51 protein-coding genes (2 of these 51 only partly in view) are annotated in these 57,160 nt (G+C 71.2%); 23 read left to right on the top strand and 28 right to left on the bottom strand.

Annotated features, from left to right (window positions below):
- The 4 genes in view from sufB to ACYU8V_RS03705 are tightly spaced (at most 32 nt apart) and all read right to left on the bottom strand, a layout consistent with a single transcriptional unit that may run on beyond the window.
- A protein-coding gene (gene sufB / locus ACYU8V_RS03720; protein WP_460845249.1) for a Fe-S cluster assembly protein SufB crosses the window boundary here: on the bottom strand, nt 1-441 show its 5' end (the start). It extends 978 nt beyond the left edge of the window; only the first 441 of its 1,419 coding nucleotides appear in the window; its start codon is at nt 439-441; the stop codon falls past the left edge of the window.
- On the bottom strand, nt 442-1,146 hold the full coding sequence (locus ACYU8V_RS03715) for a helix-turn-helix transcriptional regulator (protein ID WP_460845247.1): 705 nt from the start codon (nt 1,144-1,146) through the stop codon (nt 442-444).
- A gap of 32 nt (nt 1,147-1,178) precedes the next feature.
- Nucleotides 1,179-1,595, bottom strand: coding sequence for a hypothetical protein (locus ACYU8V_RS03710; protein ID WP_460845245.1), 417 nt, complete (start codon nt 1,593-1,595; stop codon nt 1,179-1,181).
- On the bottom strand, nt 1,588-1,953 hold the full coding sequence (locus ACYU8V_RS03705; RefSeq protein WP_460845243.1) for a hypothetical protein: 366 nt from the start codon (nt 1,951-1,953) through the stop codon (nt 1,588-1,590). Before ACYU8V_RS03705 ends, ACYU8V_RS03710 begins: the two co-directional genes overlap by 8 nt.
- A gap of 43 nt (nt 1,954-1,996) precedes the next feature.
- Here ACYU8V_RS03705 and ACYU8V_RS03700 point away from each other — a divergent pair, with 43 nt between their 5' ends.
- The 4 genes from ACYU8V_RS03700 to ACYU8V_RS03685 all read left to right on the top strand — a co-directional run bounded on the left by ACYU8V_RS03700 (nt 1,997) and on the right by ACYU8V_RS03685 (nt 5,574).
- Complete coding sequence (locus ACYU8V_RS03700) at nt 1,997-2,863, top strand: ABC transporter ATP-binding protein (protein WP_460845242.1); 867 nt, start codon at nt 1,997-1,999, stop codon at nt 2,861-2,863.
- Nucleotides 2,856-3,626, top strand: a complete 771-nt coding sequence (locus ACYU8V_RS03695; protein WP_460845241.1) for an ABC transporter permease — start codon at nt 2,856-2,858, stop codon at nt 3,624-3,626. The genes ACYU8V_RS03700 and ACYU8V_RS03695 overlap by 8 nt, the downstream gene beginning before the upstream one ends.
- A complete protein-coding gene (locus ACYU8V_RS03690; RefSeq protein ID WP_460845240.1) occupies nt 3,617-4,465 on the top strand; it encodes a COX15/CtaA family protein in 849 nt (282 codons plus the stop codon). Before ACYU8V_RS03695 ends, ACYU8V_RS03690 begins: the two co-directional genes overlap by 10 nt.
- A gap of 200 nt (nt 4,466-4,665) precedes the next feature.
- The gene (locus ACYU8V_RS03685; protein WP_460845238.1) at nt 4,666-5,574 is read left to right on the top strand and encodes an endonuclease domain-containing protein; all 909 of its coding nucleotides are present in this window, start codon (nt 4,666-4,668) and stop codon (nt 5,572-5,574) included.
- Between the two features lie 62 nt (nt 5,575-5,636).
- Here ACYU8V_RS03685 and ACYU8V_RS03680 read toward each other — a convergent pair whose 3' ends face one another.
- Nucleotides 5,637-6,581, bottom strand: coding sequence for a heme o synthase (locus tag ACYU8V_RS03680; RefSeq protein ID WP_460845670.1), 945 nt, complete (start codon nt 6,579-6,581; stop codon nt 5,637-5,639).
- Nucleotides 6,582-6,777: 196 nt separating this feature from the next.
- Here ACYU8V_RS03680 and tkt point away from each other — a divergent pair, with 196 nt between their 5' ends.
- From tkt to ACYU8V_RS03655, 5 genes are all read left to right on the top strand, one after another.
- Complete coding sequence (tkt, locus tag ACYU8V_RS03675) at nt 6,778-8,898, top strand: transketolase (RefSeq protein ID WP_460845236.1); 2,121 nt, start codon at nt 6,778-6,780, stop codon at nt 8,896-8,898.
- A gap of 42 nt (nt 8,899-8,940) precedes the next feature.
- The gene (gene tal / locus ACYU8V_RS03670; RefSeq protein ID WP_460845235.1) at nt 8,941-10,047 is read left to right on the top strand and encodes a transaldolase; all 1,107 of its coding nucleotides are present in this window, start codon (nt 8,941-8,943) and stop codon (nt 10,045-10,047) included.
- Entirely contained in the window at nt 10,044-11,714 is a 1,671-nt protein-coding gene (gene pgi / locus ACYU8V_RS03665; protein ID WP_460845234.1) for a glucose-6-phosphate isomerase, read from the top strand. Before tal ends, pgi begins: the two co-directional genes overlap by 4 nt.
- Nucleotides 11,714-12,445, top strand: a complete 732-nt coding sequence (pgl, locus tag ACYU8V_RS03660) for a 6-phosphogluconolactonase (RefSeq protein WP_460845232.1) — start codon at nt 11,714-11,716, stop codon at nt 12,443-12,445. The genes pgi and pgl overlap by 1 nt, the downstream gene beginning before the upstream one ends.
- A 118-nt stretch (nt 12,446-12,563) precedes the next feature.
- On the top strand, nt 12,564-14,651 hold the full coding sequence (locus tag ACYU8V_RS03655) for a sortase domain-containing protein (RefSeq protein ID WP_460845231.1): 2,088 nt from the start codon (nt 12,564-12,566) through the stop codon (nt 14,649-14,651).
- Nucleotides 14,652-15,057: 406 nt separating this feature from the next.
- On the opposite strand, the gene ACYU8V_RS03650 is transcribed toward ACYU8V_RS03655, so the two are convergent.
- From ACYU8V_RS03650 to uvrC, 9 genes are all read right to left on the bottom strand, one after another.
- A complete protein-coding gene (locus ACYU8V_RS03650) occupies nt 15,058-15,417 on the bottom strand; it encodes an RNA polymerase-binding protein RbpA (protein WP_460845229.1) in 360 nt (119 codons plus the stop codon).
- A 64-nt stretch (nt 15,418-15,481) separates the two neighbouring features.
- A complete protein-coding gene (gene secG, locus ACYU8V_RS03645; RefSeq protein WP_460792684.1) occupies nt 15,482-15,715 on the bottom strand; it encodes a preprotein translocase subunit SecG in 234 nt (77 codons plus the stop codon).
- Between the two features lie 48 nt (nt 15,716-15,763).
- A complete protein-coding gene (tpiA, locus tag ACYU8V_RS03640) occupies nt 15,764-16,537 on the bottom strand; it encodes a triose-phosphate isomerase (protein ID WP_460845669.1) in 774 nt (257 codons plus the stop codon).
- Nucleotides 16,538-16,560: 23 nt separating this feature from the next.
- Nucleotides 16,561-17,766, bottom strand: a complete 1,206-nt coding sequence (locus ACYU8V_RS03635) for a phosphoglycerate kinase (RefSeq protein ID WP_460845228.1) — start codon at nt 17,764-17,766, stop codon at nt 16,561-16,563.
- Nucleotides 17,766-18,770: a type I glyceraldehyde-3-phosphate dehydrogenase gene (gap, locus tag ACYU8V_RS03630; protein ID WP_460845226.1), complete on the bottom strand. Its 1,005-nt coding sequence runs from the start codon at nt 18,768-18,770 to the stop codon at nt 17,766-17,768. The genes ACYU8V_RS03635 and gap overlap by 1 nt, the downstream gene beginning before the upstream one ends.
- 22 nt (nt 18,771-18,792) lie before the next feature.
- A complete protein-coding gene (gene whiA, locus ACYU8V_RS03625) occupies nt 18,793-19,779 on the bottom strand; it encodes a DNA-binding protein WhiA (RefSeq protein ID WP_460845225.1) in 987 nt (328 codons plus the stop codon).
- Between the two features lie 54 nt (nt 19,780-19,833).
- On the bottom strand, nt 19,834-20,826 hold the full coding sequence (locus tag ACYU8V_RS03620) for a gluconeogenesis factor YvcK family protein (protein WP_460845222.1): 993 nt from the start codon (nt 20,824-20,826) through the stop codon (nt 19,834-19,836).
- 1 nt (nt 20,827) lies between these two features.
- Nucleotides 20,828-21,718, bottom strand: a complete 891-nt coding sequence (gene rapZ / locus ACYU8V_RS03615; protein WP_460845221.1) for an RNase adapter RapZ — start codon at nt 21,716-21,718, stop codon at nt 20,828-20,830.
- Entirely contained in the window at nt 21,711-23,675 is a 1,965-nt protein-coding gene (uvrC, locus tag ACYU8V_RS03610) for an excinuclease ABC subunit UvrC (protein WP_460845220.1), read from the bottom strand. The genes rapZ and uvrC overlap by 8 nt, the downstream gene beginning before the upstream one ends.
- 97 nt (nt 23,676-23,772) lie before the next feature.
- Here uvrC and ACYU8V_RS03605 point away from each other — a divergent pair, with 97 nt between their 5' ends.
- Nucleotides 23,773-25,050: a tetratricopeptide repeat protein gene (locus tag ACYU8V_RS03605; protein ID WP_460845219.1), complete on the top strand. Its 1,278-nt coding sequence runs from the start codon at nt 23,773-23,775 to the stop codon at nt 25,048-25,050.
- Here the strand turns inward: ACYU8V_RS03605 and uvrA are convergent.
- A complete protein-coding gene (gene uvrA / locus ACYU8V_RS03600; protein ID WP_460845218.1) occupies nt 25,040-27,913 on the bottom strand; it encodes an excinuclease ABC subunit UvrA in 2,874 nt (957 codons plus the stop codon). The genes ACYU8V_RS03605 and uvrA overlap by 11 nt on opposite strands.
- 61 nt (nt 27,914-27,974) lie before the next feature.
- Between uvrA and ACYU8V_RS03595 the strand changes: the two genes are divergently transcribed.
- Both ACYU8V_RS03595 and ACYU8V_RS03590 read left to right on the top strand, forming a co-directional pair.
- Complete coding sequence (locus tag ACYU8V_RS03595; RefSeq protein ID WP_460845217.1) at nt 27,975-28,652, top strand: maleylpyruvate isomerase family mycothiol-dependent enzyme; 678 nt, start codon at nt 27,975-27,977, stop codon at nt 28,650-28,652.
- The gene (locus tag ACYU8V_RS03590) at nt 28,649-29,326 is read left to right on the top strand and encodes an MBL fold metallo-hydrolase (RefSeq protein WP_460845668.1); all 678 of its coding nucleotides are present in this window, start codon (nt 28,649-28,651) and stop codon (nt 29,324-29,326) included. The genes ACYU8V_RS03595 and ACYU8V_RS03590 overlap by 4 nt, the downstream gene beginning before the upstream one ends.
- A gap of 9 nt (nt 29,327-29,335) precedes the next feature.
- Here the strand turns inward: ACYU8V_RS03590 and ACYU8V_RS03585 are convergent, their stop codons facing one another.
- Complete coding sequence (locus ACYU8V_RS03585) at nt 29,336-30,223, bottom strand: catalase (protein WP_460845216.1); 888 nt, start codon at nt 30,221-30,223, stop codon at nt 29,336-29,338.
- Nucleotides 30,224-30,306: 83 nt separating this feature from the next.
- On the opposite strand from ACYU8V_RS03585, the gene ACYU8V_RS03580 reads away from it, so the two are divergent.
- Together ACYU8V_RS03580 and ACYU8V_RS03575 are read left to right on the top strand one after the other, a co-directional pair.
- Nucleotides 30,307-31,212 (top strand): ABC transporter ATP-binding protein, encoded by a 906-nt coding sequence (locus tag ACYU8V_RS03580; protein ID WP_460845215.1) that lies wholly within the window; start codon nt 30,307-30,309, stop codon nt 31,210-31,212.
- Complete coding sequence (locus ACYU8V_RS03575) at nt 31,212-32,012, top strand: hypothetical protein (protein WP_460845214.1); 801 nt, start codon at nt 31,212-31,214, stop codon at nt 32,010-32,012. The genes ACYU8V_RS03580 and ACYU8V_RS03575 overlap by 1 nt, the downstream gene beginning before the upstream one ends.
- Here ACYU8V_RS03575 and ACYU8V_RS03570 read toward each other — a convergent pair whose 3' ends face one another.
- Entirely contained in the window at nt 32,013-33,746 is a 1,734-nt protein-coding gene (locus tag ACYU8V_RS03570) for an MFS transporter (protein ID WP_460845211.1), read from the bottom strand. It abuts the gene before it with no gap.
- Nucleotides 33,747-33,989: 243 nt separating this feature from the next.
- Between ACYU8V_RS03570 and ACYU8V_RS03565 the strand changes: the two genes are divergently transcribed.
- Complete coding sequence (locus ACYU8V_RS03565) at nt 33,990-36,287, top strand: M4 family metallopeptidase (RefSeq protein ID WP_460845210.1); 2,298 nt, start codon at nt 33,990-33,992, stop codon at nt 36,285-36,287.
- Nucleotides 36,288-36,322: 35 nt separating this feature from the next.
- Here the strand turns inward: ACYU8V_RS03565 and ACYU8V_RS03560 are convergent, their stop codons facing one another.
- The 3 genes from ACYU8V_RS03560 to ACYU8V_RS03550 are packed head-to-tail and all read right to left on the bottom strand — an operon-like array spanning nt 36,323 to nt 38,892.
- Nucleotides 36,323-37,423 (bottom strand): 2Fe-2S iron-sulfur cluster-binding protein, encoded by a 1,101-nt coding sequence (locus ACYU8V_RS03560; protein ID WP_460845209.1) that lies wholly within the window; start codon nt 37,421-37,423, stop codon nt 36,323-36,325.
- 19 nt (nt 37,424-37,442) lie between these two features.
- Entirely contained in the window at nt 37,443-37,745 is a 303-nt protein-coding gene (locus ACYU8V_RS03555; protein ID WP_460845208.1) for a hypothetical protein, read from the bottom strand.
- Between the two features lie 10 nt (nt 37,746-37,755).
- Complete coding sequence (locus ACYU8V_RS03550) at nt 37,756-38,892, bottom strand: Rieske 2Fe-2S domain-containing protein (RefSeq protein WP_460845207.1); 1,137 nt, start codon at nt 38,890-38,892, stop codon at nt 37,756-37,758.
- Nucleotides 38,893-38,929: 37 nt separating this feature from the next.
- Between ACYU8V_RS03550 and ACYU8V_RS03545 the strand changes: the two genes are divergently transcribed.
- From ACYU8V_RS03545 to ACYU8V_RS03535, 3 genes are read left to right on the top strand one after another with little or no spacing between them, the layout of a single operon-like run.
- Nucleotides 38,930-40,102, top strand: a complete 1,173-nt coding sequence (locus ACYU8V_RS03545) for an acyl-CoA dehydrogenase family protein (RefSeq protein ID WP_460845206.1) — start codon at nt 38,930-38,932, stop codon at nt 40,100-40,102.
- A 15-nt stretch (nt 40,103-40,117) separates the two neighbouring features.
- Complete coding sequence (locus tag ACYU8V_RS03540; RefSeq protein WP_460845204.1) at nt 40,118-41,125, top strand: acyl-CoA dehydrogenase family protein; 1,008 nt, start codon at nt 40,118-40,120, stop codon at nt 41,123-41,125.
- Nucleotides 41,122-42,579 carry an AMP-binding protein gene (locus ACYU8V_RS03535; RefSeq protein WP_460845201.1) on the top strand — a complete coding sequence of 486 codons (1,458 nt, stop codon included), beginning with the start codon at nt 41,122-41,124 and terminating at the stop codon, nt 42,577-42,579. Before ACYU8V_RS03540 ends, ACYU8V_RS03535 begins: the two co-directional genes overlap by 4 nt.
- On the opposite strand, the gene ACYU8V_RS03530 is transcribed toward ACYU8V_RS03535, so the two are convergent.
- The gene (locus ACYU8V_RS03530; protein WP_460845200.1) at nt 42,580-43,500 is read right to left on the bottom strand and encodes an MBL fold metallo-hydrolase; all 921 of its coding nucleotides are present in this window, start codon (nt 43,498-43,500) and stop codon (nt 42,580-42,582) included.
- A gap of 3 nt (nt 43,501-43,503) precedes the next feature.
- On the bottom strand, nt 43,504-44,157 hold the full coding sequence (locus tag ACYU8V_RS03525; protein WP_460845199.1) for an SDR family oxidoreductase: 654 nt from the start codon (nt 44,155-44,157) through the stop codon (nt 43,504-43,506).
- A 77-nt stretch (nt 44,158-44,234) separates the two neighbouring features.
- Here ACYU8V_RS03525 and ACYU8V_RS03520 point away from each other — a divergent pair, with 77 nt between their 5' ends.
- The 3 genes from ACYU8V_RS03520 to ACYU8V_RS03510 are packed head-to-tail and all read left to right on the top strand — an operon-like array spanning nt 44,235 to nt 47,476.
- Complete coding sequence (locus ACYU8V_RS03520) at nt 44,235-45,695, top strand: circularly permuted type 2 ATP-grasp protein (protein ID WP_460845196.1); 1,461 nt, start codon at nt 44,235-44,237, stop codon at nt 45,693-45,695.
- A gap of 1 nt (nt 45,696) precedes the next feature.
- Nucleotides 45,697-46,617 (top strand): alpha-E domain-containing protein, encoded by a 921-nt coding sequence (locus ACYU8V_RS03515; RefSeq protein ID WP_460845194.1) that lies wholly within the window; start codon nt 45,697-45,699, stop codon nt 46,615-46,617.
- Between the two features lie 10 nt (nt 46,618-46,627).
- Entirely contained in the window at nt 46,628-47,476 is an 849-nt protein-coding gene (locus ACYU8V_RS03510; protein WP_460845192.1) for a transglutaminase family protein, read from the top strand.
- Here the strand turns inward: ACYU8V_RS03510 and ACYU8V_RS03505 are convergent, their stop codons facing one another.
- Both ACYU8V_RS03505 and ACYU8V_RS03500 read right to left on the bottom strand, forming a co-directional pair.
- Nucleotides 47,477-48,580 carry an NAD(P)H-dependent flavin oxidoreductase gene (locus tag ACYU8V_RS03505; protein ID WP_460845191.1) on the bottom strand — a complete coding sequence of 368 codons (1,104 nt, stop codon included), beginning with the start codon at nt 48,578-48,580 and terminating at the stop codon, nt 47,477-47,479. It abuts the gene before it with no gap.
- Complete coding sequence (locus ACYU8V_RS03500) at nt 48,580-50,211, bottom strand: acyl-CoA synthetase (RefSeq protein WP_460845188.1); 1,632 nt, start codon at nt 50,209-50,211, stop codon at nt 48,580-48,582. Before ACYU8V_RS03500 ends, ACYU8V_RS03505 begins: the two co-directional genes overlap by 1 nt.
- Nucleotides 50,212-50,258: 47 nt before the next feature.
- On the opposite strand from ACYU8V_RS03500, the gene ACYU8V_RS03495 reads away from it, so the two are divergent.
- A complete protein-coding gene (locus ACYU8V_RS03495; RefSeq protein ID WP_460845187.1) occupies nt 50,259-51,041 on the top strand; it encodes a crotonase/enoyl-CoA hydratase family protein in 783 nt (260 codons plus the stop codon).
- 21 nt (nt 51,042-51,062) lie between these two features.
- Here ACYU8V_RS03495 and fadD8 read toward each other — a convergent pair whose 3' ends face one another.
- From fadD8 to ACYU8V_RS03475, 4 genes are read right to left on the bottom strand one after another with little or no spacing between them, the layout of a single operon-like run.
- Nucleotides 51,063-52,673, bottom strand: a complete 1,611-nt coding sequence (gene fadD8 / locus ACYU8V_RS03490; protein ID WP_460845185.1) for a fatty-acid--CoA ligase FadD8 — start codon at nt 52,671-52,673, stop codon at nt 51,063-51,065.
- 21 nt (nt 52,674-52,694) lie between these two features.
- On the bottom strand, nt 52,695-54,221 hold the full coding sequence (locus tag ACYU8V_RS03485; RefSeq protein ID WP_460845184.1) for a flavin-containing monooxygenase: 1,527 nt from the start codon (nt 54,219-54,221) through the stop codon (nt 52,695-52,697).
- Nucleotides 54,218-55,033, bottom strand: a complete 816-nt coding sequence (locus ACYU8V_RS03480) for an alpha/beta fold hydrolase (protein ID WP_460845182.1) — start codon at nt 55,031-55,033, stop codon at nt 54,218-54,220. Before ACYU8V_RS03480 ends, ACYU8V_RS03485 begins: the two co-directional genes overlap by 4 nt.
- A 19-nt stretch (nt 55,034-55,052) precedes the next feature.
- A complete protein-coding gene (locus tag ACYU8V_RS03475) occupies nt 55,053-56,036 on the bottom strand; it encodes an AurF N-oxygenase family protein (RefSeq protein ID WP_460845181.1) in 984 nt (327 codons plus the stop codon).
- 218 nt (nt 56,037-56,254) lie between these two features.
- Here ACYU8V_RS03475 and ACYU8V_RS03470 point away from each other — a divergent pair, with 218 nt between their 5' ends.
- A protein-coding gene (locus ACYU8V_RS03470) for an FAD-dependent oxidoreductase (RefSeq protein ID WP_460845180.1) crosses the window boundary here: on the top strand, nt 56,255-57,160 show its 5' portion. The gene runs 618 nt beyond the window's last position; 906 of the gene's 1,524 nt are visible here — the first part of the coding sequence; the start codon lies at nt 56,255-56,257; its stop codon lies beyond the right edge, outside the window.

Here is a 57,160-nt window from a genome sequence, read left to right as displayed (position 1 = left end):
GCCCTGGGCCTCGAGGTCCTCGCGGATCGAGTGGTAGACGACCTCGGACTCGTACTGGGCCGCGACACCGGAGACCAGGCGCTGCTTCTCCGCCTCGGGGATGCCGAGCTTGTCGTAGGTGTTCTTGATGTCCTCGGGCAGGTCGTCCCACGAGGCGGCCTGCTTCTCGCTGGAGCGCACGAAGTACTTGATGTTGTCGAAGTCGATCGCGCTGAGGTCCGAGCCCCACGTCGGCATCGGCTTGCGGTGGAAGAGCTTGAGGCCCTTCAGGCGCAGGTCGAGCATCCACTGCGGCTCGTTCTTCTTCGCGGAGATGTCACGGACGACCTCCTCGCTGAGGCCGCGCTTCGCCGTCGCACCGGCGACGTCGGTGTCGGCCCAGCCGAACTCGTAGCGGCCGATCCCCTTCAGCTCGGGGTTCAGCTCTTCGATGGAGGTCATTCAGACCATCTCCTTCTTCACTCGGGTGGTCGAGCTTGTCGAGACCGGGATGCAGGTGGTGCACACGCCGTCGCCGTGGGCGATCGTGGCAAGGCGCTGGACGTGGGTGCCGAGGACCCGGCCGATGGCCTCGGTCTCGGCCTCGCACAGCTGGGGGAACTCGTGGGCCACGTGGGAGACCGGGCAGTGCTGCTGGCACAGCTGCTCACCGATCACCGGCAGCTCACGGACCGTGGCGACGTACCCCTCGTCGGAGAAGACCAGCGCCAGGACCTCGGCGGGGCTCGCCCCGGGGTGGGTCGCGGCGACCTGGGGGAACTTCTCCTCGATGAAGCTCGCGCGACGCTCGGCGAACGCCTTGACCGCGTCGTCGCCGGCGGTCTCGCGCAGGAAGCGCAGCGCCTCGGCGGCGAGGTCGTCGTACTGCTTCTCGAAGCGGTCGCGGCCGCGCTCGGTGAGTCCGAACGCCTTCGCCGGGCGGCCCCGCCCCCGCGTGGCCCCGGGACGCGGGTCGCGGGCCTCGACGGCACCGTCCTCGAGCAGCTGGTCGAGGTGACGGCGTACGGCGGCCGGGGTCAGGTCGAGCCGCTCGGCGAGCTCCGCGGCGGTCGACGGACCGGCCTCCAGGATGAACCGCGCGACGCGCTCACGGGTCGGCGCGTCGACGACGCTTCCGCCCTGCGAGCTCCGGTCCACGATTTCCACAACACAAGTGTGGCGTTAATGCTTCCCGGGCTTCAAGCAAGGTCAGCCTTAGTTGCCCGCAGCCAGGCGATGCCGAGGAAGGGAAGCACCAGCGGGACGAATCCGTAGCCCTGCCCGAAGTGCGACCAGATCGTCTGCGTCTCCCCCAGGCCCGAGACCGCGTAGCTCAGCGCGCCGACGCCCAGGACGCCGACCGCCTCGATGACGACCGAGACCGACGCGACCCGCCACGCGGTCCGCGTGCCGACCAGGAGACAGGCCGTGGCGACGACGTACAGGACCGCGGCGAGGGCGGAGAGGAGGTAGCCGACCGGGGCGGAGCCGAAGTCCGTGGCGATCTGGACGCTGGAGCGGCCGACGGCGGCGACCACGAACACGCCGTACAGGAAGATCAGGGCGCGGCCCCACCCGCTGCGCATCGCGTGGTGGCTGCGGGACTGCTCAGGCATGGGCCCCGTGCCAGATCGACCACAGGCGCGCCTGCAGGGCGGCGACGGTGAGGACGGCGACCAGGAGCACGGCCGTCCCGGCGCGGGTGCGCTCGGCGAGCGACCAGAAGGCCCCGATCGGCGCGGCGAGGCACACGCCGACCAGGTAGGAGAAGAACAGGATCCCGGAGACCGCGCGGTCCGTCGTACCGAACGCGATCGCGCCCCAGACCAGCTGGACGAGCAGGGCGGTCTCGAGCACGGCGAGGATCACGAACATGCCGTCCTCGACCGGTCGGTCCCGCGTGATGTGCACCAGCGCGATGACGGCGGCGACCGCACAGATGGCGAGGATCACGCCGGAGACCACGGGGTTCACGGGCCCAAGGTTAGGGCTGGGAGGCGCACCCTAGACTCCCCGGGTGCCTGCTAGCTCCTCTCCCGCCGTGGTGGTCGACGGCCTGGTGATGAGGTACGGCGACAAGACCGCCGTCGACGGCCTCTCCCTCGCCGTGGAGACCGGCACGATCACCGCGGTCCTCGGGCCCAACGGCGCCGGGAAGACCACGACCCTCGAGACCTGCGAGGGCTACCGCCGCCCTCACGGCGGCTCCGTGCGGGTGCTCGGCCTGGATCCCGTCCACGAGCGGCGCGACCTGCTCCCCCGCATCGGTGTGATGCTGCAGGGCCAGGGTGCCTGGTCGGGCGTCAAGGCCGTCGAGATGCTGCGGCACGTCGCCCGGCTGCACGCCCACCCGCTGCCGGTGGACGAGCTGGTCGAACGGCTCTCGCTGCACGAGTGCGGGCGTACGCCGTACCGCCGGCTCTCCGGGGGCCAGCAACAGCGGCTCGGGCTGGCGATGGCGCTGGTCGGGCGCCCCGAGCTGGTCTTCGTCGACGAGCCGACGGCGGGCATGGACCCGGCCGCCCGGCGTACGACCTGGGAGCTGTTGACCGAGCTGCGAGCCTCGGGCGTGACCGTCGTCCTCACCACGCACTACCTGGAGGAGGCCGAGCGGCTCGCCGACCAGGTGCACATCATCGACCGCGGCCGGCTCGTGGCGTCCGGGACCGTCGAGGAGCTCACCCGCGGGACCTCCGCCACCGTGCGCATGGTCGTCGACCGCGAGCTGGGAGCACCTGCCGAGGCCGCGCTGCGCTCGGCGGTCGACGCCTGGAGCGCCGAGCACGGTGTCGGGCTGGAGTCGATGAGCTTCGCCTCCCGCACGCTCGAGGACGTCTTCCTGGAGCTCACCGGGCGGGCGCTGCGGGAGGGGACGCATGAGTGACTTCACCCCGCGCCCCGGCGCGGCGCCGCTGCGGCGGCAGGTCCTGGCCCAGGCGTCCATGGAGTCGCGGCTGATGCTGCGCAACGGCGAGCAGCTGCTGATCGCCGTGGTGATCCCGGTGATCGTGCTGGTCGGCGGCGTCACCGGTGGGGCGCGGCTCAAGCTGCACGAGTCCCGCCCGCTGGTGGACATCTTCACCCCCGGCGTGCTCGCGCTCGCGATCATGTCGACGGCCTTCACCTCGCTCGCGATCGCGACCGGCTTCGAGCGGCGCTACGGCGTGATCAAGCGCCTCGGCGCCTCTCCCCTGCCGCGGCTCGGGCTGCTGGCCGGCAAGGTGCTCGCGCTCGTCATGGTCGAGATCCTCCAGATCGTGGTGATCGGCGGGGTCGGGCTCGCGCTCGGATGGTCGCCGACCGTGTGCCTCGCGGGCGTCGCGGGCTTCCTGCTGACGGCGGTGCTCGGCACGGCGGCCTTCGCGTCGCTGGGGCTGTTCGTGGCCGGTGTGCTGCGCGCGGAGGCCACCCTCGCCGCCGCCAACCTGATCTACCTGCTGCTGATGGCCGGCGGCGCCGTCGTACTGCCCGCGTCGACGTACGGCGGCTACGGGCACGTCGCCCGCTTCCTGCCCTCCGGCGCCATCGGCGAGGCCATGCGGCGCGCCTTCTGGGACGGCCGGGTGGCCTGGTCCGAGCTGGCCGTGCTCCTGGTCTGGGCGATCGTGGGCTCCACCCTGACTGCGAGGACGTTCAAGTGGGAGTGATCCACAACCTGGTCGGCGGCGTGCAGACGAGGCTGGAGCGCCACGCGCGCGCCGCTGCGTGGGCGACCCTCGTCGTGAACATGGCCATCGTGGTCACCGGTGGCCTGGTGCGCCTGACCGGCTCGGGACTCGGCTGCCCCACCTGGCCGCAGTGCCAGTCCGGCTCGCTCGTCCCGCACGGCTCGATCAGCATCCACAAGGCGATCGAGTTCAGCAACCGCATGGTGACCCCGATCATCACCATCGCCGTCCTGGCCGCGCTCATCGCGGTCTGGCGGATGGCCCAGCGGCGCTACGCCCTGTGGATCCTGGCGGGGGTCGCCGCTCAGGCGGTCCTCGGTGGCATCACGGTACGCATCGAGCTCAACCCGTGGATCGTCTCGGCACACCTCATCGTCTCGATGATCATGATCGCCGCCTCCGCGGCGCTCGTGATCAGTCTCTACGAGGCACTCCCGCGCCCGGACCTCCTCGCCGTGGCGCAGTTCGCCGCGACGTTCCTGGTGATCACGTTGGGCACGGTGGTCACCGGCGCCGGTCCGCACGCGGGCGACGAGCACGTGAAGCGCAACGGGCTCTCCGCGCTGCAGACCGCCCAGCTCCACGCGGACGCGGTCTTCCTGCTCTGCGGTCTCACGATCGCCCTGGTCGTCGTACGCCGCACGAGGGCGACCTCCGCCCTGCTGGCCGCCGTCGTCGTCAACGGTGCGATCGGCTTCGTCCAGTACTTCACCCACCTCCCCATCGCACTCGTCGCCGTCCACATGCTCGGCGCGACGCTCGTGATGGCCGCCTCCACCTGGGTGCTGCTGGACACGCCCCGGCGCTCCACCACCTAGCCGAAACCCGCCTTCTGGCTCGCCCAAACCCGCCTTCTGGCTCGCCCAGACCGGGGTTCTGGTCGTCCGACACCCGTCTCGAGCCCCACGCGTCCCGGCCGGGACCGGAATCGGTCCACAAGCGTCGGTGCGACGGCAGTCATCCACAGTCCTCATCCACAGGGATCGCGACGGCGACGCCGGCACCCGACCGTTGGTCCATGGAGCAACTACCCATCGGCCCGTTCACGCAGCAGATGGCCGAGCAGCACGGCCTGACGCGCCACCGCCTGCGATCGTTGGTCACCGATGGCGCGGTCCGACGCGTGCTGACCGACGTGTACGTCGCCGCCACCACCGCCGACACGATCGATCTGCGTGTCGCTGCGGCCACGCTGGTGATCGACCCGGGCCACGTGGCCGTCGATCGCACGGCCGCCTACCTCCACGGCATCGACAGCTACGTCTACGCCGAGACGGCGGTGCTGCCTCCCGTCGAGACGTGCGCCCTGCGGGGCAACCACCCCACCGAGCGCGTGGGCATCGCGGCCGGAACGCGCACCCTGGCCGCAGCAGACGTCATGGTCCTCGGCGGAGTCCGGGTCACGACCCCGCTGCGGACGGCGCTCGACCTCGGCTGCCGGCTGCACAGCCGCGACGCGATGGCGTGCATGAACGGGTTCGCCCGCGACCACGGCGTGGACGCAGCCGCGCTGTCGGTCGAGCTGCCTCGGTTCCGCGGGCGCCGAGGTGTGCGGCAGCTGCGCCAGCTCGTCCCGTACGTCGACGCGCGGCTCGAATCGACCCGCGAGTCCTGGGTTTGGCTCGAGATCTGCCGCTCAGGCCTCCCGCGACCGGTCCCGCAGTACTGGATCGAGGTCGGTGGGCGTCCGACGTACCGCCTGGACTTCGCCTATCCCCACCACCGGGTCGCCGTCGAGTACGACGGAGCGCACCACCTCGATCCGCAGCAGGCGGTGCACGACCACGAGCGTCTCACCTGGCTCCGTGACGCCGGGTGGACCGTCATCGTGGTCCGGGCCGGGGACTTCACCGGACTTCGGGTCGACAGCTGGCTCGGTCGGGTGCGCCAGGCACTCGCGGACCGTCCGACGAACCTTCGCTGGTGACGCCATCCGGGTCTCGCGGCGCCAGAGCCCGGGTCTCGAGGCGCCAGAGCCCGGGTCTCGGGTCAGCGGATGAGGGGGTCGATCGCGACGGCGACGAAGAGCAGCGAGAGGTAGAGGTTGCTGCTGTGGAACAGGTGCATCGGCTGGATCCGCGAGAGATCCTCGGTGCCACTGGTCCGCGCCAGCATCCGGTGGGCCTGGACCAGGAAGGCGGCGCCCAGCACCCCGGCGGCCGCGGGGTAGAACCAGCCGGTGTGGGCGATCGGCCACAGCGCCAGCGAGACCGCGACCATCACCCACGAGTAGGCCACGATCTGCCAGGCGACGTTCCGCGCGGAGCGGACCACCGGCAGCATCGGCACGTCGACGTTGGCGTAGTCCTCGCGGTAGCGCAGGGCGAGGGCCCAGGTGTGCGGCGGCGTCCAGAAGAAGACGACCAGGAACAGCACGATCGGGGCCCAGTCGAGCCGGTCGGTGACCGCGGTCCAGCCGATGAGGGCCGGGAAGCAGCCCGCGATCCCGCCCCAGACGATGTTCTGGGTGGTCCGGCGCTTGAGCAGCATCGTGTAGACGAAGACGTAGAACGCGTTGGCGCCGACCGAGAGGACCGCCGAGAGCGGGTTCACCCACAGCGCGAGCACGACGGTCGACAGCACCCCGAGCACGGCCCCGAAGAGCAGCGCGGAGCCCGGCGTCACGATGTGTCGCGGCAGCGCCCGGCGACGGGTACGACGCATCTGCTCGTCGATGTCGCGGTCGTAGACGCAGTTGAACACCGACGCCGAGCCGGCCGACAGCGTGCCGCCGATGACGGTGGCGACGACGAGCCCGAGCGAGGGCACCCCGCGGGCCGCGAAGAACATCACCGGCACGGTGGTCAGGAGCAGCAGCTCGATGACGCGCGGCTTGGTGAGGCCGACGTACGCCATCACGATGTCGCGCAGCCCGGCCCGCTCGCCGGTGGCGACCGCGCCGTTGACTCCACGGACGAGCCTGCGGTCGCCCAGATCGGGGCGCGCTGGATCGACTGCGGTCACAGCGAGCGAGTGTAGCCGTGTTCATCGCTCGTTCAGCCTTCGAGGCCCTGTTGGGTTCCCCACGCCGGTGCCGCTTCGCGGCTTGCTCCCTCGCTCGCGGCCAGAGCCGGGCTCGTTCCTCGCCCGCTCTGTCGCTCGCTCCGGTCGCCTGGATAGGGTCGTAGTCATGAGCGCGAAGCTGGACTGGACCGACCTCGACAAGCGGGCGGTCGACACCGCCCGAGTGCTGGCGATGGATGCCGTGCAGAAGGTCGGGAACGGCCATCCGGGGACGGCGATGAGTCTGGCGCCGGCGGCGTACCTGCTGTTCCAGAAGGTGATGCGCCACGACCCGGCCGATCCGAGCTGGATCGGCCGCGACCGGTTCGTGCTCTCGTGCGGCCACAGCTCCATCACGCTCTACAACCAGCTCTACCTCGGCGGCTTCGGCCTCGAGCTCTCCGACATCAAGGCGCTGCGGACCTGGGGCAGCAAGACCCCCGGCCACCCGGAGTACGGGCACACCGCCGGCGTCGAGGTCACCACCGGCCCGCTCGGCCAGGGCGTCGCGAACGCGGTCGGCATGGCGATGGCCGCCCGCCGCGAGCGCGGGCTGCTCGACCCGGACGCGCCGGCCGGCGAGTCGCTGTTCGACCACCACATCTACGCCCTCTGCTCCGACGGCGACCTGGAGGAGGGCGTCTCCAGCGAGGCCTCCTCGATCGCCGGCACCCAGGAGCTCGGCAACCTGACCCTGATCTACGACTGCAACCGCATCTCGATCGAGGGCGACACCGACGTCGCGTTCAACGAGGACGTCGCCAAGCGCTACGAGGCCTACGGCTGGCACGTGCAGGTCGTGGACTGGACCGACAACGGCAAGGCGTACGACGGCGGCGACTACCACGAGGACGTGCCCGCCCTCTACGACGCGATCGTCAAGGCCGGCGAGGTCACCGACAAGCCGTCGCTGATCGTGCTGCACACGGTCATCGCCTGGCCCGCCCCGCACGCCCAGAACACCGAGGCCGCGCACGGCAGCGCGCTGGGCGCCGACGAGGTCGCCGCGACCAAGAAGGTGCTCGGCTTCGACCCCGACCAGACCTTCGAGGTCCCGCCGGAGGTCCTCGCCCACACGCGCGGCCTGGTCGAGCGCGGCAAGCAGTTCGGCGCCGAGTGGGACGCGAAGTACGCCGAGTGGTCGGCCGCCAACCCCGAGGCCGACAAGCTCCTCCATCGGATGAAGGAGCGCGCGCTGCCCGAGGGGCTCGCGGACGCGCTCCCGGTCTTCGACGCCGACCCGAAGGGCATCGCGACCCGCGCGGCCTCCGGCCAGGTCATCAACGCGATCGCACCGGTCATGCCCGAGCTGTGGGGCGGGTCGGCGGACCTCGCCGGCTCCAACAACACCACCATCAAGGGCGCGCCGTCGTTCATCCCCGCCGACCGCTCGACCGGCGAGTGGAAGGGCGACCCGCTGCACGGCCGGGTGCTGCACTTCGGCATCCGCGAGCACGGCATGGGCGCGATCATGAACGGCATCGCGCTGCACGGCGGCACGCGTGTCTTCGGCGGCACCTTCCTGCAGTTCTCCGACTACATGCGGGGCGCGGTCCGGGTCGGTGCCCTGATGGGCGCCCCCGTCATCCACGTGTGGACCCACGACTCCATCGGTCTCGGCGAGGACGGCCCGACCCACCAGCCGATCGAGCACGTCGCCGCGCTGCGGGCGATGCCCGGCCTCGACGTGGTCCGGCCCGCCGACGCCAACGAGACCTCGGCCGCGTGGGGCGCCGTACTGGCCCACACCGACCGGCCGGCCGCGCTCATCCTGAGCCGGCAGAACCTGCCCACGTTCCCCCGCGGGACCGAGGGCTTCGCGACCACCGAGAACGTCGCCAAGGGCGGCTACGTCCTCATCGACGCCGACGGCGGCGAGCCCGACGTCGTGCTCATCGCCACCGGCTCCGAGGTCCAGCTCGCCGTGACCGCGCGCGAGCAGCTCAAGGCCGAGGGCATCAACGCCCGGGTCGTGTCGATGCCGTGCGTGGAGTGGTTCGAGGCGCAGACCCAGGCCTACCGCGACACCGTCATCCCGCCGATCGTCAAGGCGCGGGTGTCGGTGGAGGCGGGCGTGAAGCAGGGCTGGCGCGAGTACGTCGGCGACTGCGGCCGGATCGTCAGCATCGACCACTGGGGCGCGAGCGCGGACGCGGCCACGCTGTTCCGCGAGTTCGGGTTCACCCCCGAGGCGGTGGCGGCGGCGGCCCGCGACAGCATCAACGTCGCCAACGACTTCGGCAAGTAGCCCGACGTACCGTGGATGGCAACCGAGACAACGGAGGATCTGATGAGTGACCGGCTCAAGGCCCTGAGCGCCGCGGGCGTGTCCATCTGGCTGGACGACCTGTCCCGTGAGCGCATCGAGACCGGCAACCTCGCCGACCTCGTCAGCAACAGCTCGGTCGTCGGCGTGACGACCAACCCGACGATCTTCGCCGGGGCGATCTCCAACGGCCAGCGGTACGACGCGCAGGTCCGCGAGCTCGTCGCCGCCGGCAAGAACGTCGACGAGGTGATCTTCGCGCTCACCACCGAGGACGTCCGCAACGCGTGCGACATCCTCGCGCCGGTCGCGGCCGCCACGAAGGCCGACGGCCGCGTCTCGATCGAGGTCGAGCCGACCCTGGCCAACGACACCGACGCGACCATCGCCTCGGCCAAGGCGCTCTGGGCAGCGGTGGACCGCCCGAACGCGCTGATCAAGATCCCCGCGACCCTCGAGGGCCTCCCGGCGATCACGGCCGTCATCGCGGAGGGGATCTCGGTCAACGTCACCCTGATCTTCTCCGTCGAGCGCCACCGCGCGGTGATGGACGCCTACCTGACCGGGCTGGAGCAGGCCGCGGCCAAGGGCATCGACCTCTCCACCATCCAGTCGGTCGCGTCCTTCTTCGTCTCCCGCGTGGACACCGAGATCGACGCCCGGCTCGAGAAGATCGGCACGGACGAGGCCCTCGCCGCGCGTGGCAAGGCCGCCGTCGCCAACGCGATCCTGGCCTACGCCGCCTTCGAGGAGGTCTCCGCCTCCGAGCGCTGGCAGGCCCTCGCCGCGCAGGGTGCCCACCCGCAACGCCCGCTGTGGGCGTCCACGGGCGTCAAGAACCCTGACTACCCCGACACCATGTACGTCGCCGACCTGGTCGTCGCCGACACCGTGAACACCATGCCGGAGAAGACCATGCAGGCCTTCGCCGACCACGGCGAGGTCGAGGGCGACGTCGTCAGCGGCCGTGCGGCCCAGGCGCAGGACGTCTTCGACGGCATCGCCGCCCTGGGCGTGGACCTCCCGGACGTGTTCCGGGTCCTCGAGACCGAGGGCGTCGACAAGTTCAAGGGCTCCTGGACCGAGCTCGTCGAGACGGTCAAGGGCCAGATGGACGGCGCCGCCTCGTGAGCCAGCCGCCCGTCGACGCCACGACGACGGCCCCCTGGCAGGCGTTGCGCGGGTACGCCGACGGCTTCCGCCCGGACCTGCGCGGCTGGTTCGCGGAGGACCCGGAGCGCGTCGAGCGGATGACGCTCGACGCGGGCGACCTCCATGTCGACCTGTCCAAGGGCCTGGTCACCCACGACATCCTCGGCACGCTCGTGGAGCTCGCGGGCGCGGTCGGCCTGGTCGAGCGGCGTGACGCGATGTTCCGCGGCGAGCGGATCAACGTCACCGAGAACCGCTCGGTCCTGCACACCGCCCTGCGGCTGCCCGCCGACGCGACCCTGGTCGTCAACGGCAAGAACGTCGTGGACGACGTGCATGCCGCGCTCGAGCACATGTACGCGTTCGCGTCCCAGATCCGCTCCGGCGAGTGGAAGGGCGTGACCGGCCGCCGGATCAAGACGGTCGTCAACATCGGCATCGGCGGCTCCGACCTCGGCCCGGTGATGGCCTACGAGGCCCTGGCGGCGTACCGCCACGGTGACCTGGAGTGCCGGTTCATCAGCAACATCGACCCGACCGACGCGGCGCGCAAGCTCGCCGACCTGGACCCGGCGACCACGCTGTTCATCGTCTCCAGCAAGACCTTCAGCACCCTCGAGACGCTCACCAACGCGCGGCTGTGCCGGGCCTGGCTGCTGAGCAACCTCCGCGCGCGGGGGATGTTCGACGGCGAGGACAACGTGGCGGTGTCGCGGCACTTCGTCGCCGTGTCGACGGCGCTCGACAAGGTCGCCGAGTTCGGCATCGACCCGGCCAACGCGTTCGGGTTCTGGGACTGGGTGGGCGGGCGCTACTCGGTGGACTCCACGATCGGCACCTCGCTGGCGATCGCGATCGGGCACGACCGGTTCGCCGAGTTCCTCGGCGGCATGCACCTGATGGACGAGCACTTCCGCACGGCCCCGATCGAGCGCAACGTGCCGGCGCTGATGGGCCTGCTGAACGTCTGGTACCGCAACTTCCTCGGCGCGGGCACCCACGCGGTGCTCCCCTACGCGCAGCTGCTGCACCGGTTCCCGGCGTACCTCCAGCAGCTCACGATGGAGTCCAACGGCAAGTCGGTGCGCTGGGACGGTTCGCCGGTGACGTCCAAGACCGGCGAGGTGTTCTGGGGCGAGCCGGGCACCAACGGACAGCACGCGTTCTACCAGCTCCTGCACCAGGGCACCGACCTGGTGCCGGCCGACTTCATCGCGTTCGCCACGCCCGCCTACGCGCTGCGCGACGGCGACACCGACGTGCACGAGCTGTTCCTGTCCAACTTCTTCGCGCAGACCCAGGCGCTCGCCTTCGGGAAGACGCCCGACGAGGTCCGCGCGGAGGGTACGCCGGAGAAGATCGTCGCGGCCCGGGTCTTCCCCGGCAACCGGCCGACGACCTCGATCATGGCGCCGGCCCTCACCCCGTCGGTCCTCGGGCAGCTGATCGCGCTCTACGAGCACATCACCTTCACCGAGGGCGCGATCTGGGGCATCGACAGCTTCGACCAGTGGGGCGTCGAGCTCGGCAAGCAGCTCGCGCTGCAGATCGCGCCCGCGGTCGGCGGTGACCGCACGGCGCTGGGCAAGCAGGACGCGTCGACGCAGGCACTCATCGACTACTACCAGCAGCACCGGAGCTCCTGATGGACAGCACGACCCCCCGGATCGAGGTGCACCCCGACGCCGGTGCCCTCGCCACGACGATCGCAGGTGAGCTGGTCAGCCGGCTCGCCGACGCCCAGGCGGCGGGTGTGGTCCCGGCCGTGTGCCTGACCGGCGGCAGCATCGCGGACGCCGTGCACCGCGAGATCGCCCGCCTCGGCGCGGACTCCGGCGTGGACTGGAATGTCGTCGACTTCTGGTGGGGCGACGAGAGGTACGTCGAGCTCGACTCCCCCGACCGGCTCTCGACCGCAGCGCGCGCGGCGTTCCTCGGCCCGCTGGGTGTGCCCGAGGACCGGATCCACGAATATCCCACGCCGTCGTCGTCGGAGTCCGTCGACGAGGCCGCGCGGACCTACGGCGACGAGCTGCGCCAGTCGTCCGCGCACGAGTTCCTGGTGACCATGCTCGGCGTCGGTCCCGACGGCCACATCGCGTCGCTGTTCCCGGGCTTCCCGCAGCTCACGGCCGAGGGCATCACCGTGGGCGTCACCGGCTCCCCCAAGCCGCCGCCGTTGCGGATGTCGCTGACCTTCCCCGCGCTCGGCCACTCCGCCTCGGTGTGGTTCATGGTCAGCGGCGGGGGCAAGGCGGAGGCCGTGCGGCACGCCCTGGCCGACGAGGGCTCGGTCACCGAGACGCCGGCCCGCGGGGTCCAGGGGACCACCGAGACGATCTGGTTCCTGGACCAGGCAGCCGCCTCGCAGATCTGACCCCTCGCGTCACACGGCGTGCCGGTTCCGGGCGCGCCGACTGTGGATGACGCGCGCTGTCCACAGGCCCGCACCGGGCCGGCCCGGGATGTCGGGGTCGGCGAACAGCATCAGCGGCATGAACAAGCTGTGCCGCCTCCCGCTGCTCCTCGCCCTGCTCGTCTGCCTCGCGCTGGTCCCGACCGGTCGGGCCGACGCCGCCCCACCACCGCTGCCGCCGCCGGTCGCGCGTCAGGTGCTCGGGCCCGGCATGACGACGGAGCCGGGGTTCGTGGGCTACGTGACCGCTGGCGGCGCCGCGCTCGGCATCGCGCGGCTGCCCGACGGCCGCTACGGCATCTGCCTGGACACCGGCCACCGGGTGTGGCCGCGCCACGCGGGGCATGACGCCCGCCGCCACGACCCGCGGGCGGGCTACCTGCTGTCGCGCTACCTGCCGGCCGCGCGGCGTGACCCCGTCACGGCGGCGGCGCTGTGGTGGGCGGTGGGCCTGGACCTCCGGCTGAACTCGGGTCGCGTGCGGATGCGGCGGCACCTGTCCGTCGTACGGCACGAGGACGGAGGGCTGTTCCGCCGCATCCAGCACCGCCACCGGGCGCTGCTCGCCGACCTGCGGGCGCACGCCTCCGCCAGCGGTCGCTACCTCGCCCAGCGTCCGGTCCTCGGCGCAACCAGGGTCATCGGGGTGGCGGTGCGGACGGACTCCGGAGTCGCGGTGCCGGGCGTCGAGGCGACGATCCGGTTGACCGGCGGGACCTTCGACGACGGCAGGCGCACCTGGCGGGGCGCGGCCGCCGGTGGGGGTCCGCGCTGGCAGCGCAGTGGCGGCGGCGCCGTACACCTGCGGGTGCGGTACGCCGCCGTCCCCGCCTCCGGCTACGAGCTGGTGCGCAGCGGCGCCCGCTACCAGCGCGTAGCCGTCGGGGCCGGCGCCGTGGTCCGGACCGCCGGGTCCGCGCTGCCCCCGCTCCCGCGTCCCACGCTGAGGACGACCGTCAGCGTCACCCGATCCACCGTCGGAGCAGTCGTCTCCGACGCGGTCACCGTGAGCGGCTCCCAGGGCGCGACGCTGTCCGGCCATTGGCGGCTGCTCGGGCCGGTCGCGCCCGGCACGTCGGGCTGTGCCGACGCGACCTGGGCCGGTGCGGCGGTCGCGGGCGCGGGCGGCTTCACGACGACCGGCGACGGCACGTACCAGGTCGGGACGACGACGATCCGCGTCGCCGGCTGCTACACCTACGTCGAGCGGCTCGACGCCTCCTCGTCCACCCGTACGACGTCGTGGACCCCACCCGGCGAGACGACCGAGACCGTCCTGGTGCTGGCCCGTCCCGGGGTGAGCACGCAGGTGTCGTCGCGACGGACCGCGGTGGGCGGACCGCTGCACGACGCGGTGACCGTGACGGGCCTTCCGGTCGGCGTCGCGGTCCGCGTGCACTGGCGGCTGGTCGGACCGGTCGCCCCAGTGGGCGACACCTGCGCGGGTGCCGACTGGGCCGGAGCACCGACGTACGCCTCCGGTGAGCTGACGATCTTCGGGGGCGTCAGGACCGTGATCGGCCGGCGGGTCGCACGGCGGGGCGGTTGCTACACCTACCAGGAGCGGCTCGAGGCGACGCGGCTCTCCGTCGCCAGCGCCTGGACCCGGCCCGGCGTCGCGGCCGAGACGGCCGCCGTCACTCCGCGCACCGTGGGCGTGCCGGCGCATCCGTACGTCGACACGGGAGGCTCCCGCAGGGCCGCACGTGGCCTGCGGACCACCGGGACGGCGGCCGGCGTGCGCATCCCCGGGAGCAGCAGTGTCGTCCCGCTGTCGCCCATGGCGTTCCGTGCGGCGACGCTCACTCCCCCGTCGGTCGACGTCGGCGGATGGTGGACCGGTGGGGCGCGCCTCGACGCCCTGGCCGGGACGACGATCGTCGCCGGCCACGTCTCCGACGACCACGACCGCCTCGGCCCGTTCGCCCGGCTCCGGCGTACGCGGGTGGGGGCGGTGGTCGCCACCACCTGGGCCGGGATCACCAGCCGCTGGCGGGTCGTCGCCGTCCGGTCCTATGACCGGCGCCGCCTACCGCGGAGCCTCTTCTCCCAGCACCTGGCGCGGCGCCTGGTCCTCATCACCTGCACCGACGAGGTGACCGGCCCCGGTGGAGCGTTCCACTACCGCCGCAACCTCGTCGTCACCGCCGTGCCACTACGGACGTGAGCGTGCAGAGCAGCAGCCACACACCCCTAGGAACGTCTTGCCGCCAGACCAAGGCCAGACCTACGGAAGCCAACCGCGTGCGCGGCAGCGCGGCGCCGCCGGCGCCGGTTGCGAGGTGCGCGGCACGAGGCGACGCAGGGAGCGCCAGCGACCGGAGGAGCCGAGGGACGCAAGCCGAGCAAGGCGCCGATCAGCGGCGACGCGCTCGCGCCAACAACCGAGTCCTGCCGCCAGACCAAGGCCGGACCTACGGAAGCCAACCGCGTGCGCGGCAGCGCGGCGCCGCCGGCGCCGGTTGCGAGGTGCGCGGCACGAGGCGACGCAGGGAGCGCCAGCGACCGGAGGAGCCGAGGGACGCAAGCCGAGCAAGGCGCCGATCAGCGGCGACGCGCTCGCGCCAATACGACTAGAAGACGATTTCGCCCGACTTGCGGCGCGAGCGCAGCAGCTGGATGGCGTCCTCGAGGATCACCTGGGCCTCCTTGTCGGAGCGACGCTCCTTCACGTAGGCCAGGTGGGTCTTGTAGGGCTCGTTCTTGGTCGGCGGAGGGGCGTTCTCCGAGTCGAGGCCGGCGGGCAGGCCGCACTTGGGGCAGTCCCAGGAGTCGGGGACCGCCGCCTCCACGGAGAACGAGATCACCGTGCGGTGCTCGTTGGCGCAGAAGTAGGTGACCGCCTGCCGCGGCGCAGCCTCGCCACGCTCGGCCTCACCCATCGGACCTGCGCCGACCCGACTACCGCGGATCGCGTTGCCACCACCGGCCAAAGGACTCTCCTCAACTCACGTTCCAGATCCGGCGGCCGTCGGCGCGCCGGAGGTCGATCGGTTCTTACTGGTAGGCCAACAGGAGGCCCAGCGCGATCACACAGGCGAACCAGATGATCCCGATGCCGATCGTGAACCGATCGAGGTTGCGTTCTGCGACCGACGAGCCGCCGAGCGAGCTCGAGACGCCGCCGCCGAACATGTCCGAGAGTCCGCCACCACGGCCCTTGTGCAGCAGCACCAGCATGATCAGCAGGACGCTGCAGATGATGAGCAGGATGGTCAGGAGCGTCGACAACACGGTGGGAATCCTACGTCAGGGATCGGCACGGTCTCGCACCGAGGGTCAGCCGAGAGACGGCATGTCGTAGAACCGGCAGATCCCGCCGAACTCGTCGGCCTGCAGGCTGGCTCCGCCGACGAGGCAGCCGTCGACGTCGGCCTTGGCCATGATGCCGGCGACGTTGGCCGCCTTGACCGAGCCGCCGTACAGGATGCGCACGCTGTCGGCGGCCTCGTCGCCGTACGACTCGCGGACCTGGCCGCGGATGGCCTCGCAGACCTCCTGGGCGTCCTCGGGCGTGGCGACCTCACCGGTGCCGATCGCCCAGACCGGCTCGTAGGCGATGACCAGGCCGGCAACCTGCTTCTTGCTCAGCCCTGCCAGCGAACCCTCGATCTGCGCCATGGTGAAGGGCACCTGCTCGCCCGCTTGGCGCACCTCCAGCCCCTCGCCGACGCACACGATCGGGGTCATGCCCGCACCCAGCGCGGCCTTCGCCTTGGCGGCGACGATCGCGTCGGTCTCGGCGTGGTACTCGCGGCGCTCGGAGTGGCCGACGATGACGTAGGAGCACCCGAGCTTCGCCAGCATCCCGGCGGAGATCTCGCCGGTGTAGGCGCCGCTCTCGTGGGTGGAGACGTCCTGGGCGCCGTACCGCAGCGCGAGCCGGTCACCGTCGATCACGGTCTGGACCGAGCGGATGTCGGTGAACGGCGGGATGACCGCGACCTCGGCCTTGCCGTAGTCGTGGCGCTTGTCCGCCAGCGTGAACGCCAGCTTCTGGACGAGCGCCACGGCCTCGGCGTGGTTGAGGTTCATCTTCCAGTTGCCCGCCATCAGCGGGGTGCGCACGGTCACGGTCAGTCCTCCAGGACGGTGATGCCGGGGAGCTGCTTGCCCTCGAGGTACTCCAGGCTCGCGCCACCGCCGGTCGAGATGTGGCCGAACGCGGCCTCGTCGAACCCGAGCGTGCGGACGGCCGCGGCGGAGTCGCCACCGCCGACGACGGAGAGCCCGTCGGTCTTCGTCAGCGCCTCGGCCACGGCACGGGTGCCCTCGGCGAAGGCGGGCTGCTCGAAGACGCCCATCGGGCCGTTCCAGAAGACGGTCCGCGCGTCGGCCAGCGCGGCGGCGAAGGCCGCGCCCGACTCCGGGCCGATGTCGAGCCCCAGGGCGTCCGCGGGGATCTCGTCGGCGCGCACGACACGGGCCGATGCCTCGTCACCGAAGGCGTCCGCCACGACGATGTCGGTCGGCAGCACGATCTCGACGCCGGTGTCCGCGGCGCGTTGGAGGTACTCCAGGCACGTGGGGATCTGGTCCTCCTCGAGCAGGCTCTTTCCGACCTCGTGGCCCTGGGCCTTGAGGAAGGTGAAGACCATCCCGCCGCCAATGAGCAGCTTGTCGGCCTTGCCGAGCAGGTTGTCGATGACGCCGAGCTTGTCGGAGACCTTCGAGCCGCCCAGCACCACGACGTAGGGCCGCTCGGGGCTCTCGGTGAGCCGGCGCAGGACGTCGATCTCCGCGGCGACGAGGGTGCCCATGGCGTGCGGGAGACGCTGCGCCACGTCGTACACGCTCGCCTGCTTGCGGTGCACGACACCGAAGCCGTCGGAGACGAAGACGTCCGCGAGCCCGGCGAGCCGGTCCGCGAAGGCACCCCGCTCGACGTCGTCCTTGCTGGTCTCGCCGCCGTTGAACCGGACGTTCTCCAGCAGCGCGACCTGGCCGTCGGCCAGGCCCGCGACGACGGTGCGCGCGGACTCGCCGACCGTGTCGGTCGCGAACGCGACCTCGGCACCGAGCAGCTCGCCGAGGCGGGCGGCTACCGGCGCCAGGGAGTACGCCGGGTCGGGCTCACCCTTCGGCCGGCCCAGGTGGGCGGTCACCACCACCCGCGCGCCGGCCGCGGCCAGCTTCTGGATGGTCGGCACGCTGGCGCGGATGCGGCCGTCGTCGGTGATGGTCGTTCCGTCCAGGGGGACGTTGAGGTCGGATCGGACCAGGACCCGCTTGCCGGCGAGGCTGGAGAGGAACGCGTCGTCGAGAACGTTGTAGGTAGGCATCAGGCCGGGAGCGTAGCGCCTACGTGGACCACGAGGTCGGCGAGCCGGTTGGAGTAGCCCCACTCGTTGTCGTACCAGCCGGCGACCTTCACCTGGTCGCCGATCACCTTGGTCAGGGGCGCGTCGAAGATGCAGGACGCGGAGTCGGTGACGATGTCGGAGGAGACGATCGGATCGGTGGAGTACTTCAGGATCCGGCCGTCGGCCGCGGCCCGCACCGCGTCGTTGACCTCCTCGACGCTGGTCTCCCGCGACGCGGTGAACGACAGGTCGGTCAGCGAGCTGGTCGGCGTCGGCACCCGGAGCGCGTAGCCGTCCAGCTTGCCCTTGAGCTCGGGCATGACCAGGCCGATCGCCTTCGCCGCCCCGGTCGACGTGGGCACGATGTTGATCGCGGCGGCGCGGGCGCGGCGCAGGTCCTTGTGGATGTTGTCCTGCAGGTTCTGGTCTGCGGTGTAGGCGTGCACCGTGGTCATCAGGCCGCGCTCGATGCCGATCGCGTCGTGCAGCGCCTTCGCCATCGGGGCCAGGCAGTTGGTGGTGCAGGACGCGTTGGAGATGACCGTGTGCCGCTCCGGGTCGTAGACGTCCTGGTTGACGCCCATGACGATCGTGGCGTCCTCGTTGGTGGCGGGCGCGGAGATGATGACCTTCTTCGCGCCGCCGCCGTCGACGTGCGCGCGCGCCTTGGTCGCGTCGGTGAAGAAGCCGGTCGACTCCACCACCACGTCGACGCCGTGGTCGCCCCACTTCAGCTGCGCGGGATCGCGCTCGGCCATCACCGCGATCTCGGCGTCACCGACGGTGATCGACGCGTCGGTGGCCTTCACGTCGGCGTCCAGGCGCCCCAGGATCGAGTCGTACTTGAGCAGGTGGGCGAGGGTCGCGGTGTCGGTCAGGTCGTTGACCGCCACGATCTCGATGTCGAGTCCGCTCTCCCGCACCGCGCGGAAGAAGTTGCGGCCGATCCGGCCGAATCCGTTGATTCCTACACGCACAGTCACGATCGAGCTCCTCCTGTAGTGGTCAACCCTCGTCGACGAGCATCTCCGGTGTCAGCGAGGCTTCGGTGTCGGGTACCCCGAGCTCCTCGGCCTTCTTGTCCGCCATCGCCAGCAACCGCCGGATGCGGCCCGCGATGGCGTCCTTGGTGAGCGCGGGTTCGTGCAGTTGGCCGAGCTCCTCGAGCGAGGCGTTCTTGTGCTCGAGGCGCAGCGTGCCGGCCAGCTTGAGGTGGTCCGGGACCTCGTCGCCCAGGATCTCCATGGCGCGCTCGACCCGGGCGCCGGCGGTGACCGCGGCGCGCGCCGAGCGGCGCAGGTTGGCGTCGTCGAAGTTCGCGAGCCGGTTGGCGGTCGCCCGGACCTCGCGGCGCATCCGCCGCTCCTCCCAGGCCATCAGCGTCTCGTGGGCACCGAGGCGCGTGAGCAGCTGGCCGATGGCGTCGCCGTCGCGGATGACGACCCGGTCGACGCCGCGGACCTCGCGGGCCTTGGCCTGGATGCCGAGCCGGCGCGAGACACCCACCAGTGCGAGGGCGGCCTCGGAGCCGGGGCAGGTGACCTCGAGCGAGGACGAGCGCCCCGGCTCGGTCAGCGAGCCGTGGGCGAGGAACGCGCCCCGCCAGGCCGCCACGGCGTCGCACGCACCGCCGGAGACGACCGCCGGCGGCAGGCCGCGGACCGGACGGCCACGCTGGTCCAGCAGACCCGTCTGCCGCGCCAGCGCCTCACCGTCGCGCACCACGCGGACGATGTAGCGGCTGCCCTTGCGCAGCCCGTTGCCCTGCACCATCACCACGTCGGAGGACTGGCCGTAGATCTCGGAGATGCCCTTGCGCAGCCGCCGCGCGGCCGCACCGGTGTCCAGCTCGGCCTCGACGACGATCCGGCCGCCCACGATGTGCAGGCCTCCGGCGAAGCGCAGGGTCGAGGCGACCTCGGCCTTGCGACAACACACCTTCGTGACCGGGATCGCCGAGAGCTCCGCCTTCACCTGACCGGTCATTGCCATGGGGACGATCCTCGCATGCGCGTCAACGACCCTCGGACCGGAGTCGTCGCTTTCTCAGCCTCCGGCGAACACACGGGCGTACGTCGCCGCGAGCCGGATGACGTCGTGGCGTGGGCTCCCGTCCTCGGCGGCGATGTCGTCGAGGACGAGTCGGGCGCCGAGGGTGGCCACCATCTGCTCCAGCTCGGCCTGCTGCTCGGCGTCGCTGCCGACGCCCGCCCGGTCGGCGATGACGGTGTCGATGGTGAGGTCCGGCGCGTGCTCGAGGAGTACGCCGAGGTGGTCGGCCGGCCCGAAGCCGCCGGTCTCCCCCGGCTGCTCGGCCAGGTTGAGCACCACGACCAGCCGGGCCGTCGTACGGACCAGGGCGTCGCGCAACTGGGGCACCAGCAGGTGCGGGATGACCGAGGTGAACCAGGATCCCGGCCCGAGCACGGCCCAGTCGGCCTCCTCGATCGCGGTGATGGCGGCGGGGCTGACCTCGGGATCCTTGGGCACGAGGGCGACCGAGGCGATCACGCCGTCGGTGGTCGCCACCTCGACCTGGCCGCGCACGGCCACCAGCGCGTCGGGGTCGTCGGGCACGAGGCCGCGGACCTCGGCGGTGATGTCCATCGGGGTCAGCGCCATGGGCAGCACCCGGCCCTTGGCGCCGAGCAGCCGGCCGACCCAGTCCAGCGCGTCCACGTGGTCACCGAGCAGTTCCCACAGGCCGACGATGAGCAGGTTGCCGACCACGTGGTCGCGCATGTCGCCGTCGCCCGCGAAGCGGTGCTGCAGCAGCCGCGCCCAGGTCGCGCCCCACTCGTCGTCGCCGCAGAGCGCCGCCAGCGCCATCCGCAGGTCGCCGGGCGGCAGCACGTCGAACTGCCCGCGGAGCCGTCCCGACGAGCCGCCGTTGTCGGCGACGGTGACGATGGCCGTCAGCTCGTCGAGGGTCAGGTCGTCGACCAGGTGCCGCAGCGCGCTCAACGAGGCGTGCAGGCCGTGGCCGCCACCGAGCGCGACGACCGCCTGCGCGCGGTCACCGAATGCGAGCTCCGCCACGTCACTCCCGCCCGAGGTCGCGGTGGATGGCGCCGGCGAGGTAGCCCAGGTCCCGCAGCCGCCGGGCGATCTCCTCGCTCATCGCGACGCTGCGGTGCTTGCCGCCCGTGCAGCCGACCGCGACCCGGAAGAACCGCTTGCCCTCGCGCAGGTAGCCCTCGGCGACACCGGTGAGCACAGGGACGTAGCCCTGCAGGAACTCCTCGGCGCCCGGCTGGGACTTCACGAACTCGGCCACGTCGTCGTCCTGGCCGGTGTGATTGCGCAGCTCCGGCACCCAGAACGGGTTGGGCAGGAACCGCATGTCCGCGACGTAGTCGGCGTCGATCGGGATGCCGTACTTGAACCCGAAGCTCACGACCGAGACCCGCAGCCGGGTCGCGTCGTGGGTGCCGAACGCCTCGGCGATGCGGGACGTGAGCTGGTGGATGTTGATGTTGCTGGTGTCGATGACCAGGTCGGCGCCGCTGCGCAGGTCGCTGAGGGCGACCCGCTCCCGGTGGACGCCGTCCAGCAGCCGGCCGCCCTCCTGGAGCGGGTGCGGGCGGCGGGCGGCCTCCTGGCGGCGTACGAGCACCTCGTCACTGGCGTCGAGGTACAGCAGCGTCGTGTCGCGGCCCGCCACGCCCTGGGCGAGGGTGTTGGCGAGGCTCTGGAAGAACGAGCCGGAGCGTACGTCGACCACGACCGCGATCGGCTGGCGCGGGCCCTGGCTCTCGTCCACCAGGCGCACCACCTCGGGCAGCACGCTGGGCGGGAGGTTGTCCACGACGAAGAACCCGAGGTCCTCCAGCTCCTTGGCGGCCGTGCTGCGGCCGGCGCCGGTCATGCCGGTCACGACCACGAGCTGGCCGTGGCCCTGGCCGTCGCCGGGCGGCGGTGCGTCAGTCATGGCTGCCATTCTTCCGGGTCGCGGAGCGCTTCGCGTCGTCGAGCGTCACCGCGTCCTTGATCGCGGCCGCGGTGCGCGGTCCGATGCCCGGCACGATCGCCAGCTCCTCGACGGTCGCGGTGCGGAGCTTCTTGAGGGACCCGAAGTGGCGCAGCAGGGTCTTGCGGCGTACCTCTCCCAGCCCCGGTACGTCGTCCAGCACCGACTCGACCATCGAGGACGACCGCCGGTTGCGGTGGTGGGTGATCGCGAACCGGTGGGCCTCGTCGCGCACCCGCTGCAGCAGGTAGAGGCCCTCCGAGGTGCGGGGCAGGATGACCGGGTCCTCCTCGCCGGGCAGCCACACCTCCTCCAGCCGCTTGGCCAGCCCGCAGACCGGGATGTCGTCGATGCCGAGCTCGTCGAGGGCCCGCTTGGCCGCGGCCACCTGGGGCGCGCCGCCGTCGACGACCACCAGGCCCGGCGCATAGGCGAACTTGCGCGGCCGGCCGGTGTCGGGGTCGACCAGCATCGGCCCCTGCGTCCCGTCGCCGGCACGGAGCTCGGAGTTGGCCTGCTCGTCCAGGAGCCGCTTGAAGCGCCGGGTGATGACCTCGTGCATCGCCTTCACGTCGTCGGACCCGTCCTGGTCCTTGATCACGAACCGGCGGTACTCCCCCTTGCGGGACAGTCCGTCCTCGAACACCACCATCGAGGCCACGATCTCGGTGCCCTGCAGGTGGGAGACGTCGTAGCACTCGATCCGCAGCGGCGCCTCGTCCAGCTCGAGCGCGTCGGCGATCTCGGCCAGGGCCTGGTTGCGGGTGGTCAGGTCGCTGGCCCGCTTGGTCTTGTGGAGGGCGAGGGACTCGTTCGCGTTGCGCGCCACGGTGGCCTGCAGCGCCTTCTTGTCGCCGCGCTGCGGGACCCGGATCTCGACCCGGCTCCCCCGCAGGTCGCCGAGCAGCTGCTCGAAGGTGGCGAGGTCCGGCGGCAGCGCGGGCACCAGGATCTCGCGCGGCACGGCGTCGCGGGCCTCGTCGCGGTCGACCCCGCCGTACAGCTGGAGCAGGAAGGTCTCGACCAGGTCCCCGGTGTCGCCCTCCTCGGTCCGATCGGCGACCCAGCCGCGCTGACCGCGGATCCGGCCGCCGCGCACGTAGAAGATCTGGACCGCGACCTCGAGGGGGTCCTCGGCGAGGGCGATCACGTCGGCGTCGGCGCCGTCGCCGAGCACCACGGCCTGCTTCTCGAGCGCCTTGTGCATCGCGCCGAGGTCGTCACGCAGCCGGGCCGCCTTCTCGAAGTCGAGCGCCTCGGAGGCGGCGTACATCTCCTTCTCGATGCGCCGCGTGAACGCGGCGGTCCGCCCGGCCATGAACTCGCAGAAGTCGTCGACGATCGCGCGGTGGTCCTCGGGGCTGATCTGGCCCACGCACGGCGCCGAGCACTTGTCGATGTAGCCGAGCAGGCATGGCCGCCCGATCTGGCCGGACCGCTTGAAGACGCCGTTGCTGCACGAGCGCATCGGGAAGACGCGAAGCAGGATGTCGACGGTCTCGCGGATCGCCCAGGCGTGGCTGTACGGGCCGAAGTAGCGGGTGCCTCGGCGCTTGGCCCCGCGGCCCACCATCACCCGCGGGAACTCCTCGCCCACCGTCACCGCCAGCCACGGGTAGGACTTGTCGTCGCGGTACTTCACGTTGAACCGCGGGTCGAACTCCTTGATCCAGGAGTACTCCAGCTGCAGCGCCTCGACCTCGGTCTTGACGACCGTCCACTCGACGGTCGCGGCGGTCGTCACCATGGTCGCGGTCCGCGGGTGCAGGTTCGAGACATCCTGGAAGTACGACGTCAGCCGCGCCCGCAGGTTCTTCGCCTTGCCGACGTAGATGACCCGGCCCGACTTGTCGCGCCAGCGGTAGACCCCCGGCTCGGTGGGGATGTCCCCGGTCCGGGGGCGGTTGAGCAGCGGCACGCACCCACCCTACGGAGCGACACGGACACCCGACCCATCGCTCCGCCATGCCGTCGAGAAGACAGGAAATCAAAGTGCACTGGACTAGTGTTGTTCCATGTACTCCGCGGATCCCTACGGCCTGCGGCTGAGCACCTCGCCGGCCGCTGCGGCGGCGTACACCGAAGGCCTGCTGGACGTGCTGCGCCTGCGCACCGGAGCGGTCGACCACTTCGCCGAGGCGATCGCGCACGACCCGGCGTTCGCGCTCGGGCACGCGGCGCTCGCGCTGCTCGGCCACGAGATGGGCGCACCCGTCGACGTGGCGGCGCGCATCTCGCGGGCCCGCGTGCACGCGGGCCGGGCGTGTGACCGCGAGCGCTCGCACATCTACGCCCTCACCTGCTACCTCGAGGGCGAGACCGGGCCGCTGCTGCGGCACGTCCGCGAGTACCCCGGGGACGCCCTGCTGCTCTCGATCGCGGTGCCGACCATCGCGTTCGCGGGAGCCACCGAGGTCCCCGAGCAGGCGTGGGCCATCGTCGAGGGTGCCGCGCCGGCGTACGGCGACGACTGGTGGTACGCCGGGCTGCTGGCCTTCATGCGGCAGGAGCAGTGTCGCTTCGACGAGGCCATGTCCCTCTCGTGCGCCTCGCTCGCCGTGGAGCCCGGCGCGGGCCACTCCGCCCACGCCCGCGCGCACGCCCACTACGAGACCGGCGACCACGAGGCCGGCCTGGCCTGGATGAGCGAGTGGGTCGTGGCCGACGGTGCCCGGACCGAGTCGCTGTCGCACTTCGCCTGGCACGCCGCCATGCACGAGCTGTCGCTGGGCGACCTGGACGCCGTACGTCGCCGCTACCGCAGCCAGCTCGACCCGCACGGCGCGGTCGGCTGCCGGGCGCTGGTCGATGGCGGCTCGCTGCTGTTCCGCTGGGCGCTGACCCCCGAGGCGTGCGACGTACCGGACTTCGGCGAGATCCTCGCCGCCACCCGCCCCGGCACCCTCGAGCAGCCGGCCACGCCCTTCCTCGCGATGCACGCCGCGACGGCCCGGCTCGCGTGTGGGGACGCCGACGCGCTCGACGAGCTCGCGCGGTGGGCATCGATGCACGAGCACCCGACGTTCCGCGAGGTCGTCGCCCCGCTCGGCGAGGCCCTGGCGAGCATGGCGCGCGGCGGCTGCTCCGAGGCGGCCGACCGGTTGGCCCGGCTGGCGCCCCAGGTCTGGCGGCTCGGCGGCTCCGACGCCCAGCGCGAGATCGTCGAGGAGGCACGGATCGCGGCCCTCCTCCGCGCGGAGCGGTGGGACGAGGCGCGGACCGTGCTCGATGCTCGGCTGGACCGGCGCCGCTCCCCGCGCGATGCCCGCTGGCGGGCGACCGTCAGCTCTTGACCCGCTTGGCGCGGGTCTGCTTCGCCTCCCGGCCCTCCAGCAGCGGCTTGAGGAACGCGCCGGTGTGGCTCTCGGGCACCTTCACGATGTCCTCGGGGCTGCCCTGCGCGACCACGGTGCCACCGCGGGAGCCGCCCTCCGGGCCCATGTCGACGATCCAGTCGGCGGTCTTGATGACGTCGAGGTTGTGCTCGATGACCAGGACCGAGTTGCCCTTGTCGACCAGGCTGGACAGCACCCCGAGCAGCTTGCGGATGTCCTCGAAGTGCAGGCCGGTCGTGGGCTCGTCCAGCACGTAGACCGTGCGGCCGGTCGACCGCTTCTGCAGCTCCGCGGCGAGCTTGACGCGCTGCGCCTCGCCGCCGGACAGGGTGGTCGCCGGCTGGCCGAGGCGGACGTAGCCGAGCCCCACCTCGCACAGCGTCTTCATGTGCCGCGCGATCGCGGGGACCGCGGCGAAGAAGTCGGCGGCCTCCTCGATCGGCATGTCCAGCACGTCGGAGATGGTCTTGCCCTTGTAGTGGACCTCCAGCGTCTCGCGGTTGTAGCGGGCGCCGTGGCAGACCTCGCACGGGACGTAGACGTCCGGCAGGAAGTTCATCTCGATCTTGATCGTGCCGTCGCCCGCGCACGCCTCGCAGCGGCCGCCCTTGACGTTGAACGAGAACCGGCCCTGCAGGTAGCCGCGGACCTTCGCCTCGGGGGTCTGGGCGAAGAGCTTGCGAACGTGGTCGAAGACGCCGGTGTACGTCGCCGGGTTGCTCCGCGGCGTCCGCCCGATCGGCGACTGGTCGACGTGGATGACCTTGTCGACGTGCTCCAGCCCGGTGATCTTCTGGTGGCGCCCCGGGATGGTGCGCGCGCCGTAGATCTGCTTGGCCAGCGAGGTGTAGAGGATGTCGTTGACCAGCGTGGACTTGCCGGACCCGGACACGCCCGTCACGGCGACGAACATCCCCAGCGGGAACGCCACGTCGACGTTGCGCAGGTTGTGCTCCTTGGCGCCGATCACCTTGAGCTCGCGGCCGATGGTGCGCGGGCGGCGGACCGCCGGCACGGCGATCTCGCGGCGGCCCGAGAGGTACTGCCCCGTCAGCGAGTCGCGGTGCTCGAGCAGGCCCTGGACCGTGCCGGAGTGGATGACCTGACCGCCGTGCTCGCCGGCGCCCGGACCGATGTCGACGATCCAGTCGGCCACCTTGATGGTGTCCTCGTCGTGCTCGACCACGATCAGGGTGTTGCCGAGGTCCTTGAGCCGGACCAGGGTCTCGATCAGCTTCTGGTTGTCGCGCTGGTGCAGTCCGATGCTGGGCTCGTCGAGCACGTAGAGGACACCGACCAGGCCCGCGCCGATCTGCGTGGCGAGGCGGATGCGCTGCGCCTCACCGCCGGACAGGCTGCCGCTGGGGCGGTCCAGCGACAGGTAGTCGAGGCCGACGTCGAGCAGGAAGTTGAGCCGCTCCTGGATCTCCTTGAGCACCCGCTCGCCGATCTGGCGCTCACGGGCGGTCAGGTCGAGGTTGCGCAGGTAGTCGGCGGCCTCGCTGATCGGCATCGCGCAGACCTCGGCGATGTTCCTGCCCTCCGCGCCGAGGGTCACCGACAGCGACACCGGCTTCAGGCGCGAGCCGCGGCAGGTCGGGCACGGCACCTCGCGCATGAAGCCCTCCATGCGCTCGCGGCTGACGTCGCTCTCGGCCTCGCGGTGGCGACGCTCGACGTACCGCCGCACGCCCTCGAAGTCGGCGTAGTAGGCACGCTCGCGCCCGTAGCGGTTGCGGGTGACGACGTGGACCTTCGTCGGGTGGCCGTCCAGGATCGACTTCTGGGCCTTCGTGGACAGCTTCTCCCACGGGGTGTCGACGTCGAAGCCGATCTCCTCGCCCAGGGCGATGAGCAGCTTGCCGAAGTAGTCGGCCACGTGCGCGTGGCTCCAGGGCTGCAGCGCGCCCTCGGCCAGGGTCGCCGTCGGGTCCGGGACGACCAGCTCGGGGTCGACCTCCATCCGGGTGCCGAGGCCGGTGCAGGCCGGGCACGCGCCGAACGGGCTGTTGAACGAGAACGAGCGCGGCTCGAGGTCGTCGGTGTCGATGGGGTGCTCGTTGGGGCACGCCATCTTCTCGCTGAAGCGCAGCTCCTCGCCGGTGTCGACGAAGTCGAACAGGACCAGCCCGCCGGCCAGGCCCAGGGCCGTCTCCACCGAGTCGGTGAGCCGCCGCTTCGCGGACTCCTTGACCGCGAGCCGGTCGACCACGACCTCGATCGTGTGCTTGAGCTTCTTGTCCAGCGTCGGCGGGTTGTCCAGCGGGTGCAGCTCGCCGTCGACCCGGGCGCGGGAGAAGCCCTGGGACTGCAGCTGGCGGAAGAGGTCGACGTACTCCCCCTTGCGGCCGCGGATCACCGGGGCGAGGACCTGGAACCGGGCCCCCTCCTCGAGGGCGAGGATCCGGTCGACGATCTGCTGCGGCGTCTGCCGCTCGATGGGGGCGCCGCAGGTCGGACAGTGCGGCCGGCCGGCGCGCGCGTAGAGCAGGCGCAGGTAGTCGTAGACCTCGGTGATCGTGCCGACCGTGGAGCGCGGGTTCTTGCTCGTGGACTTCTGGTCGATGGAGACCGCCGGGCTCAGGCCCTCGATGAAGTCGACGTCGGGCTTGTCCATCTGACCCAGGAACTGACGTGCGTACGCCGACAGCGACTCCACGTAGCGCCGCTGGCCCTCGGCGAAGATGGTGTCGAAGGCCAGGCTCGACTTGCCGGACCCGGAGAGACCGGTGAAGACGATGAGGGAGTCACGGGGTAGGTCGATCGAGACGTCCTTGAGGTTGTGCTCACGGGCGCCCCGGATGATCAGCTGGTCCTGCACGCCTGCAAGCCTACGGACGGCCACCGACATCGCCTGATTCGCGAGTGGGGATGATGGTCCGGTGAACCCCATCGAGGCAGTCCTGGATGCGACCGACCGCTACCTGACCGCGCTGGACGACATCACCGACGACCAGCTGCGCGAGCCGAGCACGCTGCCCGGCTGGACCCGTGGGCACGTCGTGGCGCACGTCGCGCTGAACGCCCACGGCCTCGCTCGCGCCCTCCGCGGGGCGCGCACCGGTGAGCCGACGACGGTCTACGACTCCCAGGAGGAGCGCACCGCCGAGATCGAGCAGCGATCCTCCGGGACCGCGGACGAGCTGCGCATGCTCAACCAGATGGCCTCGCTGCGACTCGCCGGCGAGCTGCGGCTGATGAAGGCGGGAGTGACCGTGGAGCGGGTCCCCGGAGGTCCGTGGATGGACGCACCGACGGTGGTCGGCGCACGGTGGCGCGAGGTGGAGATCCACCGGGCCGACCTCGGGCTCGGGTACACCCCGAGCGACTGGCCGGCCGCGTTCGCGGCGTACGTCCTGGAGCAGACGGCGGAGGACCGCGGCGACCAGGTCTCGCTCACCCTGCACGCCCGTGACCTCGATCGGACCGTGTTGGTGGGCGGCGGCGGCCATGGCGTGGCCGGGCTTGCCGGAGACCTTGCCTGGTGGCTGCTCGGCCGCGGTGACGGGTCGGCCCTCACCTCGACTCGGCCGCTGCCTACCCTGGGGGCATGGCGATGACCTACTCGGGCGACGTGAAGCCGGGCGGACCGGAGGACGTGCGCGAGCTCGCGCACCTGACCATCACCAAGGTGGCGGTCGACCCGAAGATGGCGAACAACGCCTACCTGCTGCGGTGCACGACCACCGGCGAGCAGCTGCTCATCGACGCGGCCGACGACGCCGAGCGGCTCCTCGCGGTCATCGGCGACGGCGGCCTCGGCACCGTCGTCACCACCCACCAGCACTGGGACCACCACCGCGCGCTCGCCGCCGTCGTGGAGGCGACCGGAGCCCGGGTCATCGCGGGCGAGCCGGACGCCGACGCGATCACCGACCAGACCGGCGTGGAGGTCACCCGCCGCGTCGGCGACGGCGACCACATCATGCTCGGCGACTGCCGGCTCGAGGTCGTGCGGATCACCGGCCACACCCCGGGCTCCATCGTCATCGCGTACGACGACCGCGACTCGGGCGGCACCTGGCACCTGTTCACCGGCGACTCCCTGTTCCCCGGGGGCGTCGGCGCGACCTTCGGCGACGCTGCGGCCTTCGCGATCCTCATCGACGACGTCGAGGCCAAGATCTTCGGGCAGTTCCCGGACGACACCTGGTTCTACCCGGGCCACGGGTCCGACGGCGTCCTGGGCAACGAGCGGGCGAGTCTGCCGGAGTGGCGCGAGCGGGGCTGGTGACGGCCCGCCTCAGGCGCGGCGGTTGATCGACTCCGAATAGGCCAGCGGCCGGTAGCGCAGGATCGGGTCGTCGGAGAGCTCGATGCCGTCCACGACCCGGGTCGGGTCGAAGACCGTGACTCCCCCGTCCGCCTCCGGGTCCGGGGCGACCGAGGTGATGGTGAGGGTGCCGGCGTCGAAGGTCTCCGCGGGCTTCCACACCGACATGGGGTCGTGCGGGTCGTCCCCGGCGGACGCCACGGAGACCTCGAGGACGAAGGTCACCGGGCCCGCCGCCAGGCGGGCGGCCATCTCCTCGCCGAGCCGGTCGGGGCCGCTGAAGCTGCCGCCGAACGGCGACGACGTCGGCCGCAGCACGTAGCGCACCCACACGGCGGAGCCGTCCGCGGCGAGCCAGCGGTAGGCGTGGACCGGGTAGTACGTGGGGTCGGCGTACGACGAGGGCGCGGCGATCGCCTTGGCCTTCGCATTGGCGACCAGCGGTCCGACGGCGTCGCGGTGCCGGAGCAGGAAGAGCGGCAGCCTCGCCGGCGACTGGGCCGCCTCGACGAACTCGATGAACGCCTCCGGGGTCCGTACGACGAAGCGCGGGGCCGTCTGCCCGAGCAGGTCGGTCGCGGTGCCGTCGGGCAGCTGGAACTTCACCGCCATCCCGCGCACGTCCGGCGCCTTGTCGGGGACCGACGGGTCGCCGCCGCCGTTGGACCAGCGCACCAGCACCGGGACCGCCTCGCCCGACAGGTGCAGCGCCCGGCAGAGCTCGCCGGCCCGCGGGCTCGCGGCGAAGGTGCCCGCGTAGAACGAGCCCTTGGCGTGCAGGGTCCGATGCCGGCCCGAGCCGGTCTTGAACGCTGCGCGGATGCGGTCGATGGCTGATGCCGGCGTCGGGTCGCTCACCCGCGCAAGATAGCGCGGCCGGTTGGCGCGCGGGCATAGATTCGGTCCGAGGCCGCCGCTCGGAGGCCCGGCGGAGGTGGGCTGTGATCGAGGCGTTCGGTCTGACCAAGACCTACGGCGACAAGACGGCGGTCGACGACCTCTCGTTCACCGTGAGACCGGGGCTGGTCACCGGCTTCCTCGGCCCCAACGGCGCGGGCAAGTCGACGACCATGCGGCTGCTCCTCGACCTCGACGCGCCCAGCGCCGGCCGCGCCATGGTCAACGGCAGGCGCTACCGCGACCACGTCGCGCCGCTGCAGGAGGTGGGCGCCCTGCTGGAGGCCAAGGCCGTGCACGACGGCCGCAGCGCCCGCAACCACCTGCTGGCCCTGGCGGCCACCCACGGCATCCCGACGGCGCGGGTCGACGAGGTCCTGGGCATCGTCGGCCTCGAGGGGGTCGCGAGGAAGCGCGCGGGCGGCTACTCCCTCGGCATGGGGCAGCGCCTCGGCATCGCCTCGGCCCTCCTCGGCGATCCGGCCACCCTGCTGCTCGACGAGCCGGTCAACGGGCTGGACCCGGAGGGCGTGCTCTGGGTGCGCACCCTGCTCAAGCGGCTCGCCGCCGAGGGGCGGACCGTCTTCGTCTCCTCCCACCTGATGAGCGAGATGGCACTCACCGCGGACCACCTGATCGTGGTCGGCAAGGGCCGACTGATCGCGGACTCGTCAGTCGCCGACCTCATCAGCCGCGCGGCGCAGGACCGCGTGCACGTCGAGAGCGCGGACGACGATCGCCTTGCGACCCTCCTCGGCTCGGACCGGGTCACCGTGTCCCGGCGCAGCGGCGGCGGGCTGGAGGTGGCGGGCATGCCGAGCACCGCGATCGGACAGGTCGCGCTGGATGCGGGGATCGCGCTCGGCGTACTCACCCCTCACGCGGCGACGCTCGAGGAGGCGTTCATGTCGCTGACCCGCGACGCCGTCGACTACGTCGGGGTCGCGTGATGGCCTCCACGACCGTCGTCCCCCGGGTCACGTTCACCCGCGTGCTGCGCGCCGAGTGGGTCAAGTTCCGCTCCCTGCGATCGACCTGGATCACGTACGCCGTGGCGCTGCTCGTCGCCGACGGCCTCGGCGTCCTCATCGCCTGGCTGCGGGGCCGGGACATCCACCAGCACGGGTTCGAGCTCGGCTTCGACCCTGTCGCGTTCTCGCTGCACGGCCTGATGCCGGCCCAGCTCGCCTTCGGCGTGGTCGGCGTCCTGTTCGTGACGGGCGAGTACGCCACGGGGTCCATCCGCGCCACGATGACCGCCGTCCCGCGGCGCTTCCCCGTCTTGCTCGCGAAGACCGCCGTGTTCGCCGTGGTGACGTTCACGGTGGCGCTGGTGCTCTGCTTCGTGGCGTTCTTCGCCGGGCAGGCAGTGCTGTCCACCTGGCACCTCGGCGTCTCGATCGGGCACCCGGGGGCGCTCCGCGCGGTGATCGGCGGGGCGTTCTACCTGACGGTGGTCGGCGTCATGGGGCTGGGCCTCGGCTTCGCCGTGCGCAGCACCGGCGGCGCGATCGCCACCCTGTTCGGGATCGTGCTGGTCCTGCCGCTGATCGCGCAGGCGCTGCCGGCATCGTGGCAGTCGCACATCGTGAAGTACCTGCCGCTGTCGATCGCGGAGTCGCTGATCTCCCAGCTCCTCGGCGCCCTGACCGGCGCTCTCTCGACCGGCATGGGCATCGCCGTGCTGACCGGGTACGCCGTCGGCTCGCTCGCGATCGGACTGCTCGTGCTGCTCAGAAGGGACGTGTAGTCAGTCCTCCTCGGGCAGCGCCTGGTTCGCGGCGACCTCCCCGACCACCGGCTCCTCGGCGTGCACGAACTTCCCGCCGGCGAGCCAGGACGCGGCTGCTGCGAGCAGGCACATCGCCGCGGCCGAGGCGAACACCACGACGAGGCCGTGGTGGAACGGCGCCGACATCAGCTGCGGGAAGAACTCCTTGCCGGTGAGCGTGCCCATGTCCGGTGTGCCGAGCGAGACCCCGGCGGAGCGGATCTGAGCGAGGATCGTGTCGATCGGGTTGAAGCCGAGGAACGACGCGAACAGCGACGCGACCGGTGGCAGCTGCCCCGCGGCGCTGGCCGCGGGAGCCGCGACGCCGTGCGCCTCGAGCCCGCCCGTGAGCGTGGTCGGCAGCTTGGCCGCCAGGCCCGCGATCATCAGCGAGAAGAACACGCCGATGGACAGCGACGAGCCCGCGTTGAAGAACGTGCCGCGCATCCCCGACGCCGCACCGCGCTGGTGGGCGGGCACCGCGTTCATGATCGCGGACACGTTGGGCGCCGCGAACAGCCCCGAGGCGAGGCCGTTGACGAGCAGGATCAGCGCGAAGAGCCAGTAGGGGAAGTCCACCGGGACCAGCAGGAAGCCCACGAAGGTCAGCGCGACCAGGACCATGCCGCCGGTCGCGAAGCCCCGCGCACCGAACCGGTCGGACAGTACGCCGGAGATCGGGCCCGCCACGAGGAAGCCGGCCGTCAGCGGCAGCATGTAGATGCCCGCCCACAGCGGCGTCGACTCGTACGAGTAGCCGTGCAGCGGCAGCCAGATGCCCTGCAGCCAGATGATCAGCATGAACTGCATCCCGCCGCGCGCGATCGAGGACAGCAGCCCGGCCAGGTTGCCCGCCCAGAACGGCCGCACCCGGAAGAGCGACATCGCGAACATCGGGTCCGGGACGCGGGTCTCGATCCAGCAGAACAGGCCGAGCACCAGCACCCCGCCGATCAGGCCGCCCAGCACCCACGGGTTCGTCCATCCCATCGTGTGCGATCCGTAGGGCTGGATGCCGTAGGTGATCGCCACGAGGATGGCGGTCAGGCCGGCCGCGAAGGACAGGTTGCCGGGCAGGTCGAGGCTGCCCCGGCGGCGTACGCCCGTCTCGTGGAGGGACAGGTAGGACCAGATCGTGCCCAGCACTCCGATCGGCACCGACACCCAGAAGACCAGGCGCCAGTCGATCTCCGAGAGCACGCCGCCGATCACCAGCCCCAGGAACGACCCGGCGACCGCGGCGACGTTGTTGATGCCGAGCGCCATGCCGCGCTGCTCGGCCGGGAAGGCGTCGGTGAGGATCGCCGTCGAGTTGGCGAACAGCATCGATCCGCCGACGCCCTGCACGACCCGGCCGACGATCAGCCACATCGCGCCGGCGCCGCCGTGGAACGGGTCCAGGGAGAGCAGGATCGAGGCGATCGTGAACACCACGAAGCCGAGGTTGTAGATCTTCACCCGACCGAACATGTCGCCGAGCCGGCCCAGCATCACCACGAGCACGGCCGAGACGACCAGGAAGCCCATGATCATCCACAGCAGGTAGCTGACGTTGCCCGCGCCGAGCGGATCGACGTGGATGCCCTTGAAGATCGCCGGCAGCGAGATGAGCACGATCGAGGAGTTGATGGTGCTGATCAGGATCCCGAGCGTGGTGTTCGACAGCGCGACCCAGCGGTAGCGGGGGCTGTCGACGTCGGTCCGCTTGCTCACGAACCACCAACTTAGTTGCCATCGCGAACCAACTCGGGCGCGTCCCGCCCACCGGTACGACGCTCACCCCGGATCCACCGAAATCTGCACTGCAGGAAACTGAAGATCTTGCTCGTTGACGCGTCATCACGCGGAGCGAAAGTCTGCGGAACGGCCGGCGACCGGAAGTTCTGTCTCCCTGGCGCCGAGCCACGCCACAATCGCCGACTCCCGATCGGAGTCATCGACGCAATGAGGATACCCATGAGAAAAGTCCTTGCCGGAGCCGTCACCTCGGCTCTGGTCACGGCAGCCCTGGCCTCGACCCCGGTGTTCGCCAACGCGAACGCCGCGGCCGGTCACCAGGCGACCCGGCCCGACCCGACCAAGGCCGCCGCGACCGCTGCGCGACTCGTCCGCAGCCGTCCCGGCGTGGTCCACGCGAACGCCCGGGAGCGGCTGATCGCGCACCGCGTGCTCACCACCACGGCCGGCATGCAGGTCGTCCCGTACACGCGCACCTACCGCGGCCTCCCGGTCGTCGGCGGCGACTTCACCGTCGTGACCGACGCGCACGGCCAGGTCATCAGCGTGAACGTCGCCCAGGGCCGCACGACCAGCCTCACCTCGATCACGCCGTCGATCGCCAGCGCGGCGGCGCGTCGTACCTCCGCACGGCAGGTCTCGCGGGCACAGGTCGAGCCGGGTACGCAGCTGGTCGTGGTCCAGCAGCGCACCTCCAAGCTCGCCTGGGCCACCACGGTCCGTGGGGTCCGCAACGGCGAGGCCTCCCGGCTGACCGTGTACGTCGACGCGCACACCGGCAAGGTGATCCACACCGTCGAGCACGTCATGGACGGCACCGGCACGGGCGCGTACGACGGCCCGAACCCGCTCACCATCCCGACCACCCAGTCGGGCAGCACCTACTCGATGACCGACCCGAGCAACGCGATCACCTGCCAGGACGCGTCCACCAACAAGACCTTCACGGGCGCCGACGACAGCTGGGGCAACGGCGTGGCCTCCAACAAGGAGACCGGCTGCGTCGACGCGCTGTTCATCGAGAAGACCGAGAACGCGATGCTCGCGGACTGGGACGGCCGCAACGGCCTCGACGGCGCCGGCCACGGCTGGCCGATCCGGATCGGCCTGAACGACGTCAACGCCTACTACGACGGCACCCAGGTGCAGATCGGCCACAACCAGGCCGGCGACTGGATCCCGACCCTGGACGTGCTCGGCCACGAGCAGGGCCACGGCGTCGACGACCACACCCCCGGCGGCATCTCCGGCAACGGGACGCAGGAGTTCGTGGCGGACACGTTCGGCGCGGCGACCGAGTGGTACGCCAACGAGCCGGCCGGCTACGACACCCCCGACTTCACCGTGGGCGAGGAGGTCAACCTCGTCGGCAGCGGCCCGATCCGCTACATGTACGACCCGTCCAAGGCCGGCGACGACAACTGCTACTCCTCCCAGACCCCGACCGAGGAGGTCCACGCGGCCGCGGGTCCGGGCAACCACTGGTTCTACCTGGTCGCCGAGGGCACCAGCCCGACCAACGGCCAGCCGACCAGCCCGACCTGCAACAGCACCTCGGTCACCGGCCTCGGCATCAAGAAGGCCGAGCAGATCATGTACGGCGCGATGCAGATGAAGACCTCGTCGGCGTCGTACCTGAAGTACCGGACCTGGACGCTGACCGCGGCGAAGAACCTCTTCCCCGGCAGCTGCACGGAGTTCAACACGGTCAAGGCGGCGTGGAACGCCGTCAGCGTCCCGGCGCAGACCGCCGACCCGACCTGCACCACCGGCACCAACACGGTCACGGTCTCCAACCCGGGCAACCAGACGGGCACCGTCGGCACGGCCAAGAGCCTGCAGATGACCGCCACCGACTCGCAGGCCGGCCAGACGCTGACCTGGTCCGCGACGGGCCTCCCGGCCGGCGAGTCGATCAACGCCAGCACCGGCCTCATCTCCGGTACGCCGACCACGGCCGCCACCTCGACGGTGACCGTCACCGCGAAGGACACCACCGGTGCGACCGGCTCGACCTCGTTCACCTGGACCGTCAGCGGCACCGGCGGCGGGGGCGGCAGCCAGCTGCTCCTCAACCCGGGCTTCGAGTCCGGCGCGGTGAGCTGGACCGGCACCAGCGGCCCGATCACCAACGACACCGGCCGGCCCGCGCACAGCGGCACCTGGAAGATGTGGCTCGGCGGCAACGGCACCACCGCCTCCGAGAACGAGTCGCAGACGGTCACGATCCCGTCCAGCGCCGCCCACGCGACGCTGACCTACTGGATCCGGGTCGACACCTCGGAGACGACGACCACGACCAAGTACGACACGGCCAAGGTGCAGGTGACCAGCGGCGGCACCACGACCACGCTGGCGTCGTACTCCAACCTCGACGCCAACAGCACCTGGGTGCAGAAGACCATCGACCTGTCGTCCTACGTCGGCTCGTCGGTGACCCTGAAGTTCTCGATGAGCGAGGACTCCTCGCTGCAGACCAGCTTCGTGGTGGACGACACCGCCCTCACCACCAGCTGATCACCGGCTGATCAGGCCGGCCGGCACCGTGGGGGTCAGTTGTAGCTGACCTTCACGGTGTCGGTCAGCGGGTGGGCCTGGCAGCCCAGCCGGATGCCGTCCTCGAGGTCGTCCTTGTCGAGCACGTCGTTGTGGTCCATCCGCAGGTCGCCCTCGATGAGCCGCACCGCACACGCCGAGCACTCGCCCGCGCGGCACGAGAACGGGGCCTTCACGCCCTTGCCCTCCAGGAAGTCGAGGAGCTTGGTGCGGGGGTCCCAGTCGTCGTACGCGAACTCCTCGCCGTCCAGCTCGACCTCGACCTTGACCGGTCCGACGGGACCCTCGGGCTCCTCGGGAGCGTCCGCGGCCTCGCCGTCGAGGCTGTCGGCGTCGTCGATCTCCGACTCGGCGCGACGCACCTCCTCGATGTCGCCGAACGGGTTCCCGCCCAGCGACACGAACTTCTCCTGGTGGCGCCGGCTGCGCGGCAGCCCCGCCTCCTTGGTCACGTCCATGACGGCCTTCATGAACGGCGCCGGCCCGCAGGCGAACACGTCGTAGGTCAGGTACGGCGCCACGAACGCGCGGATCTGCTCGAGGGTCGGGATGCCCTGCACCGACTCCAGCCAGTGCGTGACCTGCAGCCGGTCGGGGTTCGCCGCGGCCAGCTCGCGCAGCTCCTCGGCGAAGATCACCGAGCGCTCGTCGCGGTTGGCGTAGAACAGCACGATCCGCCCGGTGCCCTCGGCGAGTGCGGTGCGGATGATCGACATCACCGGGGTCACCCCCGAGCCGCCGCCGAACAGCAGCAGGTCCTCGTCGAGCGAGGCGGGCGTGAAGATGCCGGACGGCGGCAGGACCCGCATGGTGGCGCCGACGTCGAGGTTGTCGCAGATCCAGTTCGAGGCGTAGCCGTCGGCGGTGCGCTTCACGGTCACCGTCAGCGGGCCGCCGTCGTGCGGGCTGCTGGACAGCGAGTAGCAACGGGCCGCGATCCCGGTCTGGTCCGACGGGACGGCGAGGGTCAGGAACTGGCCCGGCCGGTAGGCGAACTTCTCCTCCGCGCCCGCGGGCACGGCGAAGCTGATGGACATCGCGTCGGCGGTCTCCTCGACCACTCCCACGACGTCCAGCACGAAGGACTCGATGTCCACCTGCGTTACCTGGTTCCTCTCAGTAGCCGTCGGCCACGCCGACGGTGAGCTCGCCATCGCGAACGGCGGCGTCGATGCTGGCCATCAGGTTCGGGCAGGACCGGTGCACGTCCGGCCGCCCGCGGGACAGGTCCCGCTCGGCGAACACTTTACACGAAGCAAGCGATTGTAAAGTCCACTGGATGGCGGTGTGCTGCTCGCTGTTCTTGCGCACGAGGACCCGGGCGGCACACGCGTCGCAGCCCATCTCCGCCAGACCCTCGCTCGTGTAGCGCCTCTGCTCCGCCAGGGTCGCGAGGTCGCGGGGCTCGAAGGAGGCCATCGGGATCCCGCTAGGCCTCGGCAGGCGCTTCGGCCCGGTCGCGCCTCGCCAGGTTCTCGGCCACCTCGGCGTGCCAGTACTCGTTGGCACGGGTGGTGTCGACCTCGAACTCGAAGCGGTCGGTCATCTCCGGCTTGATGTCGGCGACGTCGACGTAGAACTGCTCGTACCAGCGGCGCAACTGGTAGACGGGACCGTCCTCCTCGCACAGCAGCGGGTTCTGCACGGCGACCTTGTTCTCCCAGATCGCGACGTCCTGCAGGAAGCCGTCGCCGAAGGACTCGGTGTAGCGCTCGGCGATGTAGGCGCAGGTCTTCTCGTCGAGCCCCTCGGGCTTCTGCACGGTGATGCCGTACTGGAGCAGGAAGGAGTCCGGGCCGGTCGGGATGTGGCAGTTGATGAGGATGACCTCGGTGATGAAGCCCTTGTAGTCGACCGTGAGCCAGTTGATCATGTACGACGGTCCGTAGTACGTGGCGATCGACTTGAGCGTCGAGTTCTCGTCGCCGTACCCACCGCCCATCGTGTCCGGGCGACCCTTCGACTCCATGAACTGGGTCGCGGTGTGGCCCTCGAAGATGTTGCGGAAGCTGGTCGGGAACGCGAAGTGCACGTAGTAGAAGTGCGCCATGTCCGCGACGTTGTCGATCAGCTCGCGGCAGTGTGAGCCGTTGATCTCCTTGGTGTGCCACGACCACGGCGTGTACTTGTCGGTCAGCACCTCGGGCAGCTCCGGCGGCAGGATGTCGCGGTCGGCGGCCGAGCCCTCGGGGTCGTTCCAGATCATCAGCTGGCCGTTGACGACCGCGGTCTCGTAGCGGTGCGTGCGGGCGCGCAGCGGCACCCGTCGGGCGTACGGGATCTCCTTGCACTTGCCGTCGCCGCCCCAGCGCCAGTCGTGGAACGGGCAGGCGACGTTGTCCCCCTTGACCTCGCCCTGGGTGAGGTCACCGCCCATGTGCCGGCAGTAGCCGTCGAGCACGTTGAGCTCGCCCTTGCTGTCCGCCCACACCACGAGCTTGGTGCCGAAGCCGTGGATCGCGTGCGGCCTGCCGTCCGCGAAGTCGCTGGCGAGACCGAGGCAGTGCCAGCCGCGCGCGAAGCGGATCGGCGTGGTCCCCTGGTCCAGCATTCGGGTGTCACTCATGTAGAACACGTTACAGTTTTGGCGCTAGTCTTACAACGTGCACCTCGATCTCGAGCCTCAGCAGAAGGCCCTCCAAGAGGAGCTGCGCGACTACTTCGCCCAGCTCGTGACCCCCGAGATCCGGGCCGGACTGGCGTCCGCGACCGGCGAGTTCGGGGAGGCCGGCGTCTACAAGAGCGTCATCCGCCAGATCGGCTCCGACGGCTGGCTGGGCATCGGCTGGCCCAAGGAGTTCGGCGGCCAGGCCCGCTCGATGGTGGAGCAGCTGATCTTCACCGACGCGGCGGCCGTGGCCGGCGTACCGATCCCGTACCTGACGCTCAACACGGTCGGTCCGACGATCATGCGGTTCGGCACCGAGGAGCAGAAGGAGTACTTCCTGCCCCGGATCCTGGCCGGCGACCTGCACTTCTCCATCGGCTACTCCGAGCCCGGCTCCGGCACCGACCTCGCGTCGCTGCAGACCAAGGCCGTGCTCGACGAGGCCGCGGGCGAGTGGGTGATCAACGGTCAGAAGATGTGGACCTCGCTCATCCAGTACGCCGACTGGATCTGGCTGGCCTGCCGGACTGAGGAGGCGCCGCGACACAAGGGCCTGTCGATGATCCTGGTCCCGGCCGACGCTCCGGGCGTGTCGTACACCCCGGTGCACACCGTGGCCGGGGTCGGTACGTCGGCGACGTACTACTCCGGCGTGCGCGTCCCGGCCTCGAACCTCGTCTCCGAGCGTGGCGGCGGCTGGGCGCTGATGACCAACCAGCTCAACCACGAGCGGGTCGCGCTCACCTCCGCGGCCCCCCTGGTGCACTCGCTCGGCCTGGTCAAGGCGTGGGCGCGCGAGACCGGCGAGATCGAGAGGGAATGGGTGCAGATCGCGCTCGGCCGGGCGCACGCCCGCGTCGAGGCGCTCTCGCTCATCAACTGGAAGCTCGCCGCCGACGCGGACCACGGTGTCGCGCTCTCCCCCGCCGAGGCGTCGGCCACCAAGATCTACGGCTCGGAGCTGGCCACCGAGGTCTACCGCTCGCTGATGGAGATCGTCGGCCCGCACGCCGGAGTCACCGCCGACTCCCCCGGAGCCGTCCTCGCCGGGCGCCTCGAGCGGATGCACCGCTCGTCGCTGGTGATGACCTTCGGCGGCGGCACCAACGAGATCCAGCGCGACATCATCGGGTACGTCGGCCTCGGCCTGCCCGCCGCCAAGCGATAGCCGCGAGGAGACACCGTGGACTTCATCTTCACCCCCGAGCAGGACGAGGCCGCCGAGCTGGCGGCGTCCATCCTCAAGGACAAGACGACCAACGAGCGGCTCAAGGCCGTCGAGGCCGCGGGCGACCGCTTCGACCGTGAGCTGTGGGCGACGCTCGGCGACGCCTTCGACTGGGCCGACCTGGACCTGATCACCACGGCGCGGGTGCTCGTCGAGGTGGGCCGGTACGTCGCCCCCGTGCCGCTCGCCACGCACGTCGCCTGCCTGGCGCTGCTGACGCAGGCCGGACGCCCGGCCGACGCCGGCCTCTACGCGGCCGCGGTCGCCGAGGAGCGCGCGCACCTGCCGGCCGAACCGGCGGTGACGGCCGATGCTGACGGCCGGCTCACCGGCACCAAGACCGTGGTGCGGGCGGGGATGTCGGCCGACGCGCTGCTGGTCACTGCGACCGGCCCCGACGGCCCGGCGGTCTACCTGGTCGACCCGGCGGGTCCCGGCGTACAGCGTGAGGCGCAGCGGACCAGCGACGGCGACCGTGCGGCCCTGATCACCTTCGACGGCGCGGCCGGCGAGCCGGTCGGGGACGCCACGCGCTTCGGCGAGCTGCTGGTGGCGCTCTCCGCTGCCGAGCAGCTCGGGGTGACCGAGGGCGCGCTGCGGCTGACGGCCGAGTACGCCAAGACCCGCGAGCAGTTCGGCCGCCCGATCGGCACCTTCCAGGCCGTCTCGCAGCGGCTGGCCGACGGGTTCATCGATGTGCTGGCGCAGCGGCTCACGCTGTGGCAGGCGGTCTGGCGGCTGTCCGAGGGGCTGCCCGCGGCGACCGAGGTCGCTGTGGCCAAGCTCTGGGCGGCCGACGCCGGCCACCGACTGGCGCACACCACCGCGCACGTCCACGGTGGCGTCGGCATCGACCTGGACGGCGAGGCGCACCGCTACTTCACCGCGCCGAAGCGCTTCGAGTTCCTGTTCGGCGGTGCCACCGAGCAGGCGCTGAGGATCGGCCGCACCTTCGCGGCATGACGGTCCGCGACCTCCTCCTCGCCCGCGCGGACGACGACCGCCCGGCGCTGCTCTGGCGGGAGGAGGGCTCGGTCCGCACCCTCTCCTGGCGTGAGTACGTCGGCGCGGCGGCCCACCTCGCCACCGATCTCGAGTCACGGCTGGACCCCGGTCTCCCGCCGCACATCGGCGTGCTCCTGCCCAACGGCCCTGCCTTCGCGCTGCACCTCGCGGCCGCCGGCCTCGGCGGGCACGTGCTCGTCGGCCTCAACCCGACCCGCCGGGGCGCGGCTCTCGACGCCGACATCGCCAAGGCCGACTGCCAGCTCGTCGTCGACTCCCCCGACCTCAGCCGAGTTGCCATCTCTGGTCGACCGAAACCAGGGATTGGGCTGACCACAAGCCTGAACTCGCGTGGGGTCGTGTCGGCGGACTCGCTGTTCATGCTGATCTTCACCAGCGGCACCAGCGGTACGCCGAAGGCGGTGCGGGTCACCCACGAGAAGGTCACCGGCCCGGGCACGCACCTGGTCGGACGCCTCGGGCTGAGCGCCGACGACGTGCACTACCTGTCGATGCCGATGTTCCACTCCAACGCGGTGATGGCCGGCTGGGCGCCGGCCCTCACGACGGGCGCGGCGTTCGCGGTGGCGCCGTTCTCGGCGAGCGGGTTCCTGCCCGACGTCCGCGACTTCGGGGCGACGTACGCGAACTACGTGGGGAAGCCGCTGACCTACATCCTGGCGACCCCGGAGCGGCCCGACGACGCGGACAACCCGCTCCGGATCGTGTTCGGCAACGAGGCCAACGAGGGCGACATCGCGGAGTTCGCGCAGCGGTTCGGCTGCACGGTCGTCGACTCCTACTCCTCCACCGAGAACGCCGTCATCGTGCAGCGGCAGCCCGGCATGCCGGCCGGTGCCCTGGGCAGGCCGCTCGAGGGCGTCAAGGTGCTCGACCCGGAGACCGGCGAGGAGACGGCCGACGGCGAGATCGGCGAGCTGGTCAACACGACCGGCGCCGGAGCCTTCGCCGGCTATTACAACGACCCCGACGCCGAGGCGGAGCGGATGCGGGGCGGGATGTACTGGTCGGGCGACCTGGCCTACCGCGACGCCGACGGCTGGATCCACTTCGCCGGGCGCTCCGGCGACTGGCTCCGCGTCGACGGCGAGAACATGGCCACCGCGCCGATCGAGCGGATCCTGCTGCGCCATCCCGCGATCGGCGAGGCGGCGGTCTACGCCCTGCCCGACCACGTCGGCGACCTGGTCGCCTGCGCGCTGGTCCTCCGCGGTCCGCTCACCGCGGACGACCTGTGGGCGTTCCTCGGCGAGCAGCCCGACCTGTCCCCGAAGGCCTGGCCGCGCGTCGTACGCCTCCTCGAGGACCTGCCCCGGACCGCGACCAACAAGGTGCTCAAGCGGCAGCTGCGCGACCTCGACCCCGAGCTCGGGTCGACCTGGACCCGCTGATCAGGCCAGGCCGGCCCAGGGATCCTCGCGCCGCCACACGGTCGGCAGGTGCAGCGCCACGCCCTGCGCCTCCGCGAGCCCGCCGAGCACCCGCATCGTGACGTCCAGGTCGTCGCCGGCGTACGGCACGGCACGCAGGGGCTGGTCGAGCGGCCGGAAGAAGTCGTCCCAGTGGATCAGCACGACCCGGCGCGCGCCCACGGTCTCGACGGTCTCGGCCCAGTAGGTGCGCAGGTAGTCCTCGTCCTGTACGCCGAGCTGCCCGACGCCGAGGTAGACCACGTCGGCGGCCATGCCGGAGAGCGCACCCGGCACGAAGCCGGCGCTCCCCTGCACCAGGACGGTCCGCCCGGACGCGTGGGCCACGAGGATCGACCACGCCTCGCCGCAGCGGTACGCCGCCGTGCGGACCGGGGGTACGACGGGCGCGTCGATCGTGCCCGGGAAGCGGTCCGGCGGGCAGTGGTGCGACTCGACCAGGGTCAGCGTGTAGGCGCCGTACGTCATCGGCGTGCCCGGCGTCGCCACCACGATCCGGTCCTCGGCCAGCCCGGCCCCGCGACCGACGTTGGCCGCCGACGTACCTCCGACGAGGACGCCGCCCGTCCGCTCGGCGACCACCGCCGAGTCGAGGGCGTGGTCGTAGTGGGCGTGGACCGGGACGACGGCCTCCAGCTCCTGGACGCCCGCCCGCGCCAGGCAGCCGCTGATCCGCTCCTCGTCCGGCGCGATCCTCCCGAGCAGCACCCACGGCAGCGGAGGTCGCGAGAAGAACGCGTCGGTCATCAGCGCCGACTCCCCGTCGTCGAACAGCAGCGTGGCGACACCCAGGAACGTCACGCCGAGCCCGTCTCCCGCGGCGGGCACGTCGAAGCGATCGGCGTACGCCGAGATGTCGGGGCGACCGAGCTTCCAGCGCACGGCTCAGCCCGTGTACGCGATCTCGGCCTGCCAGGCGTCCACGGGCTGGTCGATCGCCGCCCGCAGCGCGGCGGCCACGTTGTCGGGGGCGAAGGGGCCCTCCTTCTTCAACAGCCCGCGCACCGTCACCGACACCGCGCGGATGCCGTCGTCCTTCAGCGCCCCGTCGAGGCTGCGCACCAGGTTCTGGATGCCGGCCTTCTGCACGCCGAGCGAGCAGGCGCCGAACCACGGCTTGTCGGCGGCCATGCTGCCGGTGACCGTGATCCGCGCGCCGGCGGACATGAACGGGCGGGCGGCCTGCACGAACGGCAGCAGCGCCCCCACCCCGAGACGTACGTCGGCGAGCAGTTCGTCGACCGTCAGGTCGAGCGGGCCCTTCTCGGTGTACGCCGACGGGTTGAAGTGCGCCACGTCGACCGAGCCGAGCTCCTCGGCGAGGGACGTGACGCCGGCGCGGGTCGCCGCCTCGTCGGTCAGGTCGATCAGCGCCGTGGTCGCGCGACCGCCGGCCTCCACCACCTGCTCGGCGAGGGTCTCGAGGACCCCCGCGTCGGCACCGATGAGGGCGAGGGAGGCGCCCTCGGCGGCGTACAGGCGGGCGAGCGAGCCGCTCACACCCGGGCCGGCTCCAGCGATCAGCACGTTGCGCGTCATGTCGCCAATGTAGTGACACGCCGCCAGCGATACGTGCGCGAAACCATCCCGTCACGACCTGTGCCTAGAGTGCGGCCATGGAAGCGCAGGTCGAGTGGGTGCCGAAGGTCGGGGCGACGGCGTACGACGAGATGTACGACGGGACGGCCGTCCGCGACGAGTACCGGACGCTGCGCACCTCCCTCGACGCGCTCGACCGCAACGACCTGCGGGCACGCATCGACACCCTCGCGTCGTCGTACCTCGACCAGGGCGTCACCTTCGACATCGGCGGCGAGGAGCGCGCGTTCCCGATCGACATCCTGCCGCGCATCATCAGCGCCGACGCGTGGTCGACGATCGACGCGGGCGTCCAGCAGCGGGTCCGGGCGCTCGAGGCCTTCCTCGTCGATGCGTACGGCGCCGGCCAGGTCTTCGCCGACGGCGTCGTGCCGCGCAGCATCGTCATCTCCTCGGGCGCCTTCCACCGCGAGGCGGCCGGGATCGACCCGGCGAACGGCGTGCGCTGCCACGTCGCCGGCATCGACCTGATCCGTGACGAGGACGGCCGGTTCCGGGTGCTCGAGGACAACGTCCGGGTGCCGTCCGGTGTGTCCTACGTGATGACCAACCGGCGCGCGATCGGGTCGGTGCTGCCCGAGGCGATGTCCGCGCACCGGATCCGCCCCGTGGCCGACTACCCCAAGCGCCTGCTCGCAGCCCTGCGTGCGGCGGCGCCGGCCGGCGTCAGCGACCCGACGGTCGTCGTCCTCACCCCCGGCGTCTACAACAGCGCCTACTTTGAGCACGCGCTGCTGGCGCGCACGATGGGCGTCGAGCTCGTCGAGGGTCGCGACCTCGAGTGCCGCCAGGGACGGGTGCTCATGCGCAGCACCCGCGGCCTGCAGCCGGTCCACGTGATCTACCGCCGGGTGGACGACGAGTTCCTGGACCCGGTGCAGTTCCGCGCGGACTCGATGCTCGGCTGCGCCGGACTGGTGAACGCGGCCCGCGGCGGCAACGTCACCCTCGCGAACGCGATCGGCAACGGCATCGCCGACGACAAGCTGATCTACACCTACGTCCCGGACCTGATCCGCTACTACCTGCGCGAGGAGCCGCTGCTCCCCAACGTCGACACCTGGCGGATGGGCGATGCGGAGGCGCGCGAGGAGGTGCTGGACCGGCTCGACGAGCTCGTGCTCAAGCCGGTCGACGGGTCGGGCGGGAAGGGCATCGTGATCGGGCCCGCGGCCACGGCGGCCGAGCTCGACGAGCTGCGCGCGAAGATCCTGCGCCAGCCCCGCGCCTGGATCGCGCAGCCGGTCGTGGGCCTGTCGACGGTCCCGACGTACGCCGACGGCGCGATGCGCCCGCGGCACGTCGACCTCCGCCCGTTCGCGGTCAACGACGGGGAGAAGGTGTGGGTCCTCCCGGGCGGCCTGACCCGGGTCGCGCTGCCGGAGGGCGAGCTCATCGTCAACTCGTCGCGCGGCGGCGGGTCCAAGGACACCTGGGTCCTCGCCGACCCGGGCCACGAGCAGATCCAGGAGGCGTGACGTGCTGAGTCGGATCGCGGAGTCGCTGTTCTGGATCGGGAGGTACGTCGAGCGCGCCGACGACACCGCGCGCATCCTCGACGTGCAGACGCAGCTGATGCTGGAGGACCCGGGCGTCAGCGTGCCCACCACGTGCGGCGCGGTGCTGTCGATCATGGGCGTCGAGGCCCCGCCCGGTGACCTGACGGTGGCGCGGCTGATCGACCTGCTGGCCCACGACCCCTCGTCCTCGGAGTCGATCGCCGCGAGCCTGCTCGGCGCGCGGGAGAGCGCTCGGCGGGCGCGCGAGACCCTGTCCGAGCCGCTGTGGGTCACCATCAACACGACGTACCGGACGGTCGCCTCCGGCTCGTTCAGCGCCATGCAGACCTCGCGCGGGCTGCGATGGGTGCGGGACCAGGCCGCGCTGATCAGCGGGACGGCCGACGCGACGATGACCCGCGACGAGGGCTGGCAGTTCCTGATGCTCGGCAAGTCCATCGAGCGTGCGGACATGACCGCCCGGCTGATCGCGAGCGCCGCGCTGTCCCCCGGCCACGCGTGGACCACGACGCTGCGGGCGTGCGGCGCGCACGAGGCGTTCCTGCGGTCGCGCCGCGGGCTGGAGACCGACCGCGAGGTCGTGGAGTTCCTGCTGCTGGACAAGCTGTTCCCCGGCTCGGTGTCCTACGCGATCGACCGCGCCGAGCGCTGCCTGGCGAACCTCGAGATCGTCACGCACCGCGACGGCTCGGAGACCGACGCGCGACGCGTGCTCGGGCGCGCACGCTCCGAGCTGGAGTACCGGACCATCAGCGACCTGCTCACCGACCTGCCCCTCGCGATGGACCAGTTCCAGCTCGCGTGCGCGCAGGCCACCGACGCGATCACCCGGCACTTCTTCTCCGGCTCGGAGGCGCTGGAATGGCACGGCACGCGATGAGGAGCACCCCATGCAGCTGAAGATCGTGCACGTCACCGGCTTCTCGTACGACGCCGAGGTGAGTGCGTCGTACAACGAGGCCCGGATGACCCCGCAGACCTCCGCCCGGCAGACCGTCAGCCACACCAAGGTGGATGTCTCGCCCCATCCGTGGACGCAGACCTACCGGGACTACTGGGGCTCCATGGTGACCGCGTTCGAGGTGCTCGCTCCGCACCGCGAGCTCACGGTCACGGCGACCTGCCTGGTGCGGACCGAGGCCCCGCGCGACGAGGCCCCGGCACCGTCCGGGCTGTCGTGGGCCGAGCTCGTCGACGGACCCCTGCCCGACGAGGTGACCGAGTCCCTGACGGTCACCGACCGGGTGCGGCCCCCGGCCGACCTCGCCGCGCAGACCCGCGCGCTGGTCGACGGGGGCGCGACGCCGTCCGAGGTCGCGCTCGCCGTCTGCCGGCTCGTCAAGGCCGAGGTCGAGTACGTCCCCGGCTCCACCGACGTGCATGCGGAGGCGGCGTCGGCCTGGGAGCAACGCTCCGGCGTGTGCCAGGACATCGCCCACCTCGTCGTCGGAGCGCTGCGGGAGGTCGGGCTGCCGGCCCGGTACGTCTCGGGCTACGTCCTCCCGGTGCTCGACCCGGTCGTCGGCGAGCCTGCCCACGGCGAGTCGCACTCGTGGGTGGAGTGGTGGGACGGTGCCTGGCATGCGTACGACCCGACCAACGACGAGCCGCCCGGCGAGCGGCACGTCATGGTCGCGACCGGTCGCGACTACTCCGACGTCCGCCCGCTCAGCGGCATCTACACCGGTGCCGGGACGTCGCAGATGTTCGTCGACGTCCAGATCACCCGGCTCGCCTAGCTAGCCCGCGATGTCGTCGAGCCGCTTGACGGTGGCCTGGAACTCCGCGACCAGGTCGGCGACGACCTCGGCCACCGGGCGGACCTCGTTCATCCGGCCGACGATCTGGCCGACCGGCATGGAGATGACGTCGGGGTCGCCGGAGGCGTTGATCCGGTTGTGGGCATCGGCGACGAGGAGGTTCTGCAGCGGCATCGGCAGCGGAGCGGGCGCGCCCTCCTCGTTCCAGGCCTCGGTCCACTTGGTCTTGAGCAGGCGGGCCGGCTTGCCGGTGTAGATGCGGGTCCGGACGGTGTCGGAGGACGTGGCGCGCAGGAACGCGGTCTCCCAGCCCTGGTTGGAGGCGAGGTTGCGGTACTCCTCGGTGCCTAGCCAGATCGAGCCCGTCCAGACGCCCGCGGCGCCGAGCGCCAGCGACGCGGCGATCTGCCGGCCGGAGCCGATGCCGCCCGCACCGAGCACCGGCACGTCCGGGCCGACCGCGTCGACGATGTCGGGGGTGAGGACCATCGAGGCGATCTCACCGGTGTGGCCGCCGGCCTCGTAGCCCTGGGCGATGATGATGTCGACGCCGTTGGCGACATGGCTCTGCGCGTGCTTGGGGGCGCCGGCCAGGGCCGCGACCTTCAGGCCGGCCGCCTGACACTCCTTGATCACGTCGGTCGGCGGGGTGCCGAGGGCGTTGGCGATGAGCACCGGGCGGTGCTGCAGCGCGACGTCGACGTGCGAGCGCGCCATCGAGTGCAGCCAGCCGAGGACGCCCTCGCGACCCTCGCCCTCCGGCAGCGGCGGCACCCCGAGCTTGAGCAGGGTCTCGTCGACCCACTTCCTCGCGTCCTCCGGGATGTACGCCGACAGGTCGGTCGAGGTGCCCTCGGTGGGCACCTTCATCGGCATGACCACATCGACGCCGTACGGCTTGCCGTCGGTGTTCTCGTCCATCCAGGTCAGGGTCCGGTCGAGCTCGTCGGGGTCGTTGAACCGGACGCAGCCGAGGACGCCCAGCCCGCCCGCGCGCGACACCGCGGCCGCGACGTGCTCGGAGGGGGTGAAGGCGAAGATCGGGTACTCGATGCCGAAGACATCGCACAGGTCGGTGCGCATCAGTCGTTCTCTCCCAGCTTGGTCCGGTCGGTCAGCGCGAGCTCCTTGGCCCGCGGGTACTGCGCCTTGCCGGTGGCGTTGCGCGGGATCTCCTCCACGATCGTCAGCGACCGTGGGAGCTTGTAGCCCGACAGGTGGGCGCGCAGGAAGTCCCGCAGCCCGCCCAGCTCGACGGTCGCTCCCTCACGGGGCTGGACGACGGCAGCCACGCTCTGGCCGTACTTGTCGTCGGGCAGGCCGACCACGAGCGCGTCGTACACACCGGGGTGGGCCTTGATCGCCTGCTCGACCTCCTCGGGGTAGACCTTCTCGCCGCCGGTGTTGATGCAGTTCGAGCCCCGGCCGAGCAGGGTGAGCCGGTTGCCCTCCTCGATCCGGGCGTTGTCGCCGGGGATCGCGTAGCGCACGCCGTCGATCTCGATGAAGGTCTTCGCCGACTTCTCGGGGTCCTTGTAGTAGCCGACCGGGACGTTGCCCGAGCGGGCGGTGCGGCCGACCTTGCCGATGTCGGTGGCGGGGTCGAGGATCCGGTTGTCGTCGTCGATGATCACCGTGGTCCTCGGGATCGAGACCACCGGACCGTCGGTCGACAGCGCGCTCGCGTCCTGCAGCCCGGTGCCCTGGAAGCCGGTCTCCGAGGAGCCCACCGAGTCGGTGAAGACGGCGTTGGGGAACGCCTTCATCCAGCGCTCCTTGACCGACTTGGAGAAGATCGCCGCGCTGCTCGCGATCGCGAACAGGGTCTGGCCGTCGAAGCCGCCCGCCTCGTAGGCGTCGATGAGCGGCACCGCCATCGCGTCGCCGGTCATGAACAGCATCTGGATGCCGTGCTTGTCGACCAGCTCCCAGGTGCGCACCGGGTCGAACTTCGGCTCCAGGATGGTGACCTGGCCCGCGAACAGGTGCATCAGCAGGCTGGCCTGCGCGCCGCCGTGCATCAGCGGGCTGAGCGGGAGCGTGATCAGGCTGTCCTGGAGGGCCTTCTTGGACTGGTCGTACTCGTCGAGGAGGTCGCCGGTCATGAAGTCGATGCCGCCGCCGAGCACCCGCCAGAAGTCCTCGTGGCGCCACATGACGCCCTTGGGGAAGCCGGTGGTGCCGCCGGTGTAGATGATGTGGATGTCGTCGGGACTGCGCGCGCCGAAGTCGCGGGCGTCGGACTGGCCGGCGAGGGCGTCCTCGAGCAGCACTCCGCCGTAGGAGCCGATGTCGGAGGCGTCGTCGGGCTCCAGCGGGTTCGGTACGGCGATGATGGTGTCCAGCCCGGGGATCCTCGGCGCCACCTCGGCGACCAGGGGCGCGTAGACGCGGTCGTGCACCAGCCCCACGAGGTCGGCGTTGTCGAAGAGGTACTCCAGCTCGCCGGCGACGTACCGGTAGTTGACGTTGATCGCCACCGCGCGCACCTTGAGGACCGCGAGCAGGGCGATCACGTGCTCGATGCTGTTCTTGGCGTAGAGCCCGACGTGGTCGCCCTTCCCGATGCCCCGTGAGGCGAGGAAGTGGGCGAGCTTGTTGGACTCGGACTCGAGCTCGGCGAAGGTGATGACGCGGTCGCCCACCTGCACGGCGGGCTTCTCGGGAACGGCGTCGACGGCGTGCTCGAAGAGATCGGCGATGTTCAGGGCCACACCTCCGAGACTAGAACACGTTCCAGTTTTTCGCTAGCGTGACACCCATGACCGATTGCCTCGTCGAGCAGGACGGCCACAAGCTGGTCGTCACGATGAACCGTCCCGAGCGCCGCAACGCGCTGTCCTCGGAGATGCTGCGCATCATGGAGTCGGCCTGGGACCGGGTGAACTCCGATCCGGAGATCCGGGTGTGCATCCTGACCGGCGCCGGCGGCTACTTCTGCGCGGGCATGGACCTGAAGAAGGCCGACGAGGCGCCCCCCTCGGACGCCTTCGAGTCCGGCGCGTTCGACCCGTCGGTGATCAAGGGGCTGCTCAAGGGCTTCCGCCTCACCAAGCCGCTGATCGCCGCTGTCGAGGGCCCCGCGATCGCCGGAGGGACCGAGATCCTCCAGGGCACCGACATCCGGGTCGCCGGCGAGTCCGCGAAGTTCGGCGTCGCCGAGGCCCGCTGGTCGCTCTACCCGATGGGCGGCTCGGCCGTCCGGCTCCCCCGGCAGATCCCGTACACGGTGGCCGCCGAGCTGCTGCTGACCGGCCGCACGCTCGGGGCCCAGGAGGCGAAGGAGCTCGGCCTGATCGGCCACGTCGTACCGGACGGCGAGGCGCTGGCCAAGGCGCACGAGCTCGCCGACATGGTCGCCGCCAACGGCCCCCTCGCCGTCCAGGCCATCCTCAAGACGATGCGCGACTCCGAGGGCAAGCACGAGGAGGACTGCTGGAAGGACGACGCGCGCGTCGGCGCCGCGGTCTTCTCCTCGGCCGACGCCAAGGAGGGTCCGCGGGCGTTCCTGGAGAAGCGGAAGCCGGAGTTCCAGGGGCGGTAGCCGGCGGGTGCTTGGCCACGCCTACCCGACCGAGCGCTCCCCGCTCCAGAACCGAGCTCGCAGCGCCTTCTTGTCCGGCTTGCCGAGCCCGGTCAGCGGCAGCGCGTCGACGGCGATGATGTCTTTCGGGACCTGCACCGACCCCTTGCGCTCCTTGACCATCGCCTTGATCTCCGCGATGACGTCATCGGTCAGCGTCGCGCCCTCGCGGAGGACCACGACGGCGGTCACGGCCTCGCCGAACTTCTCGTGCGGCGTGCCGATGACACCGACCTGCGCGACGGCGGGATGCTCGGCCACGACGTCCTCGACCTCGCGCGGGAAGACGTTGAAGCCGCCGGTGACGATCATGTCCTTGGTGCGGTCGACGATGTACCAGAAGCCGTCCTCGTCCTCGCGGGCGACGTCGCCGGTGTGCATCCAGCCGTCGTCGCGGAACGTCTCCGCCGTGGCCTCGGGCAGGTTCCAGTAGCCCGCGGACAGCAGCGGACCGGCCACGCAGATCTCCCCCGGCTCCCCCGGGGCCACCGGCTCACCGTCGGCGCCCAGCAGCGCGGTCCGGAGGTACGCCGACGGGCGGCCGCACGACGTCAGGCGACCCTCGATCGGCGTACCGGAGGCGTCGACGTGCTCGCCCTTCGGGAAGTAGGAGATGACCATCGGCGCCTCGGACTGGCCGTAGTACTGGGCGAAGATCGGCCCGAACCGCTCGATCGCCTCCTTGAGCCGGACCGGGTTGATCGCCGAGGCGCCGTAGTAGACGGTCTCGAGCGAGGACAGGTCGCGGGTCCGCGAGTCGGGGTGGTCCATCAGCGCGTAGAGCATCGTCGGCACGACCATCAGCGAGTTGATCCGCTTCTCCTCGATGGTGCGGAGCACCTCCGCCGGGTCGAAGCGCGCCGAGACGAACAGGGTGCCGCCCTTGATCACCACCGGCACGAAGAACGCCGCGCCCGCGTGCGACAACGGCGTGCACATCAGGAAGCGCGGCTCCGCCGGCCACTCCCACTCCGCCATCTGGATCTGCGCCATGGTCGAGAAGGCACGGACCGTCCCGACGACGCCCTTGGGCTTGCCGGTGGTGCCGCCGGTGTAGGTGATCGAGGTGATGTGGTCCGGCTCGAGCGTCGCGGCCTCGAGTCGCACGGGCGCGAAGGTCGCCGCCACCTCGGTGAGGTCGCGGCACACCGCGCCCGTCCCCGCCAGCACGTCCGGCACCGGCCCGATGGTGAGCACCTGCTTGAGGCCGGGGCACTTGTCGAGCAGCTCGACCGCCCGGTCCGCGAAGTAGGGGTCCACGACCAGGAAGGAGATGCCCGCGTCGTTGATGACGTAGGCGTGGTCGTCGGCCGAGCCCAGCGGGTGCAGCGAGGTGCGCTGGAAGCCCTGGGTCTGGCCGGCGCCGAGGATGAACAGCACCTCGGGCCGGTTCAGCGCGAGCAGCGCCCCCGCGGCACCCCGCCCCGCGTCGAGCGACTCGAACGCCTGGATGTACTGGCTGATCCGCGCTGCGACGTCGCCGCCGGTGAGGGTGACGTCGCCCAGGTGGATCACTGGACGGTTCCGGTGTCTCCTGAGCGCCGCCACCATCAGGTGGCCGTTGTGCGATCCGATGCGGAGCAGATCTGTCATGCCCCAACAGTAGAACGTGTTCTAGTTAGCGGCAACCGGTACGCCGGGTGAGACCGGCTCGCCGACCTTGCGGAACTGCAGGGCACCGTCGGCCTCGACGCCACCCTTGTGCAGCTTCACGTCCGCGTAGTAGCTGTCGAGCTGACGGAACGGGATCCGCTTGCCCTGCCGCGGCATGATCACGTCGCCACGCTCGATGTACCCCGAGGTCAGCGACTCCCCCATGATCGAGTGGTCGTCGGCGTCGTCGGCACCGGCCTGCACCACGGCGTACTCGTCGGGGTGCTTCTCCATCCGGGCGACGAGCTTGCTGAAGAAGCGCGCGAGCAGGTCGGCCTTCAGCGTCCACGACGCGTTGGTGTAGCCGATGACGAACATCGCGTTCGGGACGTCGGTGAACATGGTGCCCTTGTAGAGCAGGTGGTCGTGGGTCTCGACCCGCTCGCCGTCGACGTACATCTCCGCACCGCCGAACAGCTGGATCACCAGACCGGTCGCCGTGATGACGATGTCGGCCTCGAGCTCGTCGCCACCCTCGAGCTTGATGCCCCGGGGGGTGAACGAGGCGATCCGGTCGGTCACGATGTCGGCCTTGTGCGACTTGAGCACCTTGAACAGGTCACCGTTGGGCACGACGCACAGGCGCTGGTCCCATGGGTTGTACGACGGCGTGAAGTGCCGCATGTCGACCTTGCGGCCCAACTGCGCCTTGATCTGCTGCAGCACGATCCGCCGCGCCACGGCCGGCTTGCTCTTGGAGAGCTTGTACATGCCGCGCTGGAGGGCGACGTTGCGGGCCCGGCCGATCCGGTAGCGCGCCTCGGCGGGCACCTTCACCTTCTCCAGCCCGAGCGCGACCGGGTCGTGCGAGGGCAGGGAGAGGATGTACGTCGGCGAGCGCTGCAGCATCGTGACGTGCTCGGCCGCGCCCGGGCCGGACGCCATCGCCGGCACCAGGGTGATGGCGGTCGCGCCGCTGCCGATGACCACCACGCGCTTGCCCGCGTAGTCGAGGTCCTCGGGCCAGAACTGCGGGTGCACGAACCGACCCTCGAAGGTCTCCTCGCCCGGGAACGTCGGCCGGTGGCCGTTGTCGTAGTCGTAGTAGCCGGTGCAGCCGGAGAGGAAGCGCGCGGAGTAGGTCTCGGTGACGCCCTCGTCGGTCTCGGCCGTCACGGTCCAGCGGCCGGTCTGCGACGACCAGTCGGCGCGCACGACGCGGCGCCCGAACCGGATCTTGTCCATCAGGCCGTTCTCGCGGGCGGTCTCCTCGACGTACCCACGGATCGACGCGCCGTCGGCCAGCACCTTGGTGCCGTGCCACGGCTTGAAGTCGTAGCCGAAGGTGTACATGTCGGAGTCGGAGCGCACGCCCGGGTACCGGAAGAGGTCCCAGGTGCCGCCGATCGCGTCGCGGCGCTCGAGGATGAGCAGCGACGTGCCGGCGTTGTCGCGGGCGAGGTGCGCCGCGACGCCGATGCCGGACAGGCCGGCACCCACGACGAGGACGTCGACCTCGGCGGTCGGCTTGGCGGAGGCGGCGCTCATGCGACACCTGCCTGCGGGTCGAGGGCGGCCTGGATGCCGCCGCTGCCCTCGAGCAGCACCTTCGCGACCATCTCCGGGTCCTCGGGCATGGGCACGTGGCCGACGTCCTTCATCATCAGGTGCTCCAGGTCCGGGTAGGCGGCCGCCGCCCGCTTCGCCTGGTACGGCGGCAGCACCCGGTCGCGCTCGGCCCAGGCGATGGTGACGGGGATGTGGTCGGGGATCGGGCGGTCGAAGACCGTGCCCTGGCGGATCATCGTGCGCAGGGCCGGACGGGCGCGGACCATCGCGCGGGCGTCGCCGATCATCAGCTCGGGGTCGACCCGCGTCGGGTGCGCGTGCAGCCAGCCGAGCATCGCGGCGCGGCCGTACTTGTGGTGGGCCAGCGTCGGGGCCAGCGGCTGCGCGATCCGGGCGAAGGTGATCACGGTCGCGAACAGCGCACGGGTGTAGGCGAAGTCCACGGAGTTCTTCCAGAAGCCCGCCGGCGAGAGCGCCGTGGCGCTGGCGACCAGGTCGTCGGCCGCGGCCTCGAGCGCGATCCGGCCGCCGAGCGAGTTGCCGCCGATGTGGGGACGGTCCAGGCCGAGCTGGTCGAAGAACCCGACGAGCTCGTCGTGGAGGACGTCGGTGACCGGACGGCCGTTGGTCACCAGGTCGTGCGACTGCCCGTGACCGGGCAGGTCGAACAGGATGACGGTGCGGTGCTCGGACAGCTGGTCCAGGACCGGGTACCACGCCTGGCGGCGGTGGCTGATGCCGTGCACCAGGACCAAGGGCGCGCCGGATCCGGCGATCTCGTACTTGAGCATGAGTGGAAACCTAGTCCGATCAGGCGGCCATGGGGGCGGGTTCGCTGCGGTAGCGCGCGGGGCGCCCGTCGATCCTCAGCGACTTCCACACCCGACGGGAGACGGGGTTCATCAGGCCGGAGTCCTCGGCCAGCGTGCGCACGTCGGCGAACAGGTCGCGCAGCATCTTGGAGCCGTCCTCGCTGTCCCAGTACAGGTCGTCGACGACGCTCTTCGGGACGTCGTACCGGCGACAGAACTCGGGGGTCGGCTTCATGATCGCGTCGCCGAGGACGCGCATGACGACGGGGAACAGCACCGAGAGCAGCGCCCGGCGCCAGCGCGGCAGCATCGGGACCGTGCGGTTGAGGTAGGCGTGCGCGAAGGAGATGTGGCGGGCCTCCTCGGCCACGTGGATCTGCATGATGCGCACCATCAGCGGGTGCATGGCGGCCGACTCGGCCCCGCGCAGCACCGCCTTCTGGGTGTGGTCGATCGGCTCCTCGCCGGCGAGCACGCCGGTGAAGAACAGCTCGGGAAGCCAGCCGCCGAAAAGCGCGGCGAGCGAGTTCAGGGCCTTGAGGCCCTTGCGCGCGCCCTTGACGTCCACGCCGATGCGGTTCACCAGCTCCTGGAACATCTGGGTGTGGTGGGTCTCCTCGGTGACCTCGTGCATGAGGTACCGGTACTCGGGGTCCTGGTTGTCCAGCTTGAAGACGTACTCCATGACGCCGCGGATCAGGACGCTCTCGAACTGCAGTCCGACCTTCGCCAGCTGCGCCTGGTAGGCCATGCCGATCTCGATCTGGCGCTCCCGCGGCAGGCCGACGTACCACTCGTGGCGACCGATCGGGAAGGACTTGGGGAGGATCCACCGGTCGTCGTCGGGTACGACGGCGTAGGCCGGGTCGTCCCAGGCGATGTCGACGAACGCCTCGAAGTTCTGCTTCACCGATCCCTCGGAGAGCGTCTTGAGCAGCTCGTGGTACTCAGCGGTGTCCCGCGACAGCGTCTGGTTCGACATGGGTTCTCGGACCTCCTTATCCGCGGCCGTTCGGCCGGAGGAAACTTCCTCGTAACACGGACCATACTCACGGTATGCCTGCTTGCACAAGAGCTAGCGCTACAGGGTGTCGCATCTGACACGTACCCGTTCAAACGCCGGTGATGCCTGAAGGTTAGGGCGTTTTTCACATTCCGATTCCTGCTAGCGCGACACTCTGTAGCAGGTACGGTGAGCCCATGCCCCACGTCGTGACCCAGTCCTGCTGCGCCGATGCCTCCTGCGTGCTCGCGTGCCCGGTGAACTGCATCCACCCCGCCCCCGGCGAGCCCGGGTTCGGCACCGCAGAGATGCTCTACATCGACGCCGCGGCCTGCGTCGACTGCGGCGCGTGCACCACGGCATGCCCGGTCGGCGCCATCGACCACGTCTCGCGCCTGACCCCGGACCAGCTGCCCTTCGTCGAGCTGAACAACGCCTACTTCGTCGGCGAGCCGCACGCGGACCGCACGCCCCTCGCGCTGGTCGAGAAGCGGTCCTACGACGTGGCGCCGATGCGCGTCGCCGTCGTCGGGGCCGGCCCGGCGGGCCTGTACGCCGCCGACGAGCTGCTCAAGGTGCCCGGCATGACCGTGCACGTCTACGACCGGCTGCTCACCCCGCACGGCCTGGTCCGCGCGGGCGTCGCGCCCGACCACACCCGCACCAAGCGCGCCCAGGACCTGTTCGCGCAGATCGAGCAGGAGCAGGGCTTCGACTACCGCCTCGGCGTCGAGGTCGGCGTCGACGTGACCCACGAGCAGCTGTCGGCGGCGTACGACGCGGTGCTGTACTCGGTCGGCGCTGCGACCGACCGGCGCCTGGGTGTCGAGGGCGAGGACCTGCCCGGCAGCGTGTCCGCCACCGAGCTCGTCGCCTGGTACAACGGCCACCCCGAGCGCGCCCACGACAGCTACGACCTCGCCACCCGGCGCGCCGTCGTCATCGGCAACGGCAACGTCGCCCTCGACGTCGCCCGGGTCCTCACCCTGCCGCCGGAGCACCTCGTGCACACCGACATCAGCGACGTCGCCCTCGCCGCGCTGCGCGACAGCCGGATCGAGGAGGTCGTGGTCCTCGGCCGCCGCGGACCCGAGCACGCCGCG

The organism is Nocardioides ultimimeridianus (genome assembly GCF_054777895.1).
This window is presented reverse-complemented; position numbering and strand designations above follow the sequence as displayed.

Bases quoted from the DNA above. Each gene is read 5' to 3' on its own strand.
- ACYU8V_RS03710 (WP_460845245.1), bottom strand. From the start codon at position 1,595: ATGCCTGAGCAGTCCCGCAGCCACCACGCGATGCGCAGCGGGTGGGGC.
- ACYU8V_RS03695 (WP_460845241.1), top strand. From the start codon at position 2,856: ATGAGTGACTTCACCCCGCGCCCCGGCGCGGCGCCGCTGCGGCGGCAG.
- ACYU8V_RS03685 (WP_460845238.1), top strand. From the start codon at position 4,666: ATGGAGCAACTACCCATCGGCCCGTTCACGCAGCAGATGGCCGAGCAG.
- tkt (WP_460845236.1), top strand. From the start codon at position 6,778: ATGAGCGCGAAGCTGGACTGGACCGACCTCGACAAGCGGGCGGTCGAC.
- tal (WP_460845235.1), top strand. From the start codon at position 8,941: ATGAGTGACCGGCTCAAGGCCCTGAGCGCCGCGGGCGTGTCCATCTGG.
- pgl (WP_460845232.1), top strand. From the start codon at position 11,714: ATGGACAGCACGACCCCCCGGATCGAGGTGCACCCCGACGCCGGTGCC.
- ACYU8V_RS03655 (WP_460845231.1), top strand. From the start codon at position 12,564: ATGAACAAGCTGTGCCGCCTCCCGCTGCTCCTCGCCCTGCTCGTCTGC.
- tpiA (WP_460845669.1), bottom strand. From the start codon at position 16,537: ATGGCGGGCAACTGGAAGATGAACCTCAACCACGCCGAGGCCGTGGCG.
- ACYU8V_RS03635 (WP_460845228.1), bottom strand. From the start codon at position 17,766: ATGCCTACCTACAACGTTCTCGACGACGCGTTCCTCTCCAGCCTCGCC.
- whiA (WP_460845225.1), bottom strand. From the start codon at position 19,779: ATGGCAATGACCGGTCAGGTGAAGGCGGAGCTCTCGGCGATCCCGGTC.
- rapZ (WP_460845221.1), bottom strand. From the start codon at position 21,718: ATGACTGACGCACCGCCGCCCGGCGACGGCCAGGGCCACGGCCAGCTC.
- ACYU8V_RS03605 (WP_460845219.1), top strand. From the start codon at position 23,773: ATGTACTCCGCGGATCCCTACGGCCTGCGGCTGAGCACCTCGCCGGCC.
- ACYU8V_RS03590 (WP_460845668.1), top strand. From the start codon at position 28,649: ATGACCTACTCGGGCGACGTGAAGCCGGGCGGACCGGAGGACGTGCGC.
- ACYU8V_RS03575 (WP_460845214.1), top strand. From the start codon at position 31,212: ATGGCCTCCACGACCGTCGTCCCCCGGGTCACGTTCACCCGCGTGCTG.
- ACYU8V_RS03565 (WP_460845210.1), top strand. From the start codon at position 33,990: ATGAGAAAAGTCCTTGCCGGAGCCGTCACCTCGGCTCTGGTCACGGCA.
- ACYU8V_RS03555 (WP_460845208.1), bottom strand. From the start codon at position 37,745: ATGGCCTCCTTCGAGCCCCGCGACCTCGCGACCCTGGCGGAGCAGAGG.
- ACYU8V_RS03550 (WP_460845207.1), bottom strand. From the start codon at position 38,892: ATGAGTGACACCCGAATGCTGGACCAGGGGACCACGCCGATCCGCTTC.
- ACYU8V_RS03535 (WP_460845201.1), top strand. From the start codon at position 41,122: ATGACGGTCCGCGACCTCCTCCTCGCCCGCGCGGACGACGACCGCCCG.
- ACYU8V_RS03525 (WP_460845199.1), bottom strand. From the start codon at position 44,157: ATGACGCGCAACGTGCTGATCGCTGGAGCCGGCCCGGGTGTGAGCGGC.
- ACYU8V_RS03520 (WP_460845196.1), top strand. From the start codon at position 44,235: ATGGAAGCGCAGGTCGAGTGGGTGCCGAAGGTCGGGGCGACGGCGTAC.
- ACYU8V_RS03510 (WP_460845192.1), top strand. From the start codon at position 46,628: ATGCAGCTGAAGATCGTGCACGTCACCGGCTTCTCGTACGACGCCGAG.
- ACYU8V_RS03505 (WP_460845191.1), bottom strand. From the start codon at position 48,580: ATGCGCACCGACCTGTGCGATGTCTTCGGCATCGAGTACCCGATCTTC.
- ACYU8V_RS03495 (WP_460845187.1), top strand. From the start codon at position 50,259: ATGACCGATTGCCTCGTCGAGCAGGACGGCCACAAGCTGGTCGTCACG.
- fadD8 (WP_460845185.1), bottom strand. From the start codon at position 52,673: ATGACAGATCTGCTCCGCATCGGATCGCACAACGGCCACCTGATGGTG.
- ACYU8V_RS03485 (WP_460845184.1), bottom strand. From the start codon at position 54,221: ATGAGCGCCGCCTCCGCCAAGCCGACCGCCGAGGTCGACGTCCTCGTC.
- ACYU8V_RS03480 (WP_460845182.1), bottom strand. From the start codon at position 55,033: ATGCTCAAGTACGAGATCGCCGGATCCGGCGCGCCCTTGGTCCTGGTG.
- ACYU8V_RS03475 (WP_460845181.1), bottom strand. From the start codon at position 56,036: ATGTCGAACCAGACGCTGTCGCGGGACACCGCTGAGTACCACGAGCTG.